Source organism: Comamonas testosteroni (assembly GCF_000761245.1).
Classification (GTDB): Bacteria; Pseudomonadota; Gammaproteobacteria; order Burkholderiales; family Burkholderiaceae_C; genus Comamonas; species Comamonas testosteroni_C.
This window is the reverse complement of sequence record NZ_AWOR01000078.1, coordinates 228184-284366: the sequence shown is the minus strand read 5'-3', so window position 1 is coordinate 284366 and position 56183 is coordinate 228184. Positions and strand designations below refer to the sequence as shown.

Below are 56183 nucleotides of genomic sequence, written 5' to 3'. Positions count from 1 at the left end.
TTGTCAAAGCTGCGAATTTTTCGGGGCCGGCACGGCCCGCAGATACGGCCGCCATTGTGCGTTACAGCCCGCAGGCAAATGTAGTCTGAGGCAACAGCAGGCAAAAATGCTGGCCCTTTGCCGCCTCACAGGGTGCAATGCACTCCTGTTATCGCATAGAGAAGGAATGCCATTCATGAACAAGAAGAATCTGCTCAATTGCAAGGTCTCGTCATTCGAAGTCGTCAGCGTGGTGCTGTTTTCTGCGCTCACCCTGGGCGGGGGCATGGCTTTTGCGCAAACCGGCGTCGGCAACAACAAGGAGCCTGCGCGCATCGTGCAGTCGGGCTCCGCCACCGGCGTGCAGCAGGCCCCCACCGCCAAGAACAGCGTGCAAGCGGCCTTCGAACGTGCCGACGCCAATCGCGACGGTCAGCTCAGTGCGCAGGAAGCGCGCCAGCTGCCTGTCATCTCCCAGCGCTTCGAAGAGATCGACAGCGACCGCAACGGCCAGCTGTCACGCGCCGAATTCGACAAGGGCGCTCAGCAGTACTGAGGCCTTGTCGCGACGCTTTCCTGATCACGCCGCAGCGCTGATTTCCTCCTGCGGCAAGGCGAACTCGGCACCGGCATAGTCCAGGTGAATCTCGAACTCGCGACGCAGCAGGCGCTGCGCCCAGTCTTCGACCAGGCTGCGCTGCGCAGCACTGACCCGGCTCCCCATTTCCAGCCGCACCAGGCTCGGCTCCTCGAGGCCAAAGGCACGATAGCCACCCAGCGGCAGCAGGCCCCGTGCATGGTCCTCGACGGCGCGAAGCAAGGCCTCGCCGGAATCGCAGATCGCCGACGCCACAAACACTTCGGGGTCACGTTCCACCCAGTTCAGCACATTGCCGATCTGCGCCACGTCATGCGCCCGGCAGGCCTGCGTGACGCCGGGGCGGCCGCCATCGATCATGGCAAACACAATGTCCAGGTCCGTCTGCTCGACCATTGCCGAGACACAGGTGCGGGCCCAGCCCGGGCGATGCTGGTGACCGCAGAACTGGGTGACGAGCTGCCCCTCAAAACCGGCACGCCTGAGACCGTCCGCATAGGCCGCGCGGCCACGCAGACCCGGCGGCACCTTCTCGCCCGAGAAATGCCCCACCTTGCCCGTCTTGCTCCACTGGCCGGCCAGCACGCCGGCGAGAAATGCCGACTGCTCCTGCAGCACCTCGTAACGCGCCACATTGGGTGCCGCCCAGCTGCCTTGCGTGACCGCAAAAGCCTGCTCGGGCCAGCGCTCGGCCAGGATCTGCACCGGACCGTCACCCTGACCGCCATGCGCAAGAATCAGCGCATAGCGGCCGCCGCACAATGCGGACATTTCGGCGGCGCGCTGCTGCGCCGACTGGCCGGCCACCCAGAGCACATCGACCTCGTGGCCGGCATCTCTTGCCTTATGGGCTCCGCGCAGCCCCGACTCATTGAAACTGCCCTGTCCTTCGGGGCCAAACAGCACCACGGCATAGCGCGGCTTACGGGGTGAATACAGGTTGTCGGTGCTCATCGTTGTCTCTTTTGCTTAAAGTTTTGCGCCTGTCTTTTTCGCGATATCGCCCCAGGCCAGATGCTGGTCTGCAATCAGCTGGGTGAAGGCCTTGGATTCCATATCCCGGGTCACGAATCCCTGGGCCTGCAGCGTCTGTGCAAACTCGGGACGCGCGCTGATCTGCCGCACCGCGCTGGCGATTCTTTCGGCCAGCGCCCCGGGCAGGCCGGCGGGAGCCGAAATGCCGACGAAGTTTTCGGAGACCAGTTGTGCCAGCCCCAGTTCGGCCACGCTGGGCACCGCCGGTGCCTGCGCTACGCGGCGTGGCGATGTCAGCGCCAGCAGCTTGAGCCGGCCCTGCTTGTGCAGCGCGATGTTCTGCGGCAAGGCGTCGATCGCCAGCTTGATATGGCCGCTGAGCAGATCCGCACGCATGGGACCGGCGCCGCGATAAGGCACGTGCTCCATGGACAGCTTGAGCGTCTGCGCAAACTGCTCGCCCACCAGATGCCCCACCGAGGCAGCGCCGCCGCTGCCAAAGGCGACGGGAGCAGGCTGCTCCTTGATCCAGCTCACCAGCTCGCTCAGGCTGTTGGCGGGCACCGAGGGATGCACGGCAAACACCGTGGGCACGGCGCCGATATAGGCCAGGTGTTCGAAGCTGCGCAAGGGGTCGTAGCCAGGGCTTTGCAGCAGCGATGGTGCTATCGACAGCGCCGCAGAATTGGATACCAGCAGCGTGTAGCCGTCATTGGCGCTGTGCGCCACGATTTGCGCACCAATCGACGAGCCCGCGCCTGGCTTGTTGTCTATGACCACGCTCTGGCCCAGCTTCTCAGCCAGCGCGGGAGCCAGCACCCGCGCCACGATATCGCTGGAGCCGCCGGGCGGGAAGGTCACGACCAGCTTGATGGGCCGCGCCGGCCAGGCCTGCGTCTGCGCCGCACGCACATGCCATGCAGCGCCCAGCATGCCTGCCGCCGACACCCCGGCCAGCCCCTGTATGAATGATCTGCGACCCGTATCGCGCATAGCTCCGCCCTCCGAACTGCTTTTGGTTTGAAGCGAGCTCTGCAGCGCACGCCATGAGGCTTGCCAATATAGGCACACCAGGAGCAAACCCTAAACACTGATTTCTCATTAGCTAGGGCGGAACTTATCTATGCGCTCGCGGCAGACGGCGGCGCCACGACGAAACCGCGAGCTCTGCCAGCTCCAATGGGCATGCGCCAGCGTGCCGATTGCGACCTTGAGCGGCACGGCCTAGTACCCAATACGTACACGCCCGGATCGGGCCAGGTGGTATTCTTTTTCTCCTCTGGAGACCCCGATGAACGCACCTGTTGCCCACACCTCGCTGCAGCCCGATTTCGTGCAGCGCCCCATCCCCGAAGAATTTCTGCTGGCTCTGCAAACACGTTTCGGCGGCCAGTGCTCCACGGCGCTGGCCGTGCGCGAGCAGCACGGCCGCGACGAAGGCGCGATTTCCGCGCCCCCTCCGGCAGCCGTGGTGTTTGCCGAATCCACCCAGGACGTGCAGGATGCCGTCAGGCTCTGCGACCAGTACAGCGTGCCCGTGATTGCCTACGGCGCAGGATCGTCGCTGGAGGGCCATCTGCTGGCCGTGCAAGGCGGCATCACCATTGACGTCAGCCGCATGAATCGCGTGCTCTCGGTCAACACCGAAGACCTGACCATCACCGTGCAACCCGGCATCACGCGCAAGGCATTGAACGAGGCCATCAAGGACACCGGCTTCTTCTTTCCCATCGACCCCGGAGCCGACGCTTCGATTGGCGGCATGACCTCGACCCGTGCCAGCGGCACCAATGCCGTGCGCTACGGCACCATGCGCGAGAACGTGCTGGCCCTGGAGGTGGTGACGGCCAATGGCGAAGTGGTGCGCACAGGCAACCGCGCCAAGAAGAGCGCCGCCGGCTACGACCTGACCCGCCTGCTGGTGGGCAGCGAAGGCACGCTGGGCATCTTCACCGAGATCACGCTGCGCATCTATCCGCTGCCCGAAGCGGTGAGCGCAGCCATCTGCTCTTTTTCCAGCATCGAGAACGCCGTGCACACGGTGATCCAGACCATCCAGATGGGCATTCCCATCGCCCGCGTGGAACTGATCGATGTGAATTCAGTGCGCATGGTCAATGCCTACAGCAAGCTGTCCCTGCGTGAAGAGCCCATGCTGCTGATGGAGTTCCACGGCTCGCCCACGGGCGTGAAGGAACAGGCCGAGATGGTTCAGGACATTGCCCATGAATTCGGCGGCAATGCCTTTGAATGGGCCGAGCGCCCCGAAGACCGTACGCGTCTGTTCACCGCGCGCCACAACGCCTATTTCGCGGCCGTCTCCAGCGTGCCCGGCTGCCGCTGCATCACCACCGATGCCTGCGTGCCCATCAGCCGCCTGGCCGATGCGCTGCTGGAATGCGTGACCGAGGCTGATGCCAGCGGCATCCCCTACTTCCTGGTCGGCCACGTGGGCGACGGCAACTTCCACTTCGGCTATCTGATCGACCCCGACAACGACGCCCAGCGCCAGCAGGCCGAGCAACTCAACCACACGCTGGTGGCACGCGCGATTGCGCTGGGCGGCACCTGCACGGGCGAGCACGGCATCGGCATCCACAAGCAGGGCTTTTTGCTGGAGGAAGCCGGCGTTGGCGCGGTGCAGATGATGCGCGCCATCAAGCAGGCTCTGGACCCCAAGAACATCCTGAACCCGGGCAAGATCTTTGAGCTGCAGTAAGCAGCGCTCGAGGCGCTTGCTGAAGACGCGCCGACCATGAAAAAAGGGCCTGCAGTTGCAGGCCCTTTTCTCGTTTCGGATCGGCGCTTTACTTGCCGACCTTGAGCTGACCGCCGCGACCCAGGCCGCCCTTGACTTCCTGCGCCTTGTAGTTGCGCAGCGAGATCACCATGTTGTTGTAGGCATCCATGAAGGCAGCGACCGTGGCCTTGCCTTCGGGTGAGCGCGAGAAGCCGCCCAGACCACCACCCACGCCACCGCCGAACGCGCCCATGGCAGCGCCGAAATTGGTGGCTGTGGAGTTGCCTTCGGAGATGGAGATCTGCACGCCCGAGCGGATGTCGAACATGCTCAGCGTCACCACCGAAGCCTTGCTCTGCATGGCGCCGCCGATCAGCGTACCCACATTGCCGAACAGACCGCCCACGCCCGCGGCCAGCTGACCGGTTGCATCGTTGTCGATGATGATGGAAGGCTCCATGTAGTAGTCGGCAGCCACGCGCTGGCCCTTTTGCTGCTTGGAGCCGGCGCGGAATTCACCCGAGTTGCGCTGCTTGTCGGTGATCGCCGACATCTTGCTTTCGGTACGGTTGTTGCCGATGGAGGTGATCACAAAGCAGTTGGACTGCTGCACGGCCAGACGGATCAGGGGCTCGATGGTCGTGATCTTGGTGGCAGCGCCAAAGCTGGCATACCAATCCTTGCCGCGACCGTCATCCACGGCCAGGGTGCCCAGGGGGGCATCGCAACGCTCGAGCGTAGAGTTCGCATTCACGCTGGTTGCGCCGCCCGCTGCGCCGGTGGCAGCCGTGGGAGCCGTACCCGTGGAGATGGTACCGCCGCCAGGGGTCACGCAGCCGCCCAGTGCCAGGGCCGATGCGATGGCTGCCAGACGCAGCGTTGTCTTCTTGGACATAGTGTGATGCTTTCTAAAAAATGAAAAATGCTGCGGCGCTCACAGCGCCTCAGCGGTAATACCAACCCGACGAACCCCACACCATGTAGTAGGGCGCGCCCACATACCAGCCGTTCCAGGACTTGCGCTCGTCCTCGATGGCCTGATAGCGTGCATGTGCATTCTGTTTGGCGGCCTGTGCCTGGGGCAGCAGGCGCTTGGCTTCCTTGAAGCCCTTGGCGGCAGCACGCGACAGCCAAGCCTCGGCCTCGGCGGGATCCGGGCCCATTTCTTCAAAGCCCAGCAGATACAGACGACCCAACGCAAACTGGGCCTGACCGTTACCGGCATCGCCGGCCTTGCGCATCCACTCGATGGCCTGATAGCTGTTGCGCTCCACGCCATCGCCGCGCAGATAGCGCAGCCCCAGGTCGTAGGCTGCGCGAGGATCGGCTTCGGCTTTTTGCACCAGTGCCGCCAGGCGGCGCTCCGCCTCGGGATTGACGGGCTCGCCACGGAAAGTCGCGACATTGCGCGGCAGCTCGGAGCAGTTGTTGCCTTCGCACAGGCGCACGGTGGGCGAAGCAGGTGCCAACTGCTCCTGCGGTGTCTGTACCGCGCATGCTGTCAATACAAGAGCCGCCAATGAAAAGGTGGGGGCAAGCAGGCGCATGGATGTCTCCTCTGAATTCTCAGCCGCTGAAAGCCGAAAAGTATACATAAGCAAAAATCGGTAATTTTTACGACGAGTTGACAACACGCATACCCTACCAAAGAGGGGTATCCCGAACAAAATGCAAAATCCCGACAAGGCCTTGTCTGCGCTGCGGTGTCCTGGAGCCTGTGTATGACGGATACATTTCAAAACTCATGACAAAAAAATGGCTTGCCTCGACCTGGCCTCTGCCTGCATTGCTCGTCTGGTTGCTCGCCTGGGTGATCTTTGCGGCTCTGGCGCGCCTGCTGCCCTGGTGGCTGGCCCTGCTGGTCGCCGGCAGCTTCAGCACGGCGGCCAGCCTCTACGGGCCCAACTGGTGGCGCAGGCTCATCATTGCGGCCGGGTTTCCGCTGTCGTTTCTGGTGCTCGGCGCCAGCCAGTTGCCCGCCTGGGGCTGGCTGCTGCCTCTGGCCTTGCTGCTGCTGATCTACCCGCTCAATGCCTGGCGTGATGCCCCGGTCTTTCCAACGCCGTTGAATGCGCTCAAAGGGCTGGCAGAGGTCGTGCAGTTGCCGGGGCAAGCGCTGGTGCTGGACGCCGGCTGCGGCATGGGCGATGGCTTGCGCGCGCTGCGCAGCGCACTGCCGCAGGCCCGCCTCAATGGTCTGGAATGGAGCTGGCCACTGGCGATTGCCAGCGCCCTGCGCTGCCCCTGGGCACGCGTGCGGCGTGGCGATATCTGGCTGGCCGACTGGAGCGGCTATCAGTTGGTCTATCTGTTCCAGCGGCCCGAAAGCATGGGCCGCGCCGCTGTCAAGGCGGCCACCGAGATGCGGCCCGGCAGCTGGCTGGTGAGCCTGGATTTCCAACTGCCCGGCGTGGAAGCGACGGCATGCCTGCAAGGCAATAGCCGCCACCAGGTATGGATCTACGCCATGCCTCTGGATGGCGCAGAACGCAGCTGAGACGCTTTATTTGGCTGCGCCGCTGGCCTTGCTCACGTAGAGAGCAACGGCAGCGATATCGGCTTCGCTCATTGTGGCCTTGAAGGAGGGCATGGAGCCGATGCCGTCCTTCAGAGCGCGCGCCACGCGGGCCGCATCGGGCTGCAACTCGTCCAGCACCGGGCCTATGGCACCTTCGGCGCCGGCGTCCTTGAGGGTATGACACACCGCGCAGGCAGGGACTGCAGCAGTGGTGAACAGCTCTTTGCCGCGCGCCATCTGGGCAGCCTGATCGGCATGAGCGGCAGTGCCCGCAAAGGCGGTCAACAACAGGGCGGCGAGGGTGTGGTTTGTCTTCATCATTGTTCTTGGAGAAATGCGATGCATCGGGGTTGGATCCCATACCCTGCGTCCCTTCTTCCGGCACGGGGCATGGGCAGTGATTGCGACGCTCAGGCCACGGTGACCGTCACGGCGTGGTCGGCCCAGCTGGTGTTGTTGTAGCCGCTTTGGTTTTCACCGCGCGTCTCGGGCTGCACATTGCCCTTGACGTCGGTGGCGCGGCTGGCCAGCTGGTAAGTGCCCTTGGGCAGCTGGGCCGGGAGCACGAACTGGCGCCAGGCGTACTTGCCCATGTCGGGGCCTACCAGACGAGCCTGCTTCCAGCTCTTGCCGCCGTCGATGGAGACCTCCACCCCCTTGACTGCGTTCATGCCGCCGAAGGCCACGCCCTGAATCTGCACCAGGCCGGAGGCCTGGTTGCCGTCTTCGGGGATGGGGCTGTTGATCCAGGACTTGACGCTCATCTCCTGCACCGAAGGCTGGCTGGGATCGCCCTTGCTGCCCGGAGGCGAGATGCGGTAGCCATGGGACATGATGTGCGCTTCGCTTTCCTTGACGGTAAAGGCCAGCTGCTTGATGTACTTGATGTTGTTCACGCCGGTGTAGCCGGGCACGATCAGACGCAGCGGGCCGCCATGGGCCAAAGGCACGGGCTCGCCGTTCATCTCCCAGGCCAGCAGCGCGTCCTCCATGGCCGACAGGGGCACGGAGCGCTCCACCAGCACGCTCTTGGGATCGAGGCCTGCGGGCAGCACCTCTCCGCCCGTTCCCGTCATGTAGACCATGCCGTCGGCCACGCCGCCCAGGGCCTTGACTACTTCACGCACGGGCACACCGCTCCAGACCACGCAACCAGCAGCACCCACCGTCCATTGCGTACCGCTGGGCTTGGAGGGGAAGAAGGCGCGGCCGTTGCCAGAGCATTGCAGCACCATGGTCACGGTCTCCAGACCCATGGTCTTGAGTTCACGCACGCTCAGCTGTCTGGGCTTTTTCACACCATCGATCTGCACCGCCCATGCATCGCGGTCGGCCACGATGGCCTCCGGCGGCGTCCGCAGGTTGTTGCGCACATAGAGCTGGCTGGTGGGCGTGACCACGCCGGCGCCAAACGCGCTGCGCTTGGTCTCGATGGTGGTGGAACTGTGCACGATCACTGCATCGGCATTCTTGAAGCCGGCATAGCCGGGCAAAGGCTTGGCGGCGGGCGCAGCCGCCTGTGCCATGGCCTGGCTCTGGAAGCTGGCCAGACCGGCCGCAGCCAGCGCACCGGCGCTGCCCGCGAGCAGGCGACGACGCGGCAGGGATGTGGGTTGTTGCATGGTGTCTCCTTGGTAATTGTGGTGAATGCTCAGCGCGAAAAATCCGGTTCAGCCATCGGCTTTCTCAGGGGCTCCCAGAGCGCGTGATGCCACGGCCAGAGCCTGTTTCTTCTGTGCGATCAGCACCAGCGGGCGGCCTTCGCGCGAGCGCACCACCTGCCAGTAGCTGTTGGCCCACCAGCCCTGGCCGTCGGCAATCCGCTGGGGCTGCTCGAAGGCCAGCACGGTGACGATGCCGCCTTTTTCAAAAAAAGTGGTCAGGTGATAGGCGCGAGTGCCGTCGATATCGCAGGGCCGCATGAGCTGGGTATAGCCAGGCAGCTTCTGCTCGGCAGGCCAGTCCATATGCCTGGCAATCTCGGCCTCCGGGATGAACTGGCCACGCAGCGTGCGTTCGTAGTACTCATGCTCGATGGCCGAGCGCACCATCTGCGGCGGGCGCAGGCTCAGCACGCTGCCCGCAGCGATGCTGCCGACTATCACGGCTGCACACAGCGCATGCAGGCCACGACGGGCGTACCAGGGCGTGTGGCGCAGCAAATGGGTCGGCGGCTCGCCAGGCTCGAAAGCCAGCGCCAGCTCGGCACGGGCACGCAGGTCGAAATCGGTGTCTTCGGGGCGGTCTTGGTGTTTCATGGTGCGCGCTTTCTCAGCGGTATCACGCCGGCAGCTGCGGAAGATTCGGTGGTGGCCCCCGCGGGACGGCGCGCAGGCTCCTGCAGTGCCGTCTTGAGCGCATCACGGGCCCGCGCCAGGCGAGAGAGCACAGTGCCCGGAGCAATATCCAGCGCCTCGGCCATCTGGGCCGTGGGCATGTCGTCAAAGTAGTAAAGCACCAGCACTTCACGATGGATCGGGGCAATGCGGCTCAGCGCCTTGACCACGTCCAGCTGCGCATCGAGTGCATCGTGATGATTCACGCCCTGCTCGCAGGCTTCATCCAGAGACTCGGTCTGCGATTGCACAGGATCGAAGTGCCTGAAGGCATGACGGCGCATGATCTGGAACAGCCAGGCCCTGGCCATGCTCTGGTCGCGCAGCTGGTGGCGAAAGCGCCAGGCGCTGGTGAAGCAATCCTGCACCACATCCTCGGCCGTGGCACGCGAGCCCGTCAGTGCCCAGGCGCTGCGCAGCAAAAAGCGGTAATGCTCGCGCACCCACTGGTTGTAGCGCGACTCGGCAGAGAAGATCATGGTGATAGAGAGCGCAGGCCTGCTGCTTTCATTCCATGCCGCAGCAAATATTTTCTGGAGCCACCCGGCAAGTAGAGATAGGGCTTGCGGCCCTTTTCAATCAATCGCTGGCAGCCATGACTTTGGTGTGCATGCCAAAGAACTGCGCAGGCGGCATGCCCACCGTGCGGCGCACCATGGCGCTGAAGGCGCTGGGACTGTAGTCCAGCTCGGCCGCAATGCGCTGAATCGGCCAGTTGCGCGCCGCCAGGCTGACGGCATGGGCCAGCACCACCTGCTGGCGCCACTGGGTAAAACTGCATTCCAGCTGCTGGCGAAACAGTCGCGCCACGGTGCGCGGGCTGGCCCCGGTATCGCGCGCCCAGTCTTCCAGCGTCTCGTTGCGCGTCGGGTCGGCCAGCACGGCCTCGCAGAGCTGGCGCAAGCGCTTGTCCTGGGGCAGGTTCACACCCAGCTGCACGGCACTGGCGCGGCGCAGCTCGTCGAGCAGCAGCTGGCTCAGATGGTGCTCGCGCGCCCTGTCCTGCTCGCACAGCTGCAGGCAGTCATCGGGCAGCGTGGGCAGCTCGCGCACCACGGCGCGCAGCAGATCCGAGGCGTTGAGCACCCGGCACTGGCGCCAGGCCGCCTCTTCCTCGGGGCTGACATCGGGGCCGCAATGCCCATCGGGCTGGAAGAAATAAAGCGTACGCAGATCGGCGCTTTCCACCATGGTCACGGCATGCTCCATGCCCGGCGGCACCCACAGCACGCGGGACGGCGGCACGATGTAGGTGCCCTGGGCCACCGTCAGGCGTATGGTGCCCGTGGTGGAGATGGCCAGCTGCCCCCAGGGATGACGGTGCGGCCGGACCTGGGTATCGGCCTCCAGCCAGCGGCATTTGGCCCGCACCGGGCGCTGCGCCGTGGGGATGTAGAGATGGGGTGTCAGCGTCTCCACATAGGCGCTGGCCTTGCCTGCGCGCAGGGGCTCGGGGTCGTGGAGGCTGGACATGATGGTTTGGCTGGCTTGCGATAGCAATTGGCAGACTATCGCATACAAGACGCAGGCCGTCTGCCTAAGATGCGACTTATGAACCGCCCTGCCTCCACAACATCTCAGAACCAGGCGCCAGAGACACTGCGCAGTGACGCGCGCACCATCGGCCTCATCGGCCTGGCCCATGGCTCGTCGCACTTTTTCCATCTGCTGCTGCCGCCGCTGTTCCCCTGGCTGATCAAGGACTTCGGCTACAGCTATGCCGAGCTCAGCGTCATGGTCTCGCTGTTCTTCATTGTCTCGGGCACCGGCCAGGCACTGGCCGGCTTTGCGGTGGACCGCTTTGGCGCACGTCCGATTCTGTTTGCCGCCCTCGGCAGCTTTGTGGTGGCAGGCCTGATTGCCAGCTCGGCCCAGGGCTACAGCATGCTGCTGGCTGCCTCCTTCTTTGCGGGCCTGGGCAATGCGCCCTTCCACCCCGTGGACTTCACCATCCTCAACAAGCGCGTGTCGCAGCAGCGCATAGGCCATGCGTTCTCGGTGCATGGCCTGTCCGGCAATCTAGGCTGGGCACTGGCGCCGCTGTTCATGGCGGGCATCACCACGGCCACAGGCTCCTGGCGTCTGGCCTGCCTGGGCGGCGCCCTCTGCGCAGCCGTGGTGCTGGCCATCATGGTCTTCAACCGCGATGCGCTCGATGATCGTGCCGAATCCGCCGGTGCTGGCGCCAAGCCGGCCACCGCCGCCATTGCCGCACCTCAGGAACACCCCATGGCCTTCATGAGGCTGCCATCGGTGTGGCTGTGCTTTTCCTTCTTCTTCTGGAGCACCTGCGCGCTCAGCGCCATCCAGAGCTTTGCCAGCCCGGCCCTGCAATCCATGTACGGCCTGCCGCTTTCCGTGACGGCTCTGATCGTCACCGGCTATATGCTGTGCGGCGCTGCCGGCATGGTCGTGGGCGGCTTTCTGGTCGGCCGCGTGCAGCGGCTGGAGAAGGTGATCTCCATCTGCATGCTGGGCTCGGGCCTGTTGCTGTTTGTCGTCGGCACGGGCTGGCTGCCCGGCATGGTGGCGGTGGTCGTGGCTTCTGTCGCCGGTCTGGGCACAGGCCTGGCCGGCCCCTCGCGCGACATGCTGATCAAGCGCGCCGCCCCCCCCGGCGCCACGGGTCGTGTCTACGGCACCGTGTATTCCGGCCTGGATCTGGGCTTTTGCCTGGCCGCGCCGGTCTTCGGCTACATGCTGGACCACCAGATGACCAACGCCGTGTTCTACGGCTCGGCGATTGCGCTGGTGCTGTCGGTGGTCTCGGCCGTCATCGTCGGCGACGGTGTGAGCAAAAAGACCAAATCACATCTGGCAGCTGCCTGAGCAACAGGCGCAACCCACCAAGCCCTGCCCGCGCAAGCTGCAGGGCTTTTTTTCGGCGCGAGAGATCAAGTTATCCTGGTATTTATCCCTAGGCCGGCAGCCCGGAGGCCGCAAACACGGCTGCTAAGCTGATTTCCCTGAGCGGTGCATCACGCCGCCTTTTCTTGCCGTGGCCCCTATCCGGGAACGGTCCGCCCCCTAAGGAGAATTTCTATGCGTTGGAACACGCCCTCTGCCCCTTTGCTGCGCGCCCTGCCCCTGGCCCTGGCCCTGGTGCTGGCCTTCGGCTCTGCCCAGGCTGCCCCTCAAGCCGATCTGCTGGAGCATGCGAAAAAGGAGCAGCAGCCCTATCTGGATACGCTGCGCGATCTGGTGCATATCGAGTCCGGCAGCAAGGATGTGGCGGGCGTGAAGAAGATTGCCGAGTACATCGCCGGCAAGCTGCGCGCGCAGGGCGGCAAGGTCGAGGTGATCGAGCCCAGCGACATCTACCGCCTCGATGACACGCCCGAGAAAGTCGGCCCCATGGTGCATGCCGAATTCAAGGGCAAGGGCAGCAGCCGCATCATGCTGATCGCGCACATGGACACCGTCTATCTGCCCGGCATGATCAAGGACCAGCCCTTTCGCATCGACGGCGACAAGGCCTATGGCCTGGGCATCGCCGACGACAAGCAGGGCGTGGCCCTGATCATGCATATCGTGCCCCTGCTCAAGAAGCTGGGCATCGAGGACTACGGCACGCTCACGGTGCTGATCAACGGCGACGAGGAAATCAGCTCGCCCGGCGCACGCAGCACCATCACCCGCCTGGGGGCCGAGCAGGACGCCGTGTTCAGCTTTGAAGGCGGCGGCACCGACGGCAGCCTGCGCCTGGCCACCAGCGGCATCGGCGCCGCCTACCTCAAGGTCACCGGCAAGGCATCGCATGCGGGCGCCAAGCCCGAGGACGGCGTGAATGCGCTGTACGAGCTCTCGCATCAGCTGCTGCAGATGAAAGATCTGTCCCAGCCCCAGGACGGCCTCAAGCTCAACTGGACGGTGTCCAAGGCCGGTACCAACCGCAATGTGATCCCCGCCGAGGCCACGGCCCAGGCCGATGCCCGCGCGCTGCGCGTGGCCGATTTCACGGCGCTGGAAAAAGCCATGCAGGACAAGATCGGCAACAAGCTGCTCCCTGCCAGCAAGGTGGAGCTGAAGTTCGAGGTGCGCCGCCCGCCGCTGGAGGCCAATGCCACGGCGCGCAAGCTGGCCGCCCATGCCCAGGGCATTTATGAGCAGGAGCTGAAGCAGCCCATGAAGATCATGGACAAGGCCACGGGCGGCGGCACGGATGCGGCTTTCGCGGCCCTCAAGGCCAAGGGCGGCGTGATCGAGGGCTTTGGCCTGTCGGGCTATGGCGCGCATTCCAACGATGCCGAATACGTGCACATCAACACCATCGCACCGCGCCTGTATCTGGCTGCGCGCATGATCCAGGACCTGTCGCGCGGACAGATCAAGTAAGTGTTTTTGATAGCTGCTTTCGCTTGATCAGCATCGATTTCCGTATAGAAACGATCTACAAATCAACAGGAGCTTGCGATGCAAGCTCCTGTTTTTTTTGAACTACAGGCATGTCCACCGCGCCTGATCCGGACCGGCCTCGCCCGCATTTCCAAGGTTCTGTCGCCTAGCCAACAGACCGCTGACACACGAGTGTCTACATTCATCGAATCAACGATGAAGGAGAGTCGCCCGTGAGCCAAGAGCCCTTGAACATCCCCAGCGTGCAGCATCTGGTCAGCCCCGAGGAATGGCAGTTGCGCGTGGATCTGGCCGCCTGCTACCGGCTGGTGGCTCTGTACGGCTGGAGCGATCTGGTCTTCACCCACATCAGCGCGCGGCTGCCGGGCGCCGGGCATCACTTCCTCATCAACCCCTACGGGCTGATGTTTGACGAGATCACGGCCTCCTCGCTGATCAAGGTGGACCTGGGCTGCAACAAGCTCATGGACTCGCCTTTCCCCGTGAACCCGGCCGGCTTCGTCATCCACAGCGCCGTGCATGAGGCGCGCGCCGACGCGCAATGCGTGATCCATACCCACACGCGCGCCGGCGTGGCCGTGGCGGCCCAGAAGAACGGCCTGCTGCCCATCAGCCAGCAAAGCACCTTTGTCCTGGGGTCCCTGGCCTATCACGTCTACGAAGGCGTGGCCTTTCGCGAGGACGAGAAGCCGCGTCTGCTGGCCGACATGGGCGAGGCCAACTTCCTCATGCTGCGCAACCACGGCCTGCTGACCTGCGGCCCCACGATTGCCGATGCCTTTTTGTCCATGTACGTCTTCGAGTCCGCCTGCCAGATCCAGATCGCGGCCCAGTCCGGCGGCACCGAACTCACCGAGGTCGACCCGCAGATTCTGCAGGGCATCGCCCATGCCATGAAAGTGCAGACCGGCGGAATGGGCGGCCAGTTTGCCTGGCCCGCACTACTGCGCAAGCTCGACAGAATCGACGCCGGCTACTGCAGCTGAGCACTGCATTCATCTCCCGCCCCTCCAAAAAAAAGAGCATCCCGTGGATGCTCTTTTCGCTTGCTCCGGCCAAAGAATCAGACTTCGCCGCGCAGCTTTTCGATGATGCCGTTGAGCTCGTCAAGCGAGCCGAACTGGATGGCGATCTCGCCCATTTCCTGCTGCTTGCCGTGGCGACGCACGGTCTTCTTGATGCGCACCTCGACATCGGCGGTGAGCAGGTCGGACAGCTCTTCCTCGATGCGTTTCACGTCGCGCGACTTGCCATCTTTCTTGGCCTTCTGGCGCGTCAGATTGAACTCGGCACCGATCTTCTTGACCAGCGACTCGGCCTCGCGCACCGACATCTTCTTGGCCGCGATCTGGTTGCCTGCCGTGATCTGGGTGGCTCGGTCCAGCGTCAGCAGCGCCCGCGCATGGCCCATGTCGATATCGCCGGCCATCAGCATGGTCTGCACGGGCTCGGCCAGATTCAGCAGACGCAGCAGATTGGTGGCGGCGCTGCGCGAGCGGCCCACGGCCTGAGCGGTCTGCTCGTGGGTCAGGCCGAACTCCTTGACCAGGCGGGCCAGACCCTGCGCCTCTTCCAGCGGGTTCAGGTCTTCGCGCTGAATGTTCTCGATCAGTGCCATGGCCGCAGCGGCTTCGTCGGGCACTTCGCGCACCAGCACCGGCACCTCGGACAGACCCGCGATATGCGCAGCACGGAAGCGCCGCTCGCCGGCAATGATTTCGTACTTGCCGGCGTTGTCGCCCCTGGAGAGCTGGCGCACCAGGATCGGCTGCATGATGCCCTGGGCCTTGATGCTCTCGGCAAGCTCGTACAAGGCGCCTTCGTCCATGCGGGTGCGCGGCTGGTACTGGCCGGCCACCATCACATTGAGTGCCAGGGTGCTCGGCAGATTGGCCTGAGACCCGCTCGCAGCGGTCTGCTCTGCTTCACTGACCTTGGGGCCCAGCAGGGCTTCCAGACCACGTCCCAGGCCCTTGGGTTTCTTAGTCACCATTGCTGAATTCTTTCTTTAAAGGGAGAGCAACAGCTCATGCCCGGCTTCCCACAGTCCCAGTCCGCTGGCCGTGTTGATATGGCCTGCGGCACCCACATTCACGAAGCGGCTGCCCCAGCCCTGTGCCATGGTCTGTGCGCGTGCTACAGAGCAGTTGGGGTCGTTCTCGCTGCCCACCAGTATCGACGGGAAGGGCAGTTGTTGCAGCAGCACGGGCGACCAGCCTGGCAAGACGCCGCGCAGGCTTTCTTGCTCCGTGTCGCCGGGGGCTACCAGCAACGCACCGCGCACCTTGGCTTTCGCGACTTGAGAATGCGCCGCCCACCAGGCCACCAGCACGCAGCCCAGGCTGTGCGCCACCAGGGTGACGGGAGCCGGAGCGTCGAGCACGGTTTCCTGCAGGCGGATGCTCCAGTCACCGCGCAGCGGATGCTGCCAGCTATGCTGCTCCAGCCGCTGGTAGCCGTACTGGCTCTGCCACAGACTTTGCCAGTGGCCGGGGTCGGAGTTCTGCCAGCCGGGCAGCAGCCAGACATGATGCGGGTTCAGTGCTTCAGAGGTCATGACCGTTGGTGATGGCTGGACAGGAGACGAGGAGCTGTTTCACGTGAAACACTCACATTTTCTTGATGCGGCGCACCATCTCTTCGGCGAACTCGACAAAGGCCTTGCTGCCCTTGGCCGAGGCGTCGAACACCACGCCCGGCAGACCGTAGCTGGGGGCTTCGGCCAGGCGCACATTGCGTGGAATCACGGTATCGAACACCTTGTCGCCGAAGTGCTCCTTGAGCTGGTCGCTGACCTGCTGCTGCAGCGTGGTGCGCGGATCGAACATCACGCGCAGCAGACCGATGATCTGCAGGTCGGGATTCATGTTGGCATGCACCTGCTTGATGGTGTTGACCAGATCGGTCAGGCCTTCCAGTGCAAAGTACTCGCACTGCATGGGAACGATCACGCCATGCGCCGAGCACAGACCGTTCAGGGTCAGCATGGACAGGGAGGGCGGGCAGTCGATCAGCACGAAGTCGTAGTCGGCGGCCACGGCCTGCAGAGCGGTCTTGAGACGCTCGTTGCGGCGCTCCAGCGAGACCAGCTCGATCTCGGCACCCGACAGCTCGCGGTTGGCGCCCAGCACGTCATAGCCGACCTGCTCGGACTTCTGGGCCACTTCCTTGACGCTGGCGTTTTCCAGCAGCACGTCGTAGACCGTCAACTCCAGCGCGCGCTTGTCCACGCCGGAGCCCATGGTGGCATTGCCCTGGGGGTCCAGGTCGATCAGCAACACACGCTGGCCGACCTTGGCCAGACCTGCGGCAAGATTGACCGTGGTCGTGGTCTTGCCCACTCCACCCTTTTGATTGGCAACGCAGAAAATTTTGGCCATTGAACTTCTCTTTTAGTTGGCGGCCAGCTTGAGGCCAAAACCGATCAGAAACACACCGGCTGTTTTTTCCAGCCACTTCACCACGGCCGGGTTGGCACGCAAGCGCTCGGCCAGCAACGTGGTCAGCGTCACCACGATGACGCTGTAGATAAAGGTAATTGCCGCCACCGTGGCAGCCATCACGCCAAAGGTGATGGCGCCCTGATGTCGGGCCGGATCCACGAACATGGGGAAGAAAGCCATGTAGAACACAATGGCCTTGGGGTTCATCAGGGTGATCAGGGCACCCTGGCGGAAATACTGGCGTGGCTGGATTTCAATGGCCGGCGCATCGCCGGGCCTGGCCGTGAGCAGCTTATAGCCCAGCCAGGCCAGATAGGCCGCCCCCACCCACTGCACGGCATGGAAGGCCGCCGGGTAGGCGGCCAGCACCGCCGCCACACCTGCCACAGCCAGCCACATCAGCACCTGGTCGGCTGCCATCACACCCAGGCAGCATGCAAGGCCCGCTCTCCATCCGCCCTTGCCCGTGGAGGTAATCAAGGCCAGATTGCCTGGTCCAGGGATCAGCAAGAAAACGGTAACGGCGGCTGCAAAAGCGCCGTAATCAGAGATGCCAAACATTCAAACCCTGCGCGATGGAAAACAGCAAGTTTATGCGAGGGCCATGACCGGCGCATCTGCATTGCACAGATGTTGCCTGACACAGTATGTAAAAAGGCACTTTGTTCCCCTTGGAAACAAAGTGCCTCGACCAAGCTTTACCGCTCAAGAAGCCAGCTTCAACCAGATGACGCAGCGCTCGGCGTCCAGGCCGGGCACGGCCAAAGGTTCCACGTGGAACACCTTCACATCGGCAGGCAGCGCAGCAATTTCCTCATCGGGGTGCTTGCCCTTCATGGCAAACCAGATTCCATCCTCGGCCAGAGCCTTGCGCGACCAGGTGGTGAAGTCCACCAAGGATGCAAAGGCGCGGCAGCTGATGACCGGATAGCGGATCTTGAGGTTTTCCACCCGGTCATGAATACCGTGCAGATTGGGCAGACGTAAGGCTGCAGCCACCTGCTGGATGAAGGCGGCCTTCTTGCCCACGGTATCCACGCAGTTCACATCGATCTGCGGGCAGCAGATGGCAAACACCACACCGGGCAGACCACCGCCGGAGCCCACGTCCAGCAGCGGCAGGCGCTTGCCCTCTTGCACCGGCAGGCGGCTCACATGCCGAAGCAAGGCGGGCACGGCGGCCAGGCTGTCGAGCAGGTGATGCGTCAGCATCTCCTGGGGATCACGCACCGACGTCAGGTTGTAGACCTTGTTCCACTTCTGCAGCAGATCCATGAAGGACATCAGCAGATCGATCTGGGCCGGGGCCAGTTCCAGCTTCAGCGCCTGAACGCCCTGCTCCAGCTGGGTACGCAAAACTTGGCTCATGCGGAAGCCTCTTCGTTCTGAGTGGCAAAGCCCTTGAAGCCGCCTTTTTTCAGATGCACCATGAGCAGCGAGATGGCTGCCGGCGTCACTCCCGAAATACGCGAGGCCTGCCCCAGGGTTTCGGGCCTGTGCTTTTGCAGTTTCTGGCGCACCTCGAAGGAGAGCGCCGCCACCTGCATGTAGTCGAAGTCCAGTGGCAGACGCAGACGCTCGAAATGCGCGGCTCGCTCCACCTCGTCCTTCTGGCGGTCGATATAGCCAGAGTACTTGGCGGCGATCTCCACCTGCTCGATCACCGGGGCGCTGAGCTCACCCAGAGCCTCGGGCTGCACATCGGCACTGGCGTACTTGCCCTGGTTCATGCCCATGAGCTTGTCGTAGTCCACACCGGGACGGCGCAGCAGGTCGAACAGGTTGTATTCGCGCTCCATGGCCTTGCCCAGCACGCGCTCGGACTCTTCTGCAGCAACGACACGCGGGTTCACCCAGGTGGATTTGAGGCGCTCTGTTTCACGTGAAACAGCATCGCGCTTGCGGCTGAACGAGTCCCAGCGCGCATCGTCGACCAGCCCCATCTGGCGGCCCGCTTCAGTCAGGCGCATATCGGCATTGTCTTCACGCAACTGCAGGCGGAATTCGGCGCGGCTGGTGAACATGCGGTAGGGCTCGGTCACGCCCTTGGTGATCAGATCGTCGACCAGCACGCCCAGATAGGCCTCGTCGCGACGCGGCATCCAGGGGCCTTCGCCACGGCACTGCAGCGCTGCATTCAGGCCCGCGAACAGGCCCTGGGCGGCCGCCTCTTCATAGCCGGTCGTGCCATTGATCTGGCCCGCAAAGAACAGACCCTGGATCTGCTTGGTCTCAAAGCTGCTCTTGAGCGAGCGCGGATCGAAGTAGTCGTACTCGATGGCATAGCCGGGACGCAGGATATGGGCGTTCTCCAGTCCCTTCATGCTGCGCACCAGTTCGTACTGGATGTCGAAGGGCAGGCTGGTGGAGATGCCGTTGGGGTAGAACTCGTGCGTGGTCAGGCCTTCGGGCTCCAGAAAGATCTGATGGCTTTCCTTGTCCGCGAAGCGGTTGATCTTGTCTTCCACGCTGGGGCAGTAACGCGGACCCACACCCTCGATCTTGCCGGTGAACATGGGACTGCGGTCAAAGCCGCTGCGGATGATCTCGTGCGTGCGCGCATTGGTGTGCGTGATCCAGCAAGGCATCTGGCGGGGATGCATGGCACGGTTGCCCATGAAGCTGAATACGGGCACTTCACCCTCGTTCACGCCGCCGGGCATGCCGTCGCCGGGCTGCTCCTCGCACTGGCTGAAGTCGATGCTGCGGCCGTCGATGCGCGGGGGCGTGCCGGTCTTCAGGCGCCCCTGCGGCAGCTTGAGCTCCTTCAGGCGCGCCGACAGGCTCACGGCCGGAGGATCGCCCGCACGGCCTGCGGCATAGTTGTTCAGGCCCACGTGGATCTTGCCGTCGAGGAAGGTACCCGCGGTCAGCACCACGGTGCGGCTGCGGAACTTGAGCCCCACCTGGGTGACGGCACCGACCACGCGGTCGCCCTCCACCATCAGATCATCCACGGCCTGCTGGAAGAGCCATAGATTGGGCTGGTTTTCCAGCATCTCGCGAATCGCGGCCTTGTACAGAATGCGGTCGGCCTGGGCGCGCGTGGCACGCACGGCCGGTCCCTTGGAGCTGTTCAGAATGCGGAACTGGATGCCGCCCTTGTCGGTCGCCAGGGCCATGGCACCGCCCAGGGCATCGACCTCCTTGACCAGGTGGCCCTTGCCGATGCCGCCGATGCTGGGGTTGCAGCTCATCTGCCCCAGGGTTTCGATATTGTGGGTCAGCAGCAATGTCTTGCTGCCCATGCGCGCAGCGGCCAACGCAGCCTCGGTGCCGGCGTGGCCGCCACCGACCACGATCACGTCAAATTCCTGTGGGTACAACATATTTCTGCTCCGGGCCAAGCCCGGCCCTTGCCCCTGCACGAAGCAACCATGCCTCGGCTCTCATGGCAGGCGGACATGTTTTCGCGCCATGTCCAGCCCTGCGGGGAACCTGCAATTTTCCCACCATTGGCGCAACAATGCCTTGCCAGGGGGGTTTCACGTGAAACATGGCAGCCAGAGCTACGGCCTAGATGTTTGCCCTGATCGCCCTGCCTACGCATGAAAAGTGCAATCGCTCTGTGCTGCAATGCCTGCATGCAAATCCTCATTTTTGCGGGCAGCACCCGCCAAGACTCATACAACCGCAAGCTGGCCAAGGTAGCCGCCTCCATCGCCCGGCAGCAAGGCGCAGAGCCCAGCCTGCTGGAGCTGTCGGACTACGACATCCCCCTCTACAACGCCGACCTCGAAGCGCAGGGAACTCCAGCCGATGTCATTCGCCTCAAGCAGGCCATGCACAGCCATGCTGCCTGGATTGTCTGCAGCCCCGAGTACAACGGCAGCTACCCGGCCCTGCTCAAGAACGCGATCGACTGGGCCTCCAGCCCGGTCAAGGGCGATGCGCAGTGGTCCGATGGCGTCCTGCCGTTTCGCAACAAGGTCGTCGGCATGGCCAGTGCCTCGCCTGGCGGTCTTGGAGGCCTGAGAGCGCAGTCTCACCTCGCTGCGCTGCTATTGAACCTGGAATGCTGGGTGGCACCGCGCAGCCACGCCGTGAGCCAGGCGGGCGAGGCTTTCGACGCCCAGGGTCATCTGGTGCGCGCCCAGAACCAGCAAGGCATGGAGGCACTGGTGCAGCAGGTGCTGTGGGCTGCAGGGCGCCTGGGCTGAACAATCCCCCACGGATACGGACTACTTGCTGTCGGCTGCATATGCATGTGACATCCAACCGGTTTAGCATGGGCGCTTGTCTTTTCATTGCATAGAGAGCCACTCATCATGAAGCTTTACTACAGCCCCGGCGCCTGCTCCCTGTCTCCGCACATCGTGCTGCATGAAGCAGACCTGCAGCATGAAACTGTGATGGTCAGCACCAAGAGCCACAAGCTCCAGGACGGAACGGATTACTACGGCATCAATCCTCTGGGCTATGTGCCCTTTCTGGTGCTGGACAACGGCGACACCTTGCACGAAGGTCCCGCCATTGTTCAATACCTGGCCGACCTGGCCCCCGAGAAGAACCTGGCGCCCGCCAACGGCACGGTGGCCCGCTACCACCTGCAGGAATGGCTGAACTTCATCAGCACCGAGGTGCACAAGGGCTTCGGCCCCTTGTTCAATCCTGCAACGCCAGAGGACTACAAGCCCCTGGCACGCGCCGGCGTGCTCAAGCGCCTGACCTGGGTCAACGAGCAGCTCGCCAACAAGACCTATCTGATGGGCGACCAGTTCACCGTGGCCGATGCCTACTTCTTCACGGTCACGGGCTGGGCCCAGTTTGTGGGCCTGGACATCTCCGAGCTCGAGAACATCCAGGCCTACCGCGAGCGCATTCTGGCGCGTCCCGCCGTGCAGGCCGCCATGAAGGCAGAAGGCTTGCTGAAGTAAGTTTTTTGGCACCCATGCAAACTCAAAAGCTCGGTACCCACCGAGCTTTTTTCATCTGGAGTTCTGCATGACCTCATTGTTCGACCCGATTGAAGCGGGCAGCCTACGCCTGCCCAACCGCATTGCCATGGCACCGCTGACGCGCAACCGCGCTCCCGACGCGGTACCCACGCCGCTGATGCAGACCTACTATGTCCAGCGCGCCTCTGCCGGCCTGCTGATCAGCGAAGGCACGGCCATCAGCCACCAGGGACAGGGCTATGCCGACGTACCCGGCCTGTACGGCCAAGAGCAGCTGCAGGCCTGGAAGAAAGTCACCGATGCCGTGCATGCCAAGGGCGGGCGCATCGTCACCCAGCTCTGGCATGTGGGCCGCATCTCTCACACCGTGCTGCAGCCCGACCTGCAGGCGCCGGTCGCGCCCTCGGCGCTGACGGCCCGCTCCAAGACTTTTGTGATCGACCGCGAGACGGGACAAGGTCAGTTTGTCGCCACCTCGGCGCCGCGTGCACTCGAGCAGCAGGAGCTGCCGGAGATTGTTCACAGCTTCGCCACCGCCGCGCGCGAGGCTGTGCAGTCGGCTGGCTTCGATGGCGTGGAGCTGCATGCAGCCAACGGCTATCTGCTCGATCAGTTCCTCAAGACCGGCACCAACCAGCGCAGCGACGACTACGGCGGCAGCATCGAAAACCGGGCCCGCCTGGTGCTGGAATGCGTGCGCGCTGTGGCCGATGCCATCGGTGCCGGCAAGGTCGGCATCCGCATCTCTCCGGTCACGCCCGCCAACGACATCGTGGACGAAAACCCGCAGGCACTGTTTGAATATCTGGTGCGCCAGCTCGCGCCACTGGGCCTGTCCTATATCCACGTGATCGAAGGCGCAACCGGCGGCCCGCGCGAACTCGCGGATCGCCCCTTCGACTATCAGGCACTCAAGCAGGCCTATCGCTCTGCGGGCGGCAAGGGTGCCTGGATGGTCAACAACGGCTATGACCGCGAGCTGGCCATGCGTGCCGTGGAAAGCGGCTATGCCGATGTCGTGGCCTTCGGCAAGGCCTATATCTCCAACCCCGATCTGGTGCACCGCCTGCGCGACGACCTGCCGCTCAATGCCTGGAAAAGCGAACGCTTCTACGGCGGTGGGGCCGACGGCTATATCGACTACCCTGCACTCGCCAGCCAGTAAGCGCGATCGGGCTGCAGGCCCTGTCGCCGCCTGTGCCAGCAGCTGTTGAACGAAAGAAAAAAGCCCGGTGCAGCGCAGCAACCGGGCTTTTTTGTGGGCGTGCTCCGCCTGAGGATCAGGCCTGTTCGAGCAACTGCTGCTTCTTGCCCGGCAAAGCCGCCTGGGCAGAGGCCAGCGCCGCAGGCGCCATGCCGGGATGGGCGGCAGCCCTGGGGCTGCGCTGGGCGGCATGCAGCGCGCCGCCGGCCAGCTTGAACTGGCTGACCAGCTGTGCCAGTCGCGCCGCCTGCTCGCGCAGCGATTCTGCGGCGGCGGCAGACTCTTCCACCAGAGCCGCATTCTGCTGGGTCATGCGGTCGATATCGCCCACGGCCTGGTTGACCTGGCTGATGCCCAGCGACTGCTCGCTGGACGCGGCCGTGATCTCGCCGATGATGTCGCCCACGCGCTGAGCGCTGTCCACGGTCTCCTGCATGGCCTTGCCTGCGCTCTCCACCTGGCGCGCGCCCACATCCACGGTCTGCACGCTGGTGCTGATCAGCGACTTGATCTCGTTGGCGGCCTGGGCCGAACGCTGGGCCAGGCTGCGCACCTCGGCCGCCACCACGGCAAAACCACGTCCCTGCTCGCCGGCTCGGGCCGCTTCCACAGCGGCATTCAGCGCCAGGATATTGGTCTGGAAAGCAATGGAATCAATCAGGCCGATGATGTCGCCGATCTTGCGGCTGGAGGCCGAAATCTCCTGCATGCTGTTGACGGCCTGGCCGACGATCTGGCCGCCCTGCACGGCCGTCGAAGAGGCCGAGGCCGCCAGCTGGTTGGCCAGCTGCGAAGACGATGCGGTCTGCTGCACCGTGGCCGTCAGCTGAGCCAGCGACGCGACGGTTTCCTGCAGATTGCTGGCAGTCTGTTCGGTGCGGGCCGACAGATCCTGATTGCCCGTGGCAATTTCCTGGCTGGCCGTGGCGATATTGCCGCTGGCATCGCGCACCTGGGCCACCGTGGTGCCCAGCGACTGCTGCATCTGGTCCAGCGCACGCTGCAGATCCGTCAGCTCATCCTTGCCGCTGACCTCGGCCTTGTGCGACAGATCGCCGCCGGCAATCGTCAGTGCCATCTGGCGGGCCAATTCAAGCGGACGGCAGATGGACAGCATGTTCAGCAAAGTCAGCGGAATCACCACCACCAGCGCCAGGATCACGGCCACCACAAACATCCAGCGTGTCTGGTCGGCTACGTCGCGCTCGGCCGCAGCCAGTGCGTCGGCCTGCTCGCGCAGCAGCTTGTCCAGCTGCGCCAGCAGCTTGTCGGCCTCCATGACTTCGGCCAGGGCCTTGCCGCTCATGCGGTTGGCTGTGGTGGCCGAGTCATAGCCGCCGGCTTCCAGCTGGCGCGCAACGGGCTCAAACAGCTTGCGATAGCTGTCGAGGTGGCCAATGATGCTCTTGGTCAGCTGCGCATCCTGCGCGTTCTGGTCGGTCACGAACTTGCCCAGCGTCGCCTTGGACTTGTCGATGTTCATGACCCATTGCTGATAGGCCTTGCGCACCTCTTCGGGCTTTTCGTACTGGATGACCATGTCCTTCTCGCTGGAACGGATGCCGCCCAGCTCGGTGCGCAGCTGCGCCATATGGCCCGATTTGACAAAGGCGTTGCTCAGAAACTCCTGGCTCATGTCCTGGATGCGGAACATGCCCAACATCCCGGCGCCCCCCAGCAGGCCCAGCAACACCATCACCACACCAATGGCGCCCATCATGCGCGTGCGGATGGTGAAGCCCCGCATCATTTCCAACAGACTCATGAATCTCTCTCCACTTTGAACGACTGGCATTGTCGGGCCAGAACTTGCAAATTGTTTCAGATTGTCACCGACACCGAAAAAACCCGTGACTGCGATGTCCAAGCCATGGCGATGTGCAATATGACAAGTTCTTATCGGCAGTCTTTGCGGCTTATCAACCCTGCCGGCTTCATGTCTTGTCAAAGGCTTGACCTTGCCATGATGTTAGGGTTAACCATTCAAGACATGGAGTCCGCCAGCCCGGTCGACTCACTTTCTGAAGGAGCCATCCATGCAACAAGTTTTTGAAGTTCAAGGCATGACCTGCGGCCACTGCGAACGCGCCGTCACCAATGCCATCCAGGGCGTCGATGCCCAGGCGCAGATCAAGATCGACCGCGCCGCCAACCGAGTGGAAGTCGAAAGCGGCGCCAGCCGCGAGGCCGTGGCAGCCGCCATTGCCGAAGAAGGCTACAAGGTAGCCTGAGCGCAGCCTCTTGCACCGCGCCAGCACCTCATGCAAGCCGTCAAAAGGCCGCTGGCGCGTTTTTTCAGGATCGTCCATGTCCAACCACCCATCGACACAAAAAATCGCTCAGAACTGGCCTGTCGTCATCGGCGAGGCCGCGCGCCGCGCCGGGGTTTCTGCGCGCATGGTGCGTCACTACGAGTCACTGGGCCTGCTGCCACCCGTGCACCGTACCGACAGCGGCTATCGCCAGTACACCGAAGCCGATGTGCATGCGCTACGCTTCATCCGCCGCGGGCGCGATCTGGGCTTTTCCATGGACGAGATCGCCACCCTGCTCGGCCTGTGGCAGGACCAGGCCCGTGCCAGCAGCCAGGTCAAGGCCATCGCGCAAAAGCACATCGCCACTCTGACCGAGCGCATCGCTGCCATGCAGTCCATGCAGCGCACGCTGCAGACTCTGGTGCATTGCTGCCATGGAGATGACAGGCCTGACTGCCCCATCCTCGACGACCTGGCCAGCGCGGACACCGACCTGACGCCGACCCATCATGAACCCAGGGCTCCCACTCCGAGAGGCCGGAGCAGGACAGCGGCCTGAGGCGGCTCATGGGTTTCACGTGAAACCATCGCCCCCCACGCAGGGCAGCGTCAACAATGAGACATGTTGCACTGCAGCAAATACTGCAGAATACTCTGTGCGATGAATGCGGTTGCTCTCATTCATCTTTTCAAATCATTCAAGCACAAGCATTGCCGACGCGATGCAGGAGACAAACCATGAGCACCAGAGACATCTTCGTTGTCAGCGCCGCGCGCACGGCCATCGGCACTTTTGGCGGCAGCCTCAAGGACGTTCCCAACGCCCAGCTGGCCACCACCGTGGTCAAGGCCGCCATTGCGCGTGCCGGCATCGCTGCCGACACCGTGGGTCATGTGGTGATGGGCAACGTCATCCCCACCGACACGCGCGACGCCTACCTGTCCCGTGTGGCGGCGGTGGATGCCGGCTGCTCCATCGAAACCCCTGCCTACAACGTCAACCGCCTGTGCGGCTCTGGCCTGCAGGCCATCGTCTCGGCAGCGCAATCGATTGCGCTGGGTGACTGCGAAGTGGCCATTGGGGCCGGCTCCGAATCCATGAGCCGCGGCCCCTACTTCGACATGTCCGCGCGCTGGGGCGCACGCATGGGCGATGCCAAGAGCATCGACTACATGCTGGGCATCCTGCACGATCCCTGGCAAAAGATGCACATGGGCATCACTGCTGAAAACGTGGCCGAGCGCTACAAGATCAGCCGCGTGATGCAGGACGAGCTGGCCGTCATCAGCCAGCAGCGCGCCGCTGCAGCCATCGAGGCCGGCCGCTTCAAGGAGCAGATCGTTCCCGTGGAAATTGCCAGCCGCAAGGGCGTGGTGCTGTTCGACACCGACGAACATGTGCGCGCCGCCACCACGCTGGACACCCTGGCCGGCATGAAGCCCGCGTTCAAGAAGGAAGGCGGCACGGTCACCGCCGGCAACGCCTCCGGCATCAACGATGGCGCGGCTGCCGTGCTGATGATGAGCGAGCAGGCGCTGAAGTCTTCCGGCGCCAAGCCCATTGCCCGCCTGGTCGGCTACGCCCACGCCGGCGTCGATCCCGCATACATGGGCATCGGCCCGGTCCCCGCCACGCAGAAGGTGCTGGCACGCACCGGTCTGAAGATCGAACAGATGGACGTGATCGAAGCCAACGAAGCCTTCGCCGCCCAGGCCTGCGCCGTGATTCAGGAGCTGGCTCTGGACCCTGCCAAGGTCAATCCCAACGGCTCCGGCATCTCCCTGGGCCACCCCGTGGGTGCGACCGGCGCCATCATCACCACCAAGGCGCTGTATGAGCTGCAGCGCACCGGCGGCCGCTATGCGCTGGTGACCATGTGCATCGGCGGCGGCCAGGGTATTGCCGCGATTTTCGAGCGCGTCTGATACCGCGTTTCCGGGCACCTGAAACGCCCATGAAAAAGGCCTGCCAGAGACATCTGGCAGGCCTTTTTTGATAGCTTCTTGCGCTTGCTAGCCATTGATTTCAGCATCAATGAATACTGAAATCCTTGATTGACAGGCGTAAGCAGCTACATCATCAATAGCGTCAGAACGGTGCCTCTTCCGGGGCCGTATCGGCGGGCGCCGTGGCCGGGCCGGTGAACGTGCCCTGGCCGCGCCCCTGTGCCAAACGCACGGGCAGGGTCTCGGCCGCAGGTGCCGACGCCAGCGATGCCGGCAGGCCGTCGCCCAGACCCGTACGCCCTTCCCCGCCCAGCGCCTCGATCAGATCGGGAATCAGGCGCGACAGCTCGCCCGTGGCAATCGTCACATCGGTATCGAAACCGCCGTCGTCCTGGGACTGGCCGTCCATCACCGCATCGAGCAGCGCGATCTTCTTGATCTGCAGACCTTCGCTGAGCACAAAGCTCACGCGATCGTCCCAGGTCATGGCCAGCTTGGTCGGCAGCTTGCCATGCTCGATGTGCTGGCGCACCTCGTCGATATCGAGCGGGTGGCGCGCATAGCGCACCACGGCCTTGGACTCATCGGCGGCCTTGAGCTCGCACTCGCGGTCGATGGAAAAACCAGCGGGAGGCTCCTGTGTCATCAGCCAGTGCGCCATGGCGGCCTGCGGACTGGTCTGCGTGTCCAGCAACGCCACCGCAAAGCCTGGCAGGCCTTCGACCAGCAGCGTCACGATCTCGTCGGCACGGCCTTGTGCACTGGTATCGAGCACCAGCGTGCGCGCCTGCGCATCGATCCAGACCCACATGCTGCCTTGCTTGGTGAAGGCCATGGGCAGCAGGTCCAGCTTGGCCTCGTCCTTGAGCTCCTTCTTTTCCTTCTTGCCGGGCTTGCGACCCTCCGTCTTTTCGATGTGCTCGGCCTTCTCGTTGACCTTGCGGTTGAGCACGCTGGCCGGCAGCATCTTGGACTCGCTCATGAAGCGCATCACCCACTGGCCGGCCACGCTTTCCGCCAGCGGGCCATGCGGCTCGCCGCGCGGCGGCACCCAGCCCACGGAACGCTCCTGGGTCGCGCCGCACTCCTCAAACACCGTCTTTTGCAGCGCATCTTCCAGCAGCTGCAGATCGCCCTGCCAGCTCTCGGCAATGCGATAAACAATCATGTTCTTGAACATCAAAAACCTTTGCTAAACCTTCAATCGTCGCCAGCTCCTGCAGCTGGATCTCGCGGAAAAAAATCGGCCGCCAACGCAGCCCATGCATGCATTGTTGCGCAGTCGGAGCCACTCAAACTTATCAAATCTTTACAGAGCGGCTGCAAAACCTCACGTCTCAGAAACATGGGGGGCCCACACTTCAGTCATCCGCTACCGAATGCCCATTCAGGAGCAAGACCAGGCGGCCACTTCTTCCACTTCAACCGAAAAGGAAACAGACATGACCCGCTTTCGCCAGACATTGACCGGCGCCGCTGTTGCAACCGCCCTGCTCGCCTCGCTGAGCCTGCCCAGCTTTGCCCAGACTCCCGCCCCTGCAGAGCAACCCGCAGCAGCTCAAAAAGCGCCCGAGCCGCATCAGCACCAGCGTGGTGACAAGCGCGGCGACCGCATGGAGCATATGAAGCAGCGCATGGAAAAACTCAAGGCCGATCTGAAGCTGACGCCTGCGCAGCAAGCGGCCTGGACCACCTACACCCAGGCCATGAAGCCCGGTGAACGCCCTGCCCCCGGCGACCGCGAAGCCTTTGCCAAGCTGACCACGCCCGAGCGCATCGACAAGATGCGTGAAATGCGCGGCAAGCGCATGGCCGAGATGGACCGCCGTGCCGAAGCCACCAAGGCCTTCTACGCCCAGCTCAATGCCGAGCAGAAAAAGACCTTCGATGCGGCCACCCTGCACATGCATCACCAGCGCGGTGAGCGCCATCACGGCCACCATGGCGGCAAACCCGGCCAGGAGCGTCCCGCAGCTCCTGCCCCTGCGGCAAAGTAAGCCGAGCTCAATCGCCTTCTCCATAAAAGCCCCCGGTCGTCATGACCGGGGGCTTTTTTCATTTCGATATCAATTGGCTGACTACCAACGCAAGCGCTTGCCGACAGAACATCTATTCACAAGCTTCTAGATTCATATCCACAGAGGGAGCGAAATCCAGGCATTACCCAAGCATCGATGTCGCGACCAGATTCACAACATTTAGACGGCAATTGACATGAAAAAACTGCAATTGACAACAAATCTTGTAGTCTCGACGCTGATCAGCCTTGCAAGCCCCATGCTTCATGCACAGGCTGCGCAATCATCGACAACAGCTATCTATCTGCAGTACGGCTCTGCAGAGCACGGCACCGACAGCTGGACGGGCGGCGTCATGCTCCCCTGGAACTGGAGCTACGCCCTCGGCTCCGGACGGATGACGGGTTACTGGGATCTCTCTGTCAGCCGCTGGTCGGCCGACTATCAGGGCGGCAATCGTTCAACCTGGGTTCTGGGAGCACAACCCACATTACGCTGGCGCCCCTCTCAAGGTCAGTCTCCCTGGTTCCTGCAAGCCGGCCTGGGCGTGAGCTATGCCACCAACCACCGCTACATCACCGATCACAAGGAATTCTCGACCCGCTACAACTTTGCCAGCCATATCGGCGTCGGCTACCTGTTTGGCGAGCAACTGAAAAACGAGATCAGTCTGCGCTTCGAGCACCAGTCCAACGCAGGCATCAAGCGCCCCAATCCGGGAGAGAACTTTCTTCAGCTGCGATACGCACGCCACTTCTGAATTCCCGGGCCAGCGCTATCCGACTCGACCAGGCCGCCCAACGGGCGGCTTTTTTCATGCTTTGCAGCAGCGGCACGGCCTGTGAATAAACATGGTGATAAAAGACATGGAAATTTTCAGTTTTCCACAGCCTGGCGGTCTTCTGGAAAGTTGTTCCCAAAACCAGGACATCGGCAGCCCATGCAAGGGCACAGACTTTGGGAAGGTGTAAGTTGTTGATTTCCAATGAACTTAATTACTTATCAACAATTAAGTGGACTACTTACTATTACTACTAAGTAAAAAGATAAGACTAGAAATAACAACTTTGGTCGAAGTTTACACAGCAATCGGAGAGGACCTGGATAAAAAAACCGGCCGATCAGATCAGGTTCAGGAGGTTCTTGCTTCACCACACCTCTGACATCCGATGTGCTCAAGCATGCTCGCATCACTTGTTCACTATAAAAAACATAGCTAACTATGCTTATATAGCAATGCATTTGGCAGATTTAATGCTTACCAAGGAAGAAATGAATTTCTGTGGATAACAAGATGCCAACTCTTGGGTTTTCCACAAAAATCAAGAGATCGGCGAAGTTGTTCATGAATGGAGGACAGCAGCGACCCTGGTTTGTCTCCATGTTTGTCATCAAGCAAGAGACTTGATTTGTCTTGTTTTTTTGAAGTTATCAACAGCAGATGCCAAGTCTTACTACTACGACTATATTTTTATAAGACTTCTAAAGAACAACTGAAGGCAAACTCGCGGACAGGGGCTGATCGAAGCTGGAACTGCGCGTGTTCAGCTGCTTCAATCCCTTTGTTTCAGAGGGAAGTTCAGAAAAAAAGCCCTTGGTGAAAATTGACGCGCCAGATCTCGAAAAATTGGCGTAAGATGCGCCTCCTCAAAGATCCGAGCTGGGGATAAATTCCAGTGGCCGGGACGATGAAGCGCTTGTTATCCACAGAATGTTATAAACAGCTGGGGGAAACTTGCCATGCATGCACGCCGCCCATGCCGGCGGCTGATGGCTTGTTATTCATTCAAAAAAATTCAATGATTCGTAGATCATTGTTTTCAAAGGATTTTTTGACTTTTGACTCCTGCATGGAGTCCGAATCAAGACTGGGCCGGATGCGGTTGGCACCCGGGCAGGCGCAAAGACATTGCAGCAGGCGCCAAGACCCAAGCTGGCCGCCCGCCATGGAGACCGTCCAAGAGGAAAGGGCCGGATCGCAGGCGTATCGGGTATCGGGTACACGCGTGATGCATGGGGATGGACTTGCCGCGCAGTGTGTCGAATCGCTGCAGATGCCGCTCGCAGTGCCGGGCAAGTGTTAGAAAAATTACAAATGCGACTCGGGCGAGCAGGGCGGTGCCAGCCTGGCTGGAAACCGCCAGGCCGCAGATGTCCAGGACGCGTTTCGCGCAGGATCTCAAGCCCCTCGGACAGGGCGCTTTTGCAGCGTGAAGGGCGGCAGGCCCTTGATGAGCAATTGGCCGTAGCTGGTGCCCGTCAGGCGGCGGTCATAGCAGTACACATGGGCCTGGTCTTCCTCGGTCCGGATGGCACGGCCTACCCACTGGGCCAGGCGAATGGCCGTGGCCGGCACCACCAGCTCGTTGAAGGGGTTGCGGCCGCTGCTGCGCAGCCATTCGGCTCTGGCCTCGCCAACGGGGTCATCGGGCGGTGCAAAAGGCAGCTTGGTGATGAACAGGGACTCGCACAGCGCTCCGGGCAGGTCCAGTCCTTCGCCAAAGGACTGCATGCCGAAGATGATGGAGGGCTCACCCATCGCCACGGCCTCACGATGGCGTGCCAGCAGTGTCTGGCGGGGCAGGGCGGTCTGCACCAGCACCTGGTTGCGCATGCTGGTGGAAAGCGCATCCACGGCCTGGCGCATCTGCTCGCGGGATGTGAACAGAACCAGTGCGCCGGCCTCTATGCGGCTCAGATCGTTCAGCAGGGCCTCGACCATCTCCTCGGTAAAGCGGGCGGCTTCGCGCGGGTCTGAGACCGTTTCACGGGCCACCAGCGTGCCCTGGCGCGCATAGTCGAAGGGACTTGGCACTTCCAGCGTGGTGACAGAGGCGTCATTGGCCAGCCCCGCCTCACGCAAAAAGAAGTCGAAATGGCCGCAGCTGGTCAGCGTGGCTGAGGTCAGCACCGCACCGCGCACCTGCGACCACAGGTGCTGGCGTAGGGTGGAGCCGGGCTGTATGGGGCTGGCATGGGCCTTGACCACGATGAACTCGCCGTCCATCTCCAGCGTGAACCACTTGGCATGGGGCACCGTCTTGCCGTCGCCATCGCTCTCGTTGTTTTGCAGCAGCAATTGCGTGGTGTTGAAAATGGCTTCCAGCCTGGGCGCCAGGGCGCCTACCTGCGCATAGACGGTGGACAGGCGCTGTGCTTGCTCGGGTTGTTCCTTGATTTCGGCACGCAGAGCCTTGGAGACGGCACGCAGCGCATCCAGAAAGCCGTCGGCATGGTGCGCAATCTGTCCCAAAGGCTCCAGAAGGGCCTCTGGCAGCATTCCACGGGGTGCCCGTACCCTGGCTGGCCCATAGCTGTCTTTTTGCGATTTGAGAGTCTCTCCGTAGTGCTCCATGACAAGTCGCGCCAGCTCCTGCATCTGCTGGCGTAGCTGACCCGCATGCTTGGGCACGTCGGCCAGTTCCTCGACTTCGGCGACCTGGTTCACGCGCAGCGCACGGCTTGCCAGCTTGTCGATCCAGCCCAGGCGGCTCAGATCCATCTCGCCGGCAAACTGGTCCAGAGCCGTGGAAGGCAGGTGGTGGGCTTCATCGAGCACCAGCAGGCAATTGTCCAGCTCGGGCAGCAGCTTGGAGCCTAGCGAAGAAAGCAGCAAATCATGATTGGCGACAATGACTTGCGCCGCCACCAGGTCTTTGCGGCGCTCGTAATAGACACAGTTGCCGAAGGCCGGGCAGTGCTTTCCGGTGCATGAAGAGGACTCGGCAGCCACGGGGCTCCAGGCCTCGGCCTCCGGCGGGGTTTCCAGCGAGTCGCGGTCACCGTTCCAGGCCTGCGTGGCCAGCGCATCGGCCATGGATTTGTAGAACTGCATGCGGGCCTGCAGTTCATGCTGAGGACGGCTGAACTTGGTCTGGCCCTGCTCATCGCCAAACAGGTCGTCCATCTCGTCCTGTGCTTCCCCCGTGCTGGCCAGACGTTCCAGCTTGAGTTTGCAGACAAAGCGGCCACGCCCCTTGGCCAGGGCGAATTTGAAAGGCTGATCCAGCTTTTGCGCCAGGGCCGGCAAATCCTTGTTCACCAGCTGTTCCTGCAGCGCCACCGTGGCTGTGGAGATCAGCACGCGCGTGCCGCGCGACAGCGCCATGCGAATGGCCGGAATGCTGTAGGCCAGCGATTTCCCGACTCCGGTTCCAGCCTGCACGACAGCGATGGCCCGACGCGGTTCCGGCTCGTCTTCATCGATTTTTCCGAGCTGGGCCTGACTCAGCGTTTGCGCGATCTGGGCCGCCATTTTTCGCTGCCCATCACGACTGCGAAATCCCGGCATGGCCCCGACCACGGCATCAAAGGAATTCAGGGCCTCTTCAGCCCACTTTTTTTCATGCATTTCAGCGTTTTTCGAGACGCAAAGGCGCTGTGCTTTGGCGTTTTATAAGTATTCGTACAGAGATATGTATCAAATAAGATTGAATTTCTTATGCAATACAGCATACAAATCAGGGGAGTCTGTATGTTCTACAGCTGTATCCGAGGGAGCCTGCGGGTAGAACTTTTCCACTGCTTGTATGTGACTTGTTCATTGTAGTTGTGGATTGAGCCGGGCGTAGTTACCAAGAAACTTATCCACAGAAGGAGTCCAAAATATGCCTGTACATATCCTGGAGACAACCATGTATCAATCCCTGTGGATATAGTTGTTAAATTTTTATGAATAAATAGATTTTTCTAGATTTTGACTTTTCTGCAATTTTGCAGAAATGGCATGGTTTTCAAGTGCTGTGGGTAAGGTTGTTCATGGCTTTCTTCGCTCTTGCCAGTGGTGAAAATGCAAATTTATCCACAAGTTTGATGAAGGCCAGTTGGGGGCAGCTGCAGGCGCAAGATTACCCACCGGCAGTGCTCGTCTCGCTGCTTTGTATGCAAGAGTGCCTGTTTCTGTTGAAATCTGGAGGCAAAGGGGGAAGAGGGTGAAATTTATCCACCGCGTGGATAACTTCAAAGCTCACCTTTTGATAGTAGATATTCATTGACTATCAAAGGTTTGATTGTGTTTTCCCTGAAATTCAGAGACAAGGCGTGCTTTGGCCTTTGACCATGAAATGATGATGCTTTTGGTACTCATGTATGAAAAAATACATGAGAAATGCCTGTTTTTTGAGCAAATTGCAAAGGGTATGCATGAGTTGCCTGAAAAATGGGCAATGCAGCCTGTCTGAAGGCTGATTTCCTGGTGTCAGGCCATCAGCGGGGCCTGACCTGCTCTGCGGCCCCGTTCCAGTCCGTGCCCGGTCTTACCAAACCGTAATGCGTGTGTCATCCACGCAGCTGGGGGCTGTTCCTAGCATGGTGGCATCACTGCAAGTGAGGCCGCGGACCAGCTCGTCACTTGCCAGTCATGGAAAAGGGTGAACGATGAACAAAAGCCTTGTGGGACTGCCGGGAGCGGCACATTTACCAAACTGGACATGGGCAAGACTGCCGGTGGTGGCTGCGGCCATTGCCGTGGCGGGTCTGTTGGGTGGCTGCGATGCCTCCAAGGCCACCGAGGAAGCGAAGAAGCCGCTTGCGCAACTGCCCAAAGGCTTTATTCAGGTCAAGCCAGAATCCGTGAAGATGCTGGAGATCGCGCCCGTGGCCGATCCGCAAGGGGTGCAGATGGCCTGGGCTCCTGCGCATGTGGCGTTTGTCGAGGATCGTGTGGCTTCGGTCGCAGTGCCGCTATCGGCGCGTGTCGTGGCTGTCAATGCGCATGTGGGCGATATGGTCAAGGCCGGTGATTTGCTGGCGACGCTGGTCAGCCCCGATGCACTGCGCACCCGCTATGACGTGGCTGCGGCCAAGACCGCACACGACGTGGCTGTGGTGGAAGCCCAGCGCCAGCAGACCATGGTGGACAAGGGCGTGGGCGTGGAAGTCGATCTGCGTGCCGCACAGGCCAAACTGCGTGAAACCTCGCAGGAGCTTGGCCGTGCACAGGGCACGGCAGCGCTGCTGGGCTCCGGTGGCGGCGATCGGATCGAGCTGCGCGCACCGCGCGCCGGCATCGTGGCCGAGCGCAAGGCCGTGGTGGGTACTGCTGCTGAGCCGGGAGCGGCGCTGTTCATGATTGGCGACCCCCAGGCCATGAATGTGGTCGCAGAGGTATTCGAGTCCGATCTGCCCGGCATTCGTCTGGGCAGTTCCGTACAGGTCGAGGTACCGCAGCTGCCCAAGCCGATCAAGGGCACGGTCCGTCATCTGGGGGCCACCCTGGACAAGGAGTCGCGCCGCGCTGCCGTGGTGGTGGAGCTGAGCGAACAGAACCCGGTGCTGCGTCCCGGCATGCAGGCCAAGGTGGGCGTGCAGTTGTCGAATCTGCAGGAGATGCTGATTCCCGTCACTGCCGTGCTCATCAAGGATGAGAGCCGCAGCGTGGTCTATGTGCAGCATGAGAACAACCAGTTCGAGGCACGCGTGGTGACACTGGGGCGTCCATCGCGCGGCATGGTGCCGGTGATCAGCGGCCTCAAGGTCGGTGAGAAGATTGTGGTGCGTGGTGGTCTGCTGCTCGACGGCGCGGCCAGTCAGCTGCTGTAGTCCCGGCAGGAGCCTGAACCATGCTGAGTTCATTTATTTCATTTGTGGTGCATCGTCGGCTGCTGGCGGTGTGCGCCACGCTGGCGATTGCTGTCTACGGCGTCTACGCCTATCTGCAGACCGCCATCGAAGCCTATCCCGACGTGACCAATGTGCAGGTCGGGGTGATCACCCAGGCGCCAGGCCTGGCTCCCGAAGAGGTGGAGCGCCAGATCACCCAGCCGCTGGAGCGCGAGCTCAACGGCACGCCGGGTCTGATATCACTGCGCTCGGAGAGCTATTTCGGTCTCTCCATGATCAACCTGGTCTTCAACGACGACGCGAAAAGCTTTACGGCGCGCGCCGAGGTGTCGCAGCGTTTGCCGCAGGCGGATCTGCCCAGTGGCGTGACGCCTGAAATGGCGCCCGACTACACGCCGCTGGGCAAGATCTTCTACTACCGGCTGCAGAGCGACAGACACAATCTGGCGCAGCTGCGCACCGAGCAGGAATGGCATGTGGTGCGCGTGCTCAAGCAGGTGCAGGGCGTGGCCGACGTGGTCAGCATTGGCGGCTTCGTCAAGGAGTTCCACGTTGAAGTCGACCCTGAGAAGCTCTACAGCCTGGGCCTGTCGCTGGACGATGTGAGCGATGCGCTGTCCAAGTCCAACCGCAACGTGGGTGGTGGCCTGATGCGCCGTGGCGAGCAGTCCTTCATCATTCGCGGTATCGGTCTGCTGCGCAATCCGCAGGAGATTCAGGATGTGGTCGTAGCCATGCGTGGCAAGGCTCCCGTGACCATCGGCGACGTGGCGCGTGTCGCGCAGTCGCATACGCCGCGCCAGGGCTCGGTGGGCATGGACGACCAGGATGATGTGGTGCAGGGCATTGTGCTGCTCAAGCGCGGCGCCAACCCCTCCATCGTGCTCGATGACATTCATGCCAAGGTCGATGAGCTCAACAGCGGCGGCCTGCCCGAAGGCATGCACATGGTCACCAACTATGACCGCTCCGATCTGGTGGGCCACACGCTCAAGACCGTGCAGCACAACCTGCTGTTTGGTGCCACGCTGATCGTGGCCGTGCTGTGGCTGTTCCTGCGCAGCCTGCGTGGCTCGCTGATCGTGGCCACGGTGATTCCGCTGTCGCTGCTGGTGGCCTTTATCGGCCTGCACTGGCTGGGCATGCCTGCCAATCTGATCTCCATGGGCGCCATCGACTTTGGCATCATGGTGGACGGTGCCGTGGTGCTGGCCGAGAACATCATCCGCAACGCACGCCAGCGAAAGCCGCAGACGGCCAATGACATGCGCCACATCATTGTGGATTCGGCCGTTGCCGTGGCCAAGCCCACGCTGTTCGCCATGGCCATCGTGATTGCGGCGCTGATCCCTGTGTTCTCGCTGCAGAGCATCGAGGGCCGCATCTTCCGCCCGCTGGCCATGACCTACAGCTTTGCCCTGCTGGGTGCGCTGGTGTTCGCCATGGGTCTGGTGCCAGCGCTGTGCGCCTTGCTGCTCAAGCCCAAGCATGTGATGGTGGAAGAGCCCAAGATCTTCGACCGTGCGCACCACGGCTACCAGCACTGGATCGCCAAGGTGCTGGGCGCAGCCAAGCGCCGCACTGCGGTGATCGCCGTGTTCGTGAGCGTGCTGGTGGTGGCCGGGGTTTCAGCCAAATGGCTGGGCACCGAGTTCCTGCCCGAGCTCGATGAGGGCGACGCCTATGTGCTGGTGCAGATGCCGGCTTCCATCTCGCTGGAAAAAGGCCAGGAAGTTCTGCGTGATGTGCGCCTGCGCCTCAAGGTCTTCCCCGAGGTGATCACCGTCACCACTGAGCAGGGACGTCCCGAATCGGGAACCGACAACGAGACGCTCAATCTGGCCAAGGTGCTGGTGCGCCTCAAGCCCCATGGCGAATGGCGCAAGGGCCTGACCAAGCCCGCGCTGATCGAGGAAATGCGGGCGACGCTGGGTGAGATTCCCGGCGTGGCCTTCAACTTCGCTCAGCCCATTCGCGACAGCGTGGAAGAGTCCACCTCAGGCGCGCGCGGCCAGGTGGTGCTCAAGCTGTTCGGCCCCGATATTCCCACCCTGCGCAGCATTCTTCAGCAGACCAAATCGCTGGTGAAGGGCATCGACGGAGTGGTCGATCTGGATCTGTACCGCGATGCCCCGGCACCCCAGGTGCATGTGCAGTTCGATCGCCAGGCGCTGGCGCGCCAGGGCATTGCCATGGAGGACGCGCAAAAGACGCTGGAAGTGGCCCTGGCCGGCAATGTGGCCACCACTTTGTGGGAGGGTGAATTCCCCGTGCCGGTACGCGTGCGCCTGCCCTATGTGGACCGCATGGACGAGGAGCGCATTCGCAACATCGCCATACCGCTGCCCGATGGTGGCTCGGTCCCTCTGGGCTCGGTCGGTACGGTCAGCATGAAGGTCGGCAACTCCTCCATCTTCCGCGAAGGCAATGCACGCTACATGGCGCTGAAGTTCAACGTGGAAGGCCGCGATATCGGCTCGGTGGTGAAGGACACGCTGGCCACCTTCAAGCAGAACGTGAAGCTGCCCGAAGGCTACCAGGCCGTGTGGGGCGGCGAGTGGGAGAACCAGCAGCGTGCGGCTGCACGCCTGAAGGTGGTGGTGCCGCTGTCGCTGGTCATCGTCTACGCCCTGCTGTTTGGTGCGCTGGGCCAGGCCCGCAGCGCCGGCATCATCTTGCTGTGCGCGCCGTTTGCCATGGTGGGCGGCATTGCGGCCCTGCATCTGGCGCATATCGAGCTGTCCATCAGCGCGGCCATCGGCTTTATCGCCTTGCTGGGCCAGGTGGCTTTGGCGGGGTTGCTGGTGGTCTCTGCGGTCGAGGATTTGCGCCGCCAGGGCATGCCCTTGATGCAGGCGCTGATCGAAGGTGCAGCCGAGCGCATGCGCTCCATCATTTTGGTGGCTTTGCTGGCGCTGCTGGGCCTGCTGCCCATGGCTCTGTCTACCGGCGTGGGTAGCGAAACCCAGCGCCCCTTTGCCTCGGTCATCGTCGGCGGCATGGTGGTGCTGCCACTGGTGGCACTGGTGCTGCTACCCGTGCTGTATGCCTTGCTGGGCCCCAAGAACATGTTGACGCAGGAAGAACGTGATGAAAGCGCTCAAGATGAATAAGTGGCACTCTCTGGCCATGGCCGCTGCACTGTGCTGCGGCGCTTTCAGCGGCATAGGCCATGCTGGCGAGACTATGGATGCAGCCGTACAGAGCAATGCTGCAGCGGGCCGTATGGCGGCCCCTGCGCAGCCTGTGACCCTGCAGGAATATCTGCGCATCGTCGTGCAGAACCAGCCCAATCTGGCGGCTGATCGCATGCAGCTGGATCTGGCAAAGGCAGACAGCAAAACGGCTGCCACCATACCCAATCCCGCCATGCACTACTCCAGCAAGCGCGGAGAAAAGGAATGGGGTGTGGAGCAGGCCATCCCCATCTTCGGCCAGCGTGGCATGCGCATCGAGAACGCCAGGTTGGGCGAGAAGGCCGCTGCGGCCAATGCCGATGTCGCAGTCGCCGTCACCATGAGCGATGCAGCCCATGCCTTCAACGACCTGCTGGTGGCACAGCAGCGCTATCAGGTGTGGTTGGCTGCCCGTGATGAACTGGAGAAGGCAGGCAACATCGTCAAGGGCCAGATCGAAGCAGGCACGCGCAGCCGCTATGACGGCGCGCGCCTTAACCTGCAACAGGCCCAGATGAGCATGCAAGTCAGCAAGGCTCAGGCCGCCTTGCGGGATGCCGCATCACGCGTGGCCAGCATTGCGGCCTTGCCGCAATGGCAGGTGCGTGTGGAAGGCAGCCTGCAGGCCACTGACATTCGCAAGGCAGCCAGCTACGAGCAGCTGTGGAGCCAGGCGCAGACCCAGTTGCCGAGTCTGCGTGCCGCGCAGGCCGAGCTCGACAGGTCGCGCCAGAAAATCAAGCTGGAGCAGCGTGAAGCATTGCCCACGCCATCCTTTGGTCTGGCCCGCATTCGCAACAGCGTGGATGGCAGTTTCAACCAGGTGGGCGTGAGCGTGGAGATCCCGCTTTTCGACCGTCGCCAGGGCCCTATCGAGCGCGCCAAGGTCGAGGCCGATCAGGCCGAGCTGCGCCGTGATGCGGTCGTGCTTGCCGCTCAGTCCGAGCTGCAGCGTGCCCTGCAGCAGCTGTCGCTGCGCCGAACGGCCGTGCGCGACTACGAGAAGGAAGGGCTGGCGCAGATTGCGCCGCTGCACCAGATGGCACAAGACGCCTACAAGCTGGGCAAGGGCACGATCCTGGAGCTGATCGATGCGCTGGGCTCGATTACCGAGCACAGGCTGGAGCATCTGGAGCTGGTCAAGGACATGCTGGATGCCGAGTGGGAAGTGCGTCAGGCCAGCGGCGATCTGCCACAGGTGCAGCCTTGAGCGAGGCGAGGGAGATGGCACAAGCCCCTGTACCACCTCCTGATGCCGCTGCGTCTCCGGCTGCGAAGGTGGAGGCAACGGCTTATAGTGTCTGTCCACCAACGGCCAGAGACAGACTCAGCATGTACCGCTACCTCATCATCGAAGACGATGCGCTCAACGCGCGTTACATCGCTGAAGGGTTGCGCCAGCAAGGCGCGCATGTCAGCGTCTGCGGTGACGGCGTGCAAGGCATTGCACAGGCCGTTGGTGAGAACTGGGATGTCATCATCCTCGACCGCATGTTGCCCAATGGCTTTGACGGGCTGCAGATTCTGCAGACACTTCGCTCCATGGGCAAGCAGACGCCGGTACTGGTGCTCAGTGCCTTGTCTGCCACGGATGAGAGAGTGCGCGGGCTCAAGGCCGGCTGCGATGACTATCTGACCAAGCCCTTTGCATTTTCCGAGCTATCGGCAAGGCTCGAAGCCCTGGTGCGCCGCGCCCAGATCCCGGCTCCCACGCGCGAGATGCAGGTGGCCGATCTGCGCGTCAACCTGATTTCGCGCAGCGCCGAGCGCGCCGGCCAACCGCTTTCGCTGCAGCCGCGCGAGTTCCGCCTGCTGGCGTTTCTCATGCAGCACGCGCACCAGATCGTCACGCGCACCATGCTGCTGGAGTCGGTCTGGGATTACCGCTTCGATCCGCAGACCAATGTGATCGACGTGCACATCAGCCGCCTGCGCAGCAAGGTGGACAAAGGCTTTGCCACGCCTCTCATCCATACCGTGCGCGGTGTGGGCTACAGCCTTTCGGACCAGCCGCAAGACCTGCCCGAGGTGGTCTGATGATGCGCTCCAGACCATGGAGTTCGCTGGCCTTCAGACTGGCACTCAGCTATGGCGGCCTCATGGTTCTGACCATGGCCATCGTGCTGGCCGTCTTCTATGTGCAGACCGTGGGCGTGGTGCGGGTGCGGCTCGACAAGCAGGCCGAAAACCATGTGCGCAGACTGACCGAGCACTCGGCCAAGTACGGCCCCGGAGCGCTGGAAAGCGAAATACTGCAGACCATTCGTGACGGTGTGAATACCGACACGGAAATCGTCATTCTCATGAACCCGCAAGGCGAGACCATTGTCAGCAATGCCGAGGTCTATCCTCCGCGCAAGCTCAGCATCATGGGCGTGCGCGAGCTGACCGTGAAGCGCAACGGGCGGCTGATGGTGGGCCGGGTTGCCGTGGTCGAAATGCCCAATGGCAATTTGCTGGCTGTGGGCAGCGACATGCAGTTGCAGCGCGACATGGAGGAGCTGTTCGGTCAGGCCAGCTTGCTGGCGGCCGTCGCGGCCTGCATCATGGCCCTGATCGGTGCCATGGTCTTCAGGCGTGTGGTGGATGAGCGCGCGGCGGCCATTCGCAACACCATGTCGCGCGTTGCGGCGGGCGATTTGCGCCAGCGCATTCCGGTCGATCAGCGCGGTGATGAATTCACGCTGCTCAACCGCGATATCAACGCCATGCTCGATCGGCTCGAGCAGCTGATGGAAGGCATACGCCATGTCTCCAACAGCATCGCACACAACCTCAGAACGCCGCTGACGCGCATCCTGCTGCGCCTGCGCAACGCGCAGCAGGCCAGCCCCGAAATGCAGTCCGCCACGCTGGCGCTGGTGGCCGAAGAAGTCGCTGAACTGGGTGTGGTGTTCGAGAAGCTTTTGCAGATTGCCGAAGTGGAAAGCGGAGCCAGTCGCAAGAGCTTTGCGCCGGTTGACCTGCAGGCCTTGCTGGTTGATGTGGTGGACTTCTACGAGCCGCTGGTGGAAGACGCCGGCGGCATTCTCAGGCTGGATGTACAGCAAGGTGTGCAGGCCCTGGGCGATGGCGACCTGCTGGCCAGCGCTGTCTCCAATCTTGTCGATAATGCTATTAAATACGGAGCATCACCCGACGATATCCACGGGGCTGACGTGCTGCTGCGCGCCGCGCCAGCGCAGGAGCACGGCAGCGATGGCGTCTGGGGTGTGGAGATCACCGTGCAGGACCAGGGACCGGGCGCAGATCCTCAGACCCTGGAGAAAATGACCACCCGTTTCTATCGCGCAGAATCGGATCGCCCAGGCTACGGACTGGGCCTTGCCAGCGTGCTGGCCATTGTCCAGCTGCATGGCGGCAAGCTCAGTTTTCACAACGCCCATCCAGGCATGGTGGCGCGAATCTGGCTGCCTGCCGTGGCCGATGTCTGAAGCGCTGCTGCGACGCTTTCAGATCTGCGAAAGCGCCTTGTTGCCGTAGGCACAGAAGCCCGGTTTGGGTCCCTTCTTGGGATGCAGTCTGCAGGTTTCCGGGCGCTTTTCATAGACCGTGCAACGGCGTGTGTTCTTGTCCAGAAAATTGCAGTCTCCGCCTGCTCGGCGGGCCATGGTGAAGATCTCGTGCTTGGGGTTGAAGTGGTCGATCAGGCGCATCTTCAGCAGCCGCTTGGCGATCAGCTTGGGCTCGATGTTTTCGACCTCGAACGGGTCCACCAGCTCCAGGCGCACCAGATCCGGCAGGCGTACCTCCAGCGGCATGGTGCAGCAATTGGCCGCGCAGCTGTCACACATGCCGGCCTTGTACTTGCTCCAGGTTTCCAGGCGGTCGACGTCAACAATGCGGATGGAGGATTTCATTTCGGGTGGGGCACTTCTGGGAGAAGCGCGATGCTGCCATGAGATGTCGATGTCTGCCTTGCGCCATTGCTATGAGCAGACCCGGTTCATGGGATTGAGCCGGCTGCGCAGCAGCCTACACTGCACAGGCACATCACCATCCATGGGAGAACGATTTTGGCAAGCCAAACCACGCTTTACTACGCAGCTGGCACCTGCGCGCAGGCCGTACTGATTGCGCTTTATGAGGCCGATGCCCAGTTCACGCTCAAGACGCTGAGCTTTGCCGACAACGAGCAGCGCAGCCCCGAATACCTGAGCATCAACCCCAAGGGCCGAGTGCCCGCGCTGGCCACGGAACGCGGAGTGCTGACCGAAACTCCCGCGCTGCTGCTGTACGTGGCGCAGACCCATCCGCAGGCAAGGCTGGCGCCGCTGGATGACCCTTTTGCGCTGGCGCAGATGCAGGAGTTCAATGCCTATCTGGCATCGACCGCGCACATTGCCCACGCCCACCGTCCGCGTGCCTCGCGCTGGGCCGACGACGAGGCCGCCCAGGCCGCCATGCGCGCCAAGGTGCCGCAGAACATGCGCGAATGCTTTGCCGTGATCGAGCAGCACTATCTGGGCGACAAGACCTGGGTGATGGGCGAGCAGTTCACCGTGGCCGACGGTTATCTCTACACCGTGGCGGGCTGGCTCAAGGGCGACGGCGTGGACATTGCCGAATTCCCGCGCGTGGCAGCCCATTTCGAGCGCGTGAAGGCCAGGGCTTCGGTGCAGAGGCTGCAATAGAAAAGGCCCTTTGAGCCGCTAACGCCACTCCCTCAGAAACCAGCCAGAAGCATTCATGCTTCTGGCCTTCATGGCAAGACAGCTCGTTAGCAAAGAATTGTGGCTGAGCCACCCGCAGAATGCGGGTCGGCTTGAACTTTTCAGGTCGGCTTACTGGTTGCCTGTTCCTTTAACCAACCGTCGTGCAGCCATTTCTCGGTTTTGCGATGGCCGGGGAACGTGATCCACACAATGTCACGCTCGAATACCATGGGCCGTTCATCGGCTCCGACGATGACCCAGAACCAGCGGCCGTCAGCTTGGTTACGCGCCTTCATTTTCATGCCGGTGAGCGTCACTGTTTCGCCACGACCATTGCGCACGATACGGATGGGTTCGTCGTGTGGCTTGATCCAACTAATCTTCATGCGCGGGATCAGATCGGGTGCAGCCTCGCGCAGAAAGTCACGGGCGATCTGCTCGCTGCGTTCGCTTGAGGGCAGGGGCTTGCCCACTAAATCCAGGGACATGTTGGCAAAACCCTTGAGCGTGCCGTCCGCTGCAACGACCGTGCTGAAGTGCTCGCCCTCTGAGCCGGAGTTACTAGCATCGCGGCGTTCATAGCGGGTCAGAACTGCCTTTTCTTCATCGACTGTCACATTTCGCTGACGGACTTGAGCATGAGTGTCAGGCACGAACTTCGAGATGGTTCTTTGGGATGAGTTCATGGTGGTTTTCTCCGGACCAGATGGGAGCGACTGTGCAAAGGTCGCAGCGCAAGCGCCAAGCAACAGCGTTGCAGGCACGACAGCAGCAAGGAAACGAGACATGGATGGACTCCTCAGTAGAAAGGGACATGGAAGCTCAGTTTGTAGGGGGCAGCACCGCGATGGCATCGACCTCCACCAGCACGTCGGGATGGAATAGTTCGGCTACTCCGATCAAGGCGCTGGCCGGAGGCAGACTTTCATCAATGAACCGGTCGCGCACCTGGCGAATCACGGGTAACTGATCCGCATGGAAGTCCCGCACATAAATGGAGATGCGCGCTAGATTGCGAGCCGTGGCGCCTGCAGCCATCAAAGTGGCATTCAGGTTCTCGAAGGCCAGTACCAACTGCGCCTCCATTCCAGCTGGCACCTTGCCTTCAGTTGACAGAGGAACATGCCCTGACAGATACATAGTTCTGCCGCCACCGACGATGACTGCCTGGGAAATACCAGGAATCAAGGTGCCAGTGGGATTGACGGAACGAAGCAAGGTGCTGCTAGTGGTTGAATCCGTCGTCATGTATTGCGTCTTTTCAATGGGAGTGAATGGGGAAGCCATGGCGCTGGCAGAGCACAGCAGCGCAGTCGACACGACTGCATGAGAGCTAAACAACTTCATAGCAAGCCAGCCTCCGAAGAAGAGGGGCGCGAAAGCTGTGGCAGTCCATCTACAACGGCTGTGGCAAACAACAACGCGGCGGCAGGGGGGAGCATCAGAGCGAGCCACCCCCAAGGAGCAAGAGCATGTGCCGCCAACGGAGCGAGGCTGGCGCCAGCGAACAGTGCAAAGCTGTAGATCGACATGGCCCGCGCACGGCTGGCGGGTACTGCCCGAGATGCCAGCGTGCCGATCAGTCCAGGGATGGCCAGAGCAACTCCGGCCGACAACAGGACGCTGGCAACAACCAGTCCACCGAAATGTCCCAGCGCGCCAGCCAGCAGGCCTAGCGCTGCTGTGACCAAACCGGTGCGCGCGGTGGCGACGGTGCCGATGCGACGAATCAAACTGGCCGTCGCCAGGCTGAGCAGCAAAGGAGGCAATCCAGCCAGACGCAAGGTTTGAAGATCAGTCTCGGCCATCGCCATGGCCTGCGCTCCGGCATGGAAGGTGACGAACGCAAACAGCACCGTTAGCGCGGTCAGCCAGACGCCCGCTAGTTTGGAATGCTGGGTCGCGAGTGGTGCGGGCATGGCGTTGCCCTCGGGGGCTTGTGCCTCAGGAGGCAGTACCATCGCGAGCCCAGTGGACAGCAGCACACTTGCGACTGCGACGGCCAGCATGAGGGTCGGCAAGCCCAAGCCTGCGGACTGTGCTGCCAGAAATTGCGCCAATGGAGCCGCCGCCAGGAAAGCGAAGCTTAGTAGCGAGATGCCCCATGGGCGCCTTGCGGGAGACAAGACTTCCGCTACGAGTGCCAGAGCGGCGGGCGGAAAAGCCGATGCCACCAGCCCTTGCAGTGCCCGAGCGACCAGCAACATGCCGAAATTGCTCGCGGCAGCCACCGCAACGCTCGCCAGGGCCGTTGCACATAGGCTCGCGAGCATGATGCGGCGGCGGCCATGGCGATCCGACAGGCGGCCCAGCAGCAAGAAACCAGCGGCATAGGCAAAGCCGAACGAGCTACCCGTCCAACTGGCCAGTCCCGGCGTCACTTGCCAGTGATCCGCGAGATCGCTCACCAAAGGCAGCGTCACGTAGAGCTGTCCCACGACAAGCAATGCCGCAGCCATCAAGATCGGCATCAGTAAAAATTCTCGCACATTCATAATATAAACCTTACGTCAGGTGCAGATTTAAGATGAAAAGGAGCGATGAACTCCCTCCTGCATTAACGGTGCTTTCGAGCCTCATCAATCAGCGACTGCATTCGCTTGATATTGCTCTCCAGGTCACGCTCAAAGTCCTGCAGTTCCCCCAGTTTGCTGCGCGTTGCTATCAGTTGTGCCTCCAAGATTTTCAGCACCTGCTCCTTGCCTTTGATACCGCTGGCATCCTCGAAGTACAGGTCGATGACTTGGCCGATCTCATCCAAGGTCAAGCCCAGCTTTTTCAAAGCGGCGATCTTCTCCAGGCGCTGCACGGCTTGCTCGTCGTAGTACCGATAACCTACACCTTCACGCTCTGCCGGGCGCAGCAAGCCAATCCGCTCGTAGTAGTGGATGGTGCGATGGCTGACGTCGGCACGTTGGGCAAGCTCACCGATTTGTAGTAAGTTAGAAGACATTAAATAGAAACCTGACGTTAGGTGTAGATTGAATCATAGTAAAACAATTGCATGACGTCAACCTTGCGTAAACGCAGCTGGAATACCTCGCATCACGAGCCTGCTATGGCTCTAGATGTTGGTTCCCGGACGAGTGGATCGTTAAGCCAAGCGTCTGTAGCTGCTCAGCCGTAAGGCGCCAAAAGCGGTCATGGCGACATTGCCTCATTTATTTCGATCACCATGCACTGACCAGCGGGACTGAACTTGCGCGATGCTGCTTTTGACGGACTGCTTTGCCCGGATTGGAACTTCTGGTTTGGGACGGTAGCGCCTATTCACGAGCCACGATAGCGGACATCTGGCAATCCCTCGGGTGGCACTGACGGCTGTTGTCGGCTACTCAGCTGCAACCCGTCGTTGGGCAGTCGCCAGCGTCAATGCTCGGATGGCTGTTATGGAGCGGTGACCGATAGGTCGGGATGAAACCATGAGCTGCGGCAATCGCTGCTCAGCAGTCATTAATTGCAACATGACGAGCGGCATCGACGGGGCATGAAGCACGTCCCAGCAATGAGGGGGCAATAAAAAAGGCTACCGATTGGTAGCCTTTTTTCGCACAAGAGGTTGATATAGCAAAACTCTTAGGAAGAGGATTTTGATAATTGTCTCAATAGATGCTTCTCAAAATCTCAGCTTATGGGGCTCGCTACAAACAAATCAAACGTCGATATTCCCCGCCCGCAGGGCGTTGTCTTCGATGAAGTTGCGGCGCGGTTCGACCTCGTCGCCCATGAGCATGGTGAAGACGCGGTCGGCTTCGATGGCGTCGCCGATCTTGACCTGCAGCAGGCTGCGGACGTTGGGGTCCATGGTGGTTTCCCACAGCTGCTCGGGGTTCATTTCGCCCAGACCCTTGTAGCGCTGGCGGCCCGTGGTGCGCTCGGCTTCGGAGATCAGCCAGGCCATGGCCTGACGGAAGTCGCCGACCTTTTCGGTCTTCGCCTTCTCGCCTTCGCCGCGCGTGACCTTGGCGCCTTCGCTCAGCAGGCCGACGAAGTTCTGCGCTTCATCGGAAAGGGCCGCGTAGTCATGGCTGCGCACGAACTCCTGGGTCAGGATGGAGCTCTTGATATTGCCGTGGTGATGGCGGCTGATGCGCAGGATGGGGTGCTCGCTGTTGGGGTCGATCTCGGCCGTCACATCGGCGGGCACGCCGGTGGTGGTCAGCTCGCGCAGCTTGGCTTCCAGAATCGGCGCGCACTCCTGGGCTTCTTCAATGGTGTCGAGCTTGATCTGCACGCCGTCAGCAATGGCGCGCAGGGCTTCGGCATCCATGAAGTTGGACAGGCGCTCGATGACGGTTTCGGCGGCCAGATGCATGTTGGCCAGCTTGGCCAGCTCTTCGCCTTCGACGGTGCGCGGATTGTCGCCGCCGGTGGTCACGCTGGCATGGTTCAGCGCGATCTTGAGCAGGTATTTGTTGAGGGCCGGGCCGTCCTTGAGGTAGAGCTCTTCCTTGCCGTTCTTGACCTTGTACAGCGGCGGCTGGGCGATGTAGATATGGCCGCGCTCGACCAGGTCGGGCATCTGGCGGTAGAAGAAGGTCAGCAGCAGGGTACGGATGTGGGCGCCGTCCACGTCCGCGTCGGTCATGATGATGATGCGGTGGTAGCGCAGCTTGTCGGGGTTGTAGTCGTCGCTGCTGCTCTTGCCCGAGTCTTCGCTGACTTTGCCGATGCCGGTGCCCAGGGCCGTGATCAGGGTGATGATTTCCTGGCTGGACAGCAGCTTTTCGTAGCGGGCCTTTTCCACGTTCAGGATCTTGCCGCGCAGCGGCAGGATGGCCTGGAACTTGCGATCGCGACCCTGCTTGGCGGAGCCGCCGGCGGAGTCACCCTCGACGATGTAGATTTCGCACAGCGCAGGATCTTTTTCCTGGCAATCGGCCAGCTTGCCGGGCAGGCCCATGCCGTCGAGCACGCCCTTGCGGCGCGTCATTTCGCGGGCCTTGCGGGCGGCTTCGCGGGCGCGGGCGGCTTCCACAATCTTGTTGCAGAGAATCTTGGCGTCGTTGGGCTTTTCTTCGAGGAACTCGGCGAGCAGCTTGCCGACGATGTCTTCCACGGGCGCACGGACTTCGGAGCTGACCAGCTTGTCCTTGGTCTGGCTGGAGAACTTGGGCTCGGGCACCTTCACGCTGAGCACGCAGCACAGGCCTTCGCGCATGTCGTCGCCGGTGACTTCGACCTTGGCCTTCTTGGCCAGTTCGTTGTCGGCGATGTATTTGCCGATGACGCGGGTCATGGCGGCGCGCAGGCCGGTCAGGTGGGTGCCGCCGTCACGCTGGGGAATGTTGTTGGTGAAGCACAGCACCTGCTCGGCATAACTGTCGTTCCACTGCATGGCGACTTCGACGCCGATTTCGGTGCCGGGAATGCCACCATAGGTCTCTGCCGGGCGTGTGCCTTCGGCGTAGAAGGTGGTGGGGTGCAGGACCTTCTTGGTGCCGTTGATGAATTCCACAAAGCCCTTGACGCCGCCGGCGCCCGAGAAGTCGTCTTCCTTGCCGTCGCGTTCGTCCTTGAGGCGAATGCGCACGCCGTTGTTCAGGAAGGACAGCTCGCGCAGGCGCTTGGCCAGGATTTCATAGCGGAACTCGAAGTTCTCCTTGAAGATTTCCTGGTCGGGCAGAAAGTGCACCTTGGTGCCGCGCTTGTCGCTGGGGCCGACCACGCGCATGGGCGAGACTTCGGTGCCGTCCACGACTTCGATCAGGCGGTTTTGCACAAAGCCGCGCGAGAAGTCGATTTCATGGCGCACGCCGTCGCGGCTGACGGTGAGCTTGAGCCAGATGGACAGCGCGTTCACGCAGGACACGCCCACGCCGTGCAGACCGCCCGAGACCTTGTAGCTGTTTTGGTTGAACTTGCCGCCGGCGTGCAGCTCGGTCAGGGCGATTTCGGCAGCCGAGCGCTTGGGCTCGTGCTTGTCGTCCATCTTCACGCGCGTGGGAATGCCGCGGCCGTTGTCGATCACGGACAGCGAGCCGTCGGCGTGGATGGTGACCAGAATGTCGTCGCAGTAGCCGGCCAGCGCTTCGTCGATGGAGTTGTCCACGACCTCGAAGACCAGGTGGTGCAGACCGGTGCCGTCCGAGGTGTCACCGATGTACATGCCTGGGCGCTTGCGCACGGCTTCCAGGCCTTCCAGGATCTGGATTGCGCCTTCGCCATAGCCGCCTGCATCTGCGGCGGTCTGGGTGTCTGGCTTGTTCTCTTCGGTCATGAAATTACCTTGCTGCTACAAGATCAGGAGCTGTTGGCGCCTGATCTGCATAACTTTCAAATGAATACTTGCCTGAAATCATTACAGGACGAGCGGTAGCTGCTCCTGTTATTTCAGGCAATGAAATGGCTGGCTGCGTTCGGTCCACTCAGATGCGCATGGGCATCACGACGTACTTGAAGCTTTCGTTCTCGGGGATGGTGACCAGCGCCGAGCTGTTGCCGTCCTGCAGATCGATCTTGACCATGTCCTGGCTCATGTTGGTGAGCACATCGATCAGGTAGGTCACGTTGAAGCCGATCTCGATGGTGTCGCCACCGTAGTCGATGTCGAGCTCGTCCATGGCCTCTTCCTGCTCGGCGTTGTTGGACGCCACGCGCAGCGTGCCGGGCTCGACCGACAGGCGCACGCCCTTGAACTTGTCGCTGGTCATGATGGCCGTGCGCTGCAGCGATGCCAGCAGCGGGGCGCGGCCCAGGGTCACGCTGTTGGTGTGGTTGCGCGGGATGACGCGGTTGTAGTCGGGGAACTTGCCCTCGACCAGCTTGGTCACGAACTCCATGCCGCCAAAGGTGAACTTGGCCTGGTTGTTGGCGAACTGCATCTCGATGACGGGCTGGTTCTCGCCGCTGGCGTCCGACAGCAGGCGCTGCAGCTCCAGCACGGTCTTGCGCGGCAGAATCACTTCCTGCTTGATGGGCACTTCCACATCCAGCGTGGCGCTGGCCCAGGCCAGGCGGTGGCCGTCGGTGGCCACCAGGCTCAGGGTGTTGCCTTCGGCGACGAACAGAATGCCGTTGAGGTAGTAGCGGATGTCCTGCACGGCCATGGCAAAGGAGACCTGGCCCAGCAGGTCCTTGAGCACCTTCTGCGGCACGCTGAAAGCGGGGCCGAAGGCGGCCGATTCCTGCACCAGCGGGAAGTCTTCGGCGGGCAGGGTCTGCAGCGTGAAGCGGCTCTTGCCGCCTTTCAGAATCATCTTGGACTGCTGCGTCTCCAGGCTCACGGTCTGGTCGCCGGGCATGGTCTTCAGGATGTCGATCAGCTTGCGGGCACCGATGGTGGTGGTGAAGTCGCCGGCGTCGCCGCCCAGCTCGGCCGTGGTGCGGATCTGGATTTCCAGGTCGCTGGTTGTCAGCTGCAGTGCATTGCCGGTCTTCTTGATCAGCACATTGGCCAGAATGGGCAGCGTGTGGCGGCGCTCGACAATGCCGGCCACCGATTGCAGGACCGCGAGAACTTTGTCTTGTGTGGCTTTCAGGACGATCATGTCAACCTCAGTGATTTAAGTGCGCATTTGTTTTGACGCGGCGGCATCCGCAGGGCAGGGCGGACGCTCCCTCATGCCGCGTGAATTCCCCATTTTGCCCTGTGTGAGTGACATTCATGGGGGAGTTTTCATCAACCCTTGAGCGTTTGTTCCAGCACATGCAGCTGCTGGTTCAACTCGGTGTTGGTCTGGCGCTCGCCCGCGATCTTGCGTACGGCGTGCAGCACCGTGGTGTGGTCGCGGCCGCCAAACAGCTCGCCGATCTCGGGCAGGCTTTTTTGCGTCAGCTCCTTGGCCAGGTACATGGCAATCTGGCGCGGCCGGGCAATGCTGGCCGGGCGCTTCTTGCTGTACATGTCGGCCACCTTGATCTTGTAGTAGTCAGCCACCGTCTTCTGGATGTTTTCCACAGAAATCTGGCGGTTCTGAATACTGAGCAGATCGCGCAGCGCCTCGCGGGCCAGCTGAATCGACACTTCCTTCTGGTTGAAGCGCGAATAGGCCAGGATCTTGCGCAGCGCGCCTTCGAGCTCACGCACGTTGGAGCGCACGTTCTTGGCCACGAAGAAGGCAACTTCCTCGGGCATGTCGGCGTTCTCGGCGCGGGCCTTGTTGATCAGAATCGCCACGCGCATTTCCAGCTCGGGCGGCTCGATGGCCACCGTCAGGCCCGAGTCGAAACGCGAGACCAGGCGCTCGTGGATATTGGCCAGACCCTTGGGATAGGTGTCGGACGTCATCACGATATGGCTCTTCTTGGCCAGCAGGGCCTCGAAGGCATTGAAGAACTCTTCCTGCGTACGGTCCTTGTTGGCGAAGAACTGCACATCGTCGATCAGCAGCAGGTCGAGCGAGTGGTAGCGTTCCTTGAACTCGTCGAAGGTGCGGCGCTGGTAGGCCTTGACCACATCCGAGACGAATTGCTCCGCGTGGATGTAGAGAATCTTGGCGTCGGGCTTGTCCTTGAGCAGCTGGTTACCCACAGCATGCACCAGGTGGGTCTTACCGAGGCCGACACCGCCGTAGATGAACAGCGGGTTGTAGAGGTGACCGGGCGAGCCTGCCACATGCATGGCGGCCGAGCGCGCCATACGGTTGGCCGTACCTTCGACCAGCGTCTCGAAGGTGAGGGCCGGGTTCAACCGGGTGCGGAAAACCGGTGCGCTGGCCTCTTCGCTGGTGACGGTGGGCACAGCGACATTGTGCGTCTGCGGCGTAGCCTGTTGTGTCGACGACGGAGGTCGCACATAAGTACGCACAACGCTTTCGCGCTGAGCGAGTGCTAACTCAAGAGTGACGGGCTGGCCGTAGAGCGACTCCAGCATGGCCGAGATGCGGCCCGCATACTGGGCACGGATCCAGTCCAGCTTGAAGCGGTTGGCCACATAGACGGTGACCTTGGAAAAATCTTCTGCAACGAGTGCCGTCAGCGGCTTGATCCAGGTGTTGAATTGCTGCTCTGGCAGCTCCTGACCCAGTTGCTCAACGCAGACCTGCCACAGGGCCTGGCCTGCATCATTGGTTGGTTCCTCTGTCATTGTCAAAAGTCTAATTGTGGATAGGAGGAACAGTTGCGGGGTTGGTATTGTAGCTTTTGCGGAAGTTATCCACAAAATATCAGAAGGCTGTCCCCGACTCCGGTGCGTTATAGGCTGCACATCCTAATAGATTGGCAGGCTGCTGTTTGTAAAGAATCTCTGGGCCACGCAGGTGCTTGACGGGATACCCCGTGAGTCCTTAGCAAATTCAAGGGTCATTGCATCAAAGGCACAACGCTGTGATAATCCCCGGTTTCCCTGAATGTGTTCAGGGTGATATGAGCCGGGCGCCTTTTTTGTGCGCGCGCGCCCAGTTGCTTTAGGAGCTGTGGCGGGTGCTTTGTTCCGTTTGTTGCCTTCTGGCCCGATGACATGCACGGCATGTGAAAAAATATCGGGTTTGGCGGTGACAGTGTGCGGCGCAAAACCGGAATGGTCGGGCGCGAACATGGCGCCTTGCCGACGCAAATACTGAACCTTCTCAAGGAACCAACATGAAACGTACTTACCAACCTTCCAAGATCCGCCGCGCCCGTACCCACGGTTTCCTGGTCCGCATGAAGACCAAGGGTGGCCGTGCCGTGATCAACGCACGTCGCGCCAAGGGCCGCAAGCGTCTGGCCGTCTAAGGCCGGCGTTGGCTAGCGGTCTGCTCATTCGCTGCGCTGAAGGCCTCTGAACGGAGGCTCTCTTATGCAAAGGCTGAAAACGCGTCCGCAATTCCAGGCCACCATGTCCGCGGGCACGATTGCCCGTACCCCGCACTTCGCCCTGCATCGCATGGAGCTGGTGGCAGAGGTTCCCGACATGGTTGCCAACCCCAGGACAGGGCCCGGATCGAACGATCCGCAGGCCCTGTTTGGCATTGGTGCCGTGCGCAAGCAGGCCTGGCTGGGTGCCATGGTGCCCAAGCGCTGGGCACGCCGCTCAGTCACGCGCCACACCATCAAGCGCCAGATCTATGCGGTGTCCTCGGATTACGAAGACGCCCTGCTGTGTGCTTCCTATGTGGTGCGCCTGCGCTCGGGGTTTGACCGTAAGCAATTCGTCAGTGCAACTTCTGATCAGCTCAAGGCAGCAGTCCGCAAGGAACTGCAACAGCTTTTTGCGACCGGGGCGCGCCGCCTGACGCAGGCCCGTCAGGCCGCTGAGGCGGAGGTGGAATTGAAGAAAATTTCACCCCAAGCCATTGATGGTAAAACGCAAGAAGCTACTGATTCAATAGCTAATCAGCCGGAGAACCAGCCATGATGCAGCGACTGCTCATGGCTGTAGTGCGTGGCTACAGGCTGCTGCTCAGTCCCTGGCTGGGCTCGGCCTGTCGCTTCGAGCCGACCTGCTCGGCCTATTCCCTTCAAGCGCTGGAGCAACACGGCGCTGCGGTAGGCTCTTATCTGACGGTGCGCCGGCTGGCGCGTTGTCATCCGTGGTGTGACGGAGGGCATGATCCCGTGCCACAGCAAAAGCCCAGGCTGTTTTCCTTTCTGGACGATGCCTCGGACTCTTCCGCGACCACCCAACCTTCCTCACCTAAGAAGTCTTCATGAACGATATTCGCCGCACCATACTGTGGGTGATATTTGGCTTTTCCATGGTTTTGCTCTGGGACAAGTGGCAAATCCATAACGGCAAAAAGCCCACCTTCTTCCCATCGCCGCAGACGGTCAGCGCGCCTGCTGCGGCTGATGTCAAGCCTGCTGACGTCAGCGTGCCCCAGCCCGCAGCAGCAGCTTCTGCCGGCGATGTGCCCGGTGCTGCCAATGCCGCGGCTCAGCCTGCAGCAGCCGTGACGCCCCGTCAGGACGTGATCGTGGGCAGCGATGTGATGCGCCTGACCTTCGACAGCGAAGGCGGCACGCTAAAAGCTTCCGAGCTGCTCAAGTACTCCGACACCACGGATGACAAGAAGCTCATGCAGGTGTTCGAGGAAAACGCCAAGCGTGTGTATCTGGGTCAGACCGGCCTGATCGGCGGCAACTTCCCCACGCACAAGACTCCCATGACCGTGATGCCCGGCGAGCGCGAGCTCAAGGACGGTCAGGACAGCGTGCAAGTGCGCTTCGAGTCTGCCGACCAGGGTGGCGTGAAGCTGATCAAGACCTTCACGCTCAAGCGCGGCTCCTATGCCGTCGATGTGCAGCACGATGTGGTCAACACCGGCTCGACCGCCGTGAACCCCCAGCTGTACATGCAACTGGTGCGCGACGGCAACAAGCCCGAGCATGAGTCCAGCTTCTATTCCACCTTCACCGGCCCGGCCGTCTATACCGAAGCCAAGAAGTACCACAAGGTCGAGTTCAAGGACATCGAAAGCGGCAAGGCCGAGGTCGACAAGGCCTCTCCCAATGGCTTTGTGGCCATGGTGCAGCATTACTTCGCCAGCGCCTGGCTGCTGGCCGACGGTATCCAGCGCGACAACTTCGTGCGCAAGGTGGGCGACAACCTCTATGCCGTGGGCATGATCACGCCCGTGGGCACAGTGGAACCTGGTCAGACCAAGACCGTGAGCTCGCGCCTGTTCTCCGGTCCTCAGATCGAGCCCATGCTGGAAAAGCTCTCGCCCGGTCTGGAACTGGTCAAGGACTATGGCTGGCTGACGATTCTGGCCAAGCCGCTGTACTGGCTGCTGTCCGAGCTGCACAAGTTCATCGGCAACTGGGGCTGGTCCATCGTGGCCCTGGTGGTGCTGCTGAAGATCGCCTTCTACTGGCTCAACGCCAAGGCTTACTCCTCGATGGCCAAGATGAAGGCCATCAACCCCCGCATTCAGGAAATGCGCGAGCGTCTGAAGGACAAGCCCCAGCAGATGCAGCAGGAGATGATGCGCATCTACCGCGAGGAGAAGGTCAACCCCATGGGCGGCTGTCTGCCCATCGTCATTCAGATCCCTGTCTTCATGGCTCTGTACTGGGTGCTGCAGTCCAGCGTGGAAATTCGCAACGCGCCCTGGATTGGCTGGATTCACGACCTTTCGGTGCCGGATCCCTTCTTTATCCTGCCGCTGCTGATGACTCTGTCCTCGCTGCTGCAGACCGCCCTGAACCCCGCTCCTCCTGACCCCATGCAGGCCAAGATGATGTGGATCATGCCGCTGATGTTCAGCGTGATGTTCTTCTTCTTCCCCTCGGGTCTGGTGCTGTACTGGCTGACGAACAACATTCTGTCGATCGCTCAGCAGTGGATCATCAACAAGCGCATGGGCGTGCCGCCTCAGTTCAACCTGCCCAAGTTCGGCAAGGCTGCCGAAGGCAAGTAAGCACGGCGCCAGCGCCAACAAGAACGCCACCTGAAAAGGTGGCGTTTTTTTATGCCCGCTCGAACAAGGCGGCGGGCCTGCCTGCGGCCTTACTTGCCGATGCAAAAGCTGGAGAAGATCACCCCCAGCAGGTCGTCTGAGCTGAATTCGCCAGTAATCGAGTTCAGCGACAGCTGGGCCAGGCGCAGCTCCTCGGCCAGCAGATCCAGATGGGCGGATTGCGCCGCCAGCTGCGCGTCG

The 56183-nt window shown here is 61.8% G+C and carries 52 protein-coding genes (1 of these 52 running past the window's edge); 24 read left to right on the top strand and 28 right to left on the bottom strand.

Going from position 1 to position 56183, the window contains the following annotated elements:
• Positions 1-175: 175 nt before the first annotated feature.
• A complete protein-coding gene (locus P353_RS23315) occupies positions 176-535 on the top strand; it encodes an EF-hand domain-containing protein (protein WP_034374980.1) in 360 nt (119 codons plus the stop codon).
• A gap of 24 nt (positions 536-559) precedes the next feature.
• Here P353_RS23315 and P353_RS23310 read toward each other — a convergent pair whose 3' ends face one another.
• Positions 560-1531 carry a BMP family lipoprotein gene (locus P353_RS23310; RefSeq protein ID WP_034374978.1) on the bottom strand — a complete coding sequence of 324 codons (972 nt, stop codon included), beginning with the start codon at positions 1529-1531 and terminating at the stop codon, positions 560-562.
• 15 nt (positions 1532-1546) lie between these two features.
• Entirely contained in the window at positions 1547-2545 is a 999-nt protein-coding gene (locus P353_RS23305) for a Bug family tripartite tricarboxylate transporter substrate binding protein (protein WP_034374976.1), read from the bottom strand.
• Positions 2546-2843: 298 nt separating this feature from the next.
• Between P353_RS23305 and P353_RS23300 the strand changes: the two genes are divergently transcribed.
• Positions 2844-4271, top strand: coding sequence for an FAD-binding oxidoreductase (locus P353_RS23300; RefSeq protein ID WP_034374974.1), 1428 nt, complete (start codon positions 2844-2846; stop codon positions 4269-4271).
• Positions 4272-4359: 88 nt separating this feature from the next.
• Here the strand turns inward: P353_RS23300 and P353_RS23295 are convergent, their stop codons facing one another.
• Both P353_RS23295 and P353_RS23290 read right to left on the bottom strand, forming a co-directional pair.
• Positions 4360-5187 carry a hypothetical protein gene (locus P353_RS23295; protein WP_034374972.1) on the bottom strand — a complete coding sequence of 276 codons (828 nt, stop codon included), beginning with the start codon at positions 5185-5187 and terminating at the stop codon, positions 4360-4362.
• A gap of 49 nt (positions 5188-5236) precedes the next feature.
• Positions 5237-5839: a tetratricopeptide repeat protein gene (locus P353_RS23290; RefSeq protein ID WP_034374970.1), complete on the bottom strand. Its 603-nt coding sequence runs from the start codon at positions 5837-5839 to the stop codon at positions 5237-5239.
• A 197-nt stretch (positions 5840-6036) separates the two neighbouring features.
• On the opposite strand from P353_RS23290, the gene P353_RS23285 reads away from it, so the two are divergent.
• A complete protein-coding gene (locus P353_RS23285) occupies positions 6037-6789 on the top strand; it encodes a class I SAM-dependent methyltransferase (protein WP_034374968.1) in 753 nt (250 codons plus the stop codon).
• Between the two features lie 6 nt (positions 6790-6795).
• Here the strand turns inward: P353_RS23285 and P353_RS23280 are convergent, their stop codons facing one another.
• From P353_RS23280 to P353_RS23260, 5 genes are all read right to left on the bottom strand, one after another.
• A complete protein-coding gene (locus P353_RS23280; protein WP_034351188.1) occupies positions 6796-7131 on the bottom strand; it encodes a c-type cytochrome in 336 nt (111 codons plus the stop codon).
• 89 nt (positions 7132-7220) lie between these two features.
• The gene (locus P353_RS23275) at positions 7221-8432 is read right to left on the bottom strand and encodes a sulfite oxidase (protein WP_034374966.1); all 1212 of its coding nucleotides are present in this window, start codon (positions 8430-8432) and stop codon (positions 7221-7223) included.
• A 48-nt stretch (positions 8433-8480) separates the two neighbouring features.
• A complete protein-coding gene (locus P353_RS23270; RefSeq protein WP_034374964.1) occupies positions 8481-9068 on the bottom strand; it encodes a hypothetical protein in 588 nt (195 codons plus the stop codon).
• Positions 9065-9625: an RNA polymerase sigma factor gene (locus tag P353_RS23265; protein WP_034374962.1), complete on the bottom strand. Its 561-nt coding sequence runs from the start codon at positions 9623-9625 to the stop codon at positions 9065-9067. The genes P353_RS23270 and P353_RS23265 overlap by 4 nt, the downstream gene beginning before the upstream one ends.
• Positions 9626-9725: 100 nt before the next feature.
• Entirely contained in the window at positions 9726-10619 is an 894-nt protein-coding gene (locus P353_RS23260; protein WP_034375203.1) for an AraC family transcriptional regulator, read from the bottom strand.
• Between the two features lie 78 nt (positions 10620-10697).
• Here P353_RS23260 and P353_RS23255 point away from each other — a divergent pair, with 78 nt between their 5' ends.
• From P353_RS23255 to P353_RS23245, 3 genes are all read left to right on the top strand, one after another.
• On the top strand, positions 10698-11975 hold the full coding sequence (locus tag P353_RS23255) for an MFS transporter (RefSeq protein ID WP_034374960.1): 1278 nt from the start codon (positions 10698-10700) through the stop codon (positions 11973-11975).
• 213 nt (positions 11976-12188) lie between these two features.
• The gene (locus P353_RS23250) at positions 12189-13481 is read left to right on the top strand and encodes a M20/M25/M40 family metallo-hydrolase (RefSeq protein ID WP_034374958.1); all 1293 of its coding nucleotides are present in this window, start codon (positions 12189-12191) and stop codon (positions 13479-13481) included.
• Positions 13482-13714: 233 nt separating this feature from the next.
• On the top strand, positions 13715-14488 hold the full coding sequence (locus P353_RS23245; protein WP_034374956.1) for a class II aldolase/adducin family protein: 774 nt from the start codon (positions 13715-13717) through the stop codon (positions 14486-14488).
• A gap of 77 nt (positions 14489-14565) precedes the next feature.
• Here the strand turns inward: P353_RS23245 and P353_RS23240 are convergent, their stop codons facing one another.
• From P353_RS23240 to mnmG, 6 genes are all read right to left on the bottom strand, one after another.
• Entirely contained in the window at positions 14566-15495 is a 930-nt protein-coding gene (locus P353_RS23240) for a ParB/RepB/Spo0J family partition protein (RefSeq protein ID WP_034374954.1), read from the bottom strand.
• 15 nt (positions 15496-15510) lie between these two features.
• Entirely contained in the window at positions 15511-16059 is a 549-nt protein-coding gene (locus P353_RS23235; RefSeq protein ID WP_034374952.1) for an RBBP9/YdeN family alpha/beta hydrolase, read from the bottom strand.
• A 52-nt stretch (positions 16060-16111) separates the two neighbouring features.
• The gene (locus P353_RS23230; protein ID WP_003059963.1) at positions 16112-16882 is read right to left on the bottom strand and encodes a ParA family protein; all 771 of its coding nucleotides are present in this window, start codon (positions 16880-16882) and stop codon (positions 16112-16114) included.
• Between the two features lie 12 nt (positions 16883-16894).
• Positions 16895-17506, bottom strand: a complete 612-nt coding sequence (locus P353_RS23225) for a LysE family translocator (protein ID WP_034374950.1) — start codon at positions 17504-17506, stop codon at positions 16895-16897.
• 144 nt (positions 17507-17650) lie between these two features.
• A complete protein-coding gene (rsmG, locus tag P353_RS23220; protein ID WP_034374948.1) occupies positions 17651-18313 on the bottom strand; it encodes a 16S rRNA (guanine(527)-N(7))-methyltransferase RsmG in 663 nt (220 codons plus the stop codon).
• Positions 18310-20274, bottom strand: a complete 1965-nt coding sequence (gene mnmG / locus P353_RS23215) for a tRNA uridine-5-carboxymethylaminomethyl(34) synthesis enzyme MnmG (RefSeq protein WP_034374946.1) — start codon at positions 20272-20274, stop codon at positions 18310-18312. The genes rsmG and mnmG overlap by 4 nt, the downstream gene beginning before the upstream one ends.
• A 255-nt stretch (positions 20275-20529) precedes the next feature.
• Between mnmG and P353_RS23210 the strand changes: the two genes are divergently transcribed.
• From P353_RS23210 to P353_RS23200, 3 genes are all read left to right on the top strand, one after another.
• Entirely contained in the window at positions 20530-21105 is a 576-nt protein-coding gene (locus P353_RS23210) for an NADPH-dependent FMN reductase (RefSeq protein ID WP_034374944.1), read from the top strand.
• A 108-nt stretch (positions 21106-21213) separates the two neighbouring features.
• Complete coding sequence (gstA, locus tag P353_RS23205; RefSeq protein WP_034374942.1) at positions 21214-21822, top strand: glutathione transferase GstA; 609 nt, start codon at positions 21214-21216, stop codon at positions 21820-21822.
• Between the two features lie 67 nt (positions 21823-21889).
• Complete coding sequence (locus P353_RS23200; protein ID WP_034374940.1) at positions 21890-23008, top strand: alkene reductase; 1119 nt, start codon at positions 21890-21892, stop codon at positions 23006-23008.
• 115 nt (positions 23009-23123) lie between these two features.
• Here P353_RS23200 and P353_RS23195 read toward each other — a convergent pair whose 3' ends face one another.
• Entirely contained in the window at positions 23124-24812 is a 1689-nt protein-coding gene (locus P353_RS23195) for a methyl-accepting chemotaxis protein (protein WP_034374938.1), read from the bottom strand.
• Between the two features lie 271 nt (positions 24813-25083).
• Between P353_RS23195 and P353_RS23190 the strand changes: the two genes are divergently transcribed.
• The 3 genes from P353_RS23190 to P353_RS23180 all read left to right on the top strand — a co-directional run bounded on the left by P353_RS23190 (position 25084) and on the right by P353_RS23180 (position 27228).
• Positions 25084-25278, top strand: coding sequence for a heavy-metal-associated domain-containing protein (locus P353_RS23190; protein WP_034374936.1), 195 nt, complete (start codon positions 25084-25086; stop codon positions 25276-25278).
• 76 nt (positions 25279-25354) lie between these two features.
• The gene (cueR, locus tag P353_RS23185; protein WP_034374934.1) at positions 25355-25861 is read left to right on the top strand and encodes a Cu(I)-responsive transcriptional regulator; all 507 of its coding nucleotides are present in this window, start codon (positions 25355-25357) and stop codon (positions 25859-25861) included.
• A 179-nt stretch (positions 25862-26040) separates the two neighbouring features.
• The gene (locus P353_RS23180; protein WP_034374932.1) at positions 26041-27228 is read left to right on the top strand and encodes an acetyl-CoA C-acyltransferase family protein; all 1188 of its coding nucleotides are present in this window, start codon (positions 26041-26043) and stop codon (positions 27226-27228) included.
• Positions 27229-27391: 163 nt separating this feature from the next.
• Here P353_RS23180 and P353_RS23175 read toward each other — a convergent pair whose 3' ends face one another.
• Positions 27392-28429, bottom strand: coding sequence for a recombination-associated protein RdgC (locus tag P353_RS23175; RefSeq protein WP_034374930.1), 1038 nt, complete (start codon positions 28427-28429; stop codon positions 27392-27394).
• Between the two features lie 262 nt (positions 28430-28691).
• On the opposite strand from P353_RS23175, the gene P353_RS23170 reads away from it, so the two are divergent.
• Together P353_RS23170 and P353_RS23165 are read left to right on the top strand one after the other, a co-directional pair.
• Positions 28692-29246 carry a Spy/CpxP family protein refolding chaperone gene (locus P353_RS23170; protein WP_034375201.1) on the top strand — a complete coding sequence of 185 codons (555 nt, stop codon included), beginning with the start codon at positions 28692-28694 and terminating at the stop codon, positions 29244-29246.
• A 217-nt stretch (positions 29247-29463) separates the two neighbouring features.
• Positions 29464-30027 carry an acyloxyacyl hydrolase gene (locus tag P353_RS23165; RefSeq protein WP_034374928.1) on the top strand — a complete coding sequence of 188 codons (564 nt, stop codon included), beginning with the start codon at positions 29464-29466 and terminating at the stop codon, positions 30025-30027.
• Between the two features lie 1419 nt (positions 30028-31446).
• On the opposite strand, the gene dinG is transcribed toward P353_RS23165, so the two are convergent.
• Positions 31447-33618, bottom strand: coding sequence for an ATP-dependent DNA helicase DinG (dinG, locus tag P353_RS23160; RefSeq protein WP_080750658.1), 2172 nt, complete (start codon positions 33616-33618; stop codon positions 31447-31449).
• A 1025-nt stretch (positions 33619-34643) separates the two neighbouring features.
• On the opposite strand from dinG, the gene P353_RS23155 reads away from it, so the two are divergent.
• The 5 genes from P353_RS23155 (at position 34644) to P353_RS23135 (ending at position 42438) form a co-directional block, all read left to right on the top strand.
• Positions 34644-35807: an efflux RND transporter periplasmic adaptor subunit gene (locus P353_RS23155; RefSeq protein ID WP_034374926.1), complete on the top strand. Its 1164-nt coding sequence runs from the start codon at positions 34644-34646 to the stop codon at positions 35805-35807.
• A 20-nt stretch (positions 35808-35827) separates the two neighbouring features.
• Positions 35828-38941 carry an efflux RND transporter permease subunit gene (locus P353_RS23150; protein ID WP_034374924.1) on the top strand — a complete coding sequence of 1038 codons (3114 nt, stop codon included), beginning with the start codon at positions 35828-35830 and terminating at the stop codon, positions 38939-38941.
• Entirely contained in the window at positions 38919-40214 is a 1296-nt protein-coding gene (locus P353_RS23145; RefSeq protein WP_034374922.1) for a TolC family protein, read from the top strand. Before P353_RS23150 ends, P353_RS23145 begins: the two co-directional genes overlap by 23 nt.
• A 122-nt stretch (positions 40215-40336) precedes the next feature.
• The gene (locus P353_RS23140) at positions 40337-41041 is read left to right on the top strand and encodes a response regulator transcription factor (RefSeq protein ID WP_003065317.1); all 705 of its coding nucleotides are present in this window, start codon (positions 40337-40339) and stop codon (positions 41039-41041) included.
• A complete protein-coding gene (locus P353_RS23135; RefSeq protein WP_034374920.1) occupies positions 41041-42438 on the top strand; it encodes a sensor histidine kinase in 1398 nt (465 codons plus the stop codon). Before P353_RS23140 ends, P353_RS23135 begins: the two co-directional genes overlap by 1 nt.
• Before the next feature lie 18 nt (positions 42439-42456).
• Here P353_RS23135 and P353_RS23130 read toward each other — a convergent pair whose 3' ends face one another.
• On the bottom strand, positions 42457-42864 hold the full coding sequence (locus tag P353_RS23130) for a YkgJ family cysteine cluster protein (protein WP_003065319.1): 408 nt from the start codon (positions 42862-42864) through the stop codon (positions 42457-42459).
• A 156-nt stretch (positions 42865-43020) separates the two neighbouring features.
• Between P353_RS23130 and P353_RS23125 the strand changes: the two genes are divergently transcribed.
• Complete coding sequence (locus tag P353_RS23125; protein ID WP_034374918.1) at positions 43021-43638, top strand: glutathione S-transferase family protein; 618 nt, start codon at positions 43021-43023, stop codon at positions 43636-43638.
• A gap of 140 nt (positions 43639-43778) precedes the next feature.
• Here P353_RS23125 and P353_RS28925 read toward each other — a convergent pair whose 3' ends face one another.
• The 8 genes from P353_RS28925 to P353_RS29355 form a co-directional block, all read right to left on the bottom strand.
• Positions 43779-44447 carry a hypothetical protein gene (locus P353_RS28925; RefSeq protein WP_052084984.1) on the bottom strand — a complete coding sequence of 223 codons (669 nt, stop codon included), beginning with the start codon at positions 44445-44447 and terminating at the stop codon, positions 43779-43781.
• Positions 44448-44481: 34 nt separating this feature from the next.
• On the bottom strand, positions 44482-45006 hold the full coding sequence (locus tag P353_RS23115; RefSeq protein WP_232776830.1) for a RidA family protein: 525 nt from the start codon (positions 45004-45006) through the stop codon (positions 44482-44484).
• A complete protein-coding gene (locus P353_RS23110) occupies positions 45003-46130 on the bottom strand; it encodes an MFS transporter (protein ID WP_052084983.1) in 1128 nt (375 codons plus the stop codon). The genes P353_RS23115 and P353_RS23110 overlap by 4 nt, the downstream gene beginning before the upstream one ends.
• 86 nt (positions 46131-46216) lie before the next feature.
• Positions 46217-46612 (bottom strand): MerR family transcriptional regulator, encoded by a 396-nt coding sequence (locus P353_RS23105; protein WP_034374916.1) that lies wholly within the window; start codon positions 46610-46612, stop codon positions 46217-46219.
• Between the two features lie 699 nt (positions 46613-47311).
• Positions 47312-49879 (bottom strand): DNA topoisomerase (ATP-hydrolyzing) subunit B, encoded by a 2568-nt coding sequence (gyrB, locus tag P353_RS23100; RefSeq protein ID WP_034374914.1) that lies wholly within the window; start codon positions 49877-49879, stop codon positions 47312-47314.
• Positions 49880-50027: 148 nt separating this feature from the next.
• Positions 50028-51149, bottom strand: coding sequence for a DNA polymerase III subunit beta (gene dnaN, locus P353_RS23095; RefSeq protein WP_003064798.1), 1122 nt, complete (start codon positions 51147-51149; stop codon positions 50028-50030).
• Positions 51150-51280: 131 nt separating this feature from the next.
• The gene (dnaA, locus tag P353_RS23090) at positions 51281-52687 is read right to left on the bottom strand and encodes a chromosomal replication initiator protein DnaA (RefSeq protein WP_034374912.1); all 1407 of its coding nucleotides are present in this window, start codon (positions 52685-52687) and stop codon (positions 51281-51283) included.
• A gap of 123 nt (positions 52688-52810) precedes the next feature.
• Positions 52811-53137, bottom strand: a complete 327-nt coding sequence (locus tag P353_RS29355) for a hypothetical protein (protein ID WP_155500076.1) — start codon at positions 53135-53137, stop codon at positions 52811-52813.
• A 44-nt stretch (positions 53138-53181) separates the two neighbouring features.
• On the opposite strand from P353_RS29355, the gene rpmH reads away from it, so the two are divergent.
• The 4 genes from rpmH (at position 53182) to yidC (ending at position 55943) form a co-directional block, all read left to right on the top strand.
• A complete protein-coding gene (rpmH, locus tag P353_RS23085; RefSeq protein WP_003060014.1) occupies positions 53182-53316 on the top strand; it encodes a 50S ribosomal protein L34 in 135 nt (44 codons plus the stop codon).
• Positions 53317-53380: 64 nt separating this feature from the next.
• A complete protein-coding gene (locus P353_RS23080) occupies positions 53381-53938 on the top strand; it encodes a ribonuclease P protein component (protein ID WP_034374910.1) in 558 nt (185 codons plus the stop codon).
• Positions 53935-54234, top strand: coding sequence for a membrane protein insertion efficiency factor YidD (gene yidD / locus P353_RS28575; RefSeq protein ID WP_003064792.1), 300 nt, complete (start codon positions 53935-53937; stop codon positions 54232-54234). The genes P353_RS23080 and yidD overlap by 4 nt, the downstream gene beginning before the upstream one ends.
• Positions 54231-55943, top strand: coding sequence for a membrane protein insertase YidC (gene yidC / locus P353_RS23075; RefSeq protein WP_034374908.1), 1713 nt, complete (start codon positions 54231-54233; stop codon positions 55941-55943). The genes yidD and yidC overlap by 4 nt, the downstream gene beginning before the upstream one ends.
• Positions 55944-56032: 89 nt before the next feature.
• Here the strand turns inward: yidC and mnmE are convergent, their stop codons facing one another.
• Positions 56033-56183 carry the end of a tRNA uridine-5-carboxymethylaminomethyl(34) synthesis GTPase MnmE gene (gene mnmE / locus P353_RS23070; protein WP_034374906.1) on the bottom strand. The gene runs 1277 nt beyond the window's last position, so the window shows 151 of its 1428 coding nt (coding positions 1278-1428); its start codon lies off the right edge, out of view; it ends in the stop codon at positions 56033-56035.

What these genes read in the sequence shown, in the direction of transcription:
- P353_RS23315 (WP_034374980.1), top strand. Translation starts at nt 176, where the DNA reads ATGAACAAGAAGAATCTGCTCAATTGCAAGGTCTCGTCATTCGAAGTC.
- P353_RS23310 (WP_034374978.1), bottom strand. Translation starts at nt 1,531, where the DNA reads ATGAGCACCGACAACCTGTATTCACCCCGTAAGCCGCGCTATGCCGTG.
- P353_RS23305 (WP_034374976.1), bottom strand. Translation starts at nt 2,545, where the DNA reads ATGCGCGATACGGGTCGCAGATCATTCATACAGGGGCTGGCCGGGGTG.
- P353_RS23300 (WP_034374974.1), top strand. Translation starts at nt 2,844, where the DNA reads ATGAACGCACCTGTTGCCCACACCTCGCTGCAGCCCGATTTCGTGCAG.
- P353_RS23295 (WP_034374972.1), bottom strand. Translation starts at nt 5,187, where the DNA reads ATGTCCAAGAAGACAACGCTGCGTCTGGCAGCCATCGCATCGGCCCTG.
- P353_RS23290 (WP_034374970.1), bottom strand. Translation starts at nt 5,839, where the DNA reads ATGCGCCTGCTTGCCCCCACCTTTTCATTGGCGGCTCTTGTATTGACA.
- P353_RS23285 (WP_034374968.1), top strand. Translation starts at nt 6,037, where the DNA reads ATGACAAAAAAATGGCTTGCCTCGACCTGGCCTCTGCCTGCATTGCTC.
- P353_RS23280 (WP_034351188.1), bottom strand. Translation starts at nt 7,131, where the DNA reads ATGATGAAGACAAACCACACCCTCGCCGCCCTGTTGTTGACCGCCTTT.
- P353_RS23275 (WP_034374966.1), bottom strand. Translation starts at nt 8,432, where the DNA reads ATGCAACAACCCACATCCCTGCCGCGTCGTCGCCTGCTCGCGGGCAGC.
- P353_RS23270 (WP_034374964.1), bottom strand. Translation starts at nt 9,068, where the DNA reads ATGAAACACCAAGACCGCCCCGAAGACACCGATTTCGACCTGCGTGCC.
- P353_RS23265 (WP_034374962.1), bottom strand. Translation starts at nt 9,625, where the DNA reads ATGATCTTCTCTGCCGAGTCGCGCTACAACCAGTGGGTGCGCGAGCAT.
- P353_RS23260 (WP_034375203.1), bottom strand. Translation starts at nt 10,619, where the DNA reads ATGTCCAGCCTCCACGACCCCGAGCCCCTGCGCGCAGGCAAGGCCAGC.
- P353_RS23255 (WP_034374960.1), top strand. Translation starts at nt 10,698, where the DNA reads ATGAACCGCCCTGCCTCCACAACATCTCAGAACCAGGCGCCAGAGACA.
- P353_RS23250 (WP_034374958.1), top strand. Translation starts at nt 12,189, where the DNA reads ATGCGTTGGAACACGCCCTCTGCCCCTTTGCTGCGCGCCCTGCCCCTG.
- P353_RS23240 (WP_034374954.1), bottom strand. Translation starts at nt 15,495, where the DNA reads ATGGTGACTAAGAAACCCAAGGGCCTGGGACGTGGTCTGGAAGCCCTG.
- P353_RS23235 (WP_034374952.1), bottom strand. Translation starts at nt 16,059, where the DNA reads ATGACCTCTGAAGCACTGAACCCGCATCATGTCTGGCTGCTGCCCGGC.
- P353_RS23230 (WP_003059963.1), bottom strand. Translation starts at nt 16,882, where the DNA reads ATGGCCAAAATTTTCTGCGTTGCCAATCAAAAGGGTGGAGTGGGCAAG.
- P353_RS23225 (WP_034374950.1), bottom strand. Translation starts at nt 17,506, where the DNA reads ATGTTTGGCATCTCTGATTACGGCGCTTTTGCAGCCGCCGTTACCGTT.
- rsmG (WP_034374948.1), bottom strand. Translation starts at nt 18,313, where the DNA reads ATGAGCCAAGTTTTGCGTACCCAGCTGGAGCAGGGCGTTCAGGCGCTG.
- mnmG (WP_034374946.1), bottom strand. Translation starts at nt 20,274, where the DNA reads ATGTTGTACCCACAGGAATTTGACGTGATCGTGGTCGGTGGCGGCCAC.
- P353_RS23210 (WP_034374944.1), top strand. Translation starts at nt 20,530, where the DNA reads ATGCAAATCCTCATTTTTGCGGGCAGCACCCGCCAAGACTCATACAAC.
- gstA (WP_034374942.1), top strand. Translation starts at nt 21,214, where the DNA reads ATGAAGCTTTACTACAGCCCCGGCGCCTGCTCCCTGTCTCCGCACATC.
- P353_RS23200 (WP_034374940.1), top strand. Translation starts at nt 21,890, where the DNA reads ATGACCTCATTGTTCGACCCGATTGAAGCGGGCAGCCTACGCCTGCCC.
- P353_RS23195 (WP_034374938.1), bottom strand. Translation starts at nt 24,812, where the DNA reads ATGAGTCTGTTGGAAATGATGCGGGGCTTCACCATCCGCACGCGCATG.
- P353_RS23190 (WP_034374936.1), top strand. Translation starts at nt 25,084, where the DNA reads ATGCAACAAGTTTTTGAAGTTCAAGGCATGACCTGCGGCCACTGCGAA.
- cueR (WP_034374934.1), top strand. Translation starts at nt 25,355, where the DNA reads ATGTCCAACCACCCATCGACACAAAAAATCGCTCAGAACTGGCCTGTC.
- P353_RS23180 (WP_034374932.1), top strand. Translation starts at nt 26,041, where the DNA reads ATGAGCACCAGAGACATCTTCGTTGTCAGCGCCGCGCGCACGGCCATC.
- P353_RS23175 (WP_034374930.1), bottom strand. Translation starts at nt 28,429, where the DNA reads ATGTTCAAGAACATGATTGTTTATCGCATTGCCGAGAGCTGGCAGGGC.
- P353_RS23170 (WP_034375201.1), top strand. Translation starts at nt 28,692, where the DNA reads ATGACCCGCTTTCGCCAGACATTGACCGGCGCCGCTGTTGCAACCGCC.
- P353_RS23165 (WP_034374928.1), top strand. Translation starts at nt 29,464, where the DNA reads ATGAAAAAACTGCAATTGACAACAAATCTTGTAGTCTCGACGCTGATC.
- dinG (WP_080750658.1), bottom strand. Translation starts at nt 33,618, where the DNA reads ATGCATGAAAAAAAGTGGGCTGAAGAGGCCCTGAATTCCTTTGATGCC.
- P353_RS23155 (WP_034374926.1), top strand. Translation starts at nt 34,644, where the DNA reads ATGAACAAAAGCCTTGTGGGACTGCCGGGAGCGGCACATTTACCAAAC.
- P353_RS23150 (WP_034374924.1), top strand. Translation starts at nt 35,828, where the DNA reads ATGCTGAGTTCATTTATTTCATTTGTGGTGCATCGTCGGCTGCTGGCG.
- P353_RS23145 (WP_034374922.1), top strand. Translation starts at nt 38,919, where the DNA reads ATGAAAGCGCTCAAGATGAATAAGTGGCACTCTCTGGCCATGGCCGCT.
- P353_RS23140 (WP_003065317.1), top strand. Translation starts at nt 40,337, where the DNA reads ATGTACCGCTACCTCATCATCGAAGACGATGCGCTCAACGCGCGTTAC.
- P353_RS23135 (WP_034374920.1), top strand. Translation starts at nt 41,041, where the DNA reads ATGATGCGCTCCAGACCATGGAGTTCGCTGGCCTTCAGACTGGCACTC.
- P353_RS23130 (WP_003065319.1), bottom strand. Translation starts at nt 42,864, where the DNA reads ATGAAATCCTCCATCCGCATTGTTGACGTCGACCGCCTGGAAACCTGG.
- P353_RS28925 (WP_052084984.1), bottom strand. Translation starts at nt 44,447, where the DNA reads ATGTCTCGTTTCCTTGCTGCTGTCGTGCCTGCAACGCTGTTGCTTGGC.
- P353_RS23115 (WP_232776830.1), bottom strand. Translation starts at nt 45,006, where the DNA reads ATGAAGTTGTTTAGCTCTCATGCAGTCGTGTCGACTGCGCTGCTGTGC.
- P353_RS23110 (WP_052084983.1), bottom strand. Translation starts at nt 46,130, where the DNA reads ATGCCGATCTTGATGGCTGCGGCATTGCTTGTCGTGGGACAGCTCTAC.
- P353_RS23105 (WP_034374916.1), bottom strand. Translation starts at nt 46,612, where the DNA reads ATGTCTTCTAACTTACTACAAATCGGTGAGCTTGCCCAACGTGCCGAC.
- gyrB (WP_034374914.1), bottom strand. Translation starts at nt 49,879, where the DNA reads ATGACCGAAGAGAACAAGCCAGACACCCAGACCGCCGCAGATGCAGGC.
- dnaN (WP_003064798.1), bottom strand. Translation starts at nt 51,149, where the DNA reads ATGATCGTCCTGAAAGCCACACAAGACAAAGTTCTCGCGGTCCTGCAA.
- dnaA (WP_034374912.1), bottom strand. Translation starts at nt 52,687, where the DNA reads ATGACAGAGGAACCAACCAATGATGCAGGCCAGGCCCTGTGGCAGGTC.
- P353_RS29355 (WP_155500076.1), bottom strand. Translation starts at nt 53,137, where the DNA reads ATGTTCGCGCCCGACCATTCCGGTTTTGCGCCGCACACTGTCACCGCC.
- rpmH (WP_003060014.1), top strand. Translation starts at nt 53,182, where the DNA reads ATGAAACGTACTTACCAACCTTCCAAGATCCGCCGCGCCCGTACCCAC.
- P353_RS23080 (WP_034374910.1), top strand. Translation starts at nt 53,381, where the DNA reads ATGCAAAGGCTGAAAACGCGTCCGCAATTCCAGGCCACCATGTCCGCG.
- yidD (WP_003064792.1), top strand. Translation starts at nt 53,935, where the DNA reads ATGATGCAGCGACTGCTCATGGCTGTAGTGCGTGGCTACAGGCTGCTG.
- yidC (WP_034374908.1), top strand. Translation starts at nt 54,231, where the DNA reads ATGAACGATATTCGCCGCACCATACTGTGGGTGATATTTGGCTTTTCC.